The organism is Curtobacterium sp. ME26 (assembly GCF_903970945.1).
GTDB classification, from domain to species: domain Bacteria; phylum Actinomycetota; class Actinomycetes; order Actinomycetales; family Microbacteriaceae; genus Curtobacterium; species Curtobacterium citri.
The window spans coordinates 56,142-113,103 of the sequence record NZ_CAJCKG010000004.1 but is presented as its reverse complement, the minus strand read 5'-3'; the positions used below and the strand labels follow the sequence as shown (position 1 = coordinate 113,103).

Sequence of the window (56,962 nt, the reverse complement as noted above, 5' to 3'; positions counted from 1 at the left end):
TCGACCGTCGGGTCGTCGGCCGCCAGGACCGGCATCCGCGGCGACCGGCGCTCGAGCGCCCAGAACACGACGAGCCCGAGCCCGCAGCCGATGAACCAGCTGTAGTTGGACAGCCACGGCAGGACGCCGGTCGCGGGCGGCAGGACCGCGCTGGCGACGGACACGGCCCCGGCGACCAGCAGGGTCCACAACGCGTTCGGGTTCCACCCCGCGCGGTACCAGTACCGGGCGGTGGGCTCCTTCGAGTACATGTCGTCGACCGCGACGCGCTGCTTCGCGACGAGGTAGTAGCCGGCGATGAGGATGCCGAACAGCGGACCGATGAGCGCGCCGAGGATGCCGAGCGTGTAGAGGATCGCCTGGTCGTTGCCGTACCAGTTCCACGGCGTCAGGAGCACCGAGCCGACCGCGGCGATCATGCCGCCCGTGCGCCAGCTGATCTTCCGCGGGGCGACGTTCGAGAAGTCGAACGCGGGGCTGATGAAGTTCGCGACGATGTTGATGCCGACCGTGGCGATGACGAACGTCAGGCCGCCGAGCAGGATCGCGAAGGGTGCGTCGATCGCCTGGACCGTCTCGATCGGGTCGGTGATGAGCTTGCCGAACACCGGGACGGTGGCGCTGGCGCAGAGCACCGTGAGGACCGAGAAGAACAGGAAGTTGACCGGCAGGCCCCAGAGGTTGCCGCGCTTGACGGCGGCGAACGACCTGCCGTAGCGCGAGAAGTCGCCGAAGTTGAGCATCGGCCCGGAGAAGTAGCTGACGACGATCGCGACGGCGGAGAGCATCACCGGGATCGAGGCGCCGAACGACATCGGCGCCCCCGTGTGCAGCGTGAGCGAGATGTTGCCGATGCCGGCCCGGGCGACCAGGTAGACCGCGAGCGCGATCATCACGACGTAGACGGCGGGGCCGGCGAAGTCGATGAAGCGGCGGATCGCCTCCATGCCCATCGAGAAGAGCGCGGCCTGCGCGACCCAGAGGATGCCGTACGAGATCCAGCCGAGCGCCGACAGCCCGAGGAACGCGTGGTCGAGCAGCGCGGCCGAGCCGGGCAGGAACTTGAGGAACACGATGTTCAGCGACTGCGCGGCGAGGAAGGTCTGCACGCCGTACCAGGCCGTCGCGATGAGCCCGCGGATGACGGCGGGGACGTTCGCCCCGATGACGCCGAACACCGCGCGGTTGATGACCGGGTACGGCACACCGGTGCGCTGCGACGGCTTCGCCACGAGGTTCGCGAACACCTGGACGACCAGGATGCCGACGACCAGGGCGACGAGCACCTGCCAGCTGGCGATCCCGAGCGCGAAGAGCGACCCGGCGGTGACGTAGCCGCCGACCGAGTGCACGTCGGACATCCAGAAGGCGAAGATGTTGTAGCTCGTCCAACGCTGTTCGCGCAGGGGGGCGAGGTCCTCGTTGGTGAGCGACGGGTCGTACCCGGGCTTGACGACGCCGGCACCGGCGGCGGCCGACGACGTCGTGCGGGGGGCGTGGGGCGCGGCGACGGGTGTCGCGATCTCTGTGACCAAGGCGTCCTCCGTGGGAGTGTGCGGCGGGGGTCCCCGCTCGTGGACGACGCTATGGAGGCTCTTCGCGCTGCCCGTTTCCCTCGTGTAACGGTCGTGTGACACGCTCCCCGGCCCGGAACGATCGTTCCGAGGAGCCGGGGCCGTCACCTGAGCGGCCGCACAGTCCGGTGCGGGATGCCGCAGGGATTGGCGCACCGGTCGACAGGAGCCGTCCCGTGAGCACCAGGCGGCACGATCATCGATCCATGACCAGGGGCATCAGGATCGACCACGTCGGCGTCACCGTGCCCGACATCGACGCGGCGACGGCGTTCTTCGCCGCCGCCTTCGACGCCGTCGTGCTCTACGACGTGCGCCGCACCACCGACGTGCCGAACGACACACCGGAGGCGCACCGCTACCTCGGTATCCCGGACACGATGGCGCAGGGCGCCATCCGCATGCTCGCCCTGCCCGAAGGCCCGGGGCTCGAGCTCTTCGAGTACCGCGGCCCCGACCAGCGCGCCGCTGCGCACCCGTCCGACCTCGGCTGGCAGCACCTCGCGCTGTACGTGGACGACCTCGACGAGGCCCTCCTGCGGCTCGAGGCCGCCGGCGCCGTCCGCAACAGCGACCCTCGACCCCTGCGGGGCGAGGAGGCCGGGGAGGGCAACCGCTTCGTCTACACCCGGACGCCGTGGGGGTCGACGCTCGAGCTCGTCACCTACCCGACACCGCAGCCGTACCTGCTGCACGCACCCCGGGCGAAGTGGGCGCCGTGGCCGGACGTGGACCGGCTCCGGCAGCTGGACCCGGCCTGACGGGCTGACCGGTCCGGCCGGCCGGGAGGCACGGCTCGCGTCCGCCTCGCCGGTCACCGTGCATGCCGGGTTGCGCTCATCCCCTACGCTCGTGCCGACGGAAGGGAACACGATGACGAACCTTGCCGACTGGGAAGCCGAGGGTGCCCGGGCACGACCCAGCACACCGACGGACCACGTCCGAGCACCGCTCGCGCTCCGTGCGGCGACCTGGATCGGCACCGTCCTGCTCGTCGTCGCCGGCATCGTGCTGATCAGCACGACGATGGTCATGCAGCAGGCGGAGGAGTCGGCGGCGCACGAACTGCTGCGCGTCCTGGTCCTGGTCGTGGTCGGCAGCGCGATCGCGGTCGTCGGTGCGGTCACCCTCGTCCTCCGCCTCGTCGCGGGCGCGCTCCGTCCGGGTTCCTGACACGACACGGCCGGTCCCCGGGCTGCGAGGACCACAGGGCAGCCCTCGACACGAGCGGTGCCTCACCGCCGAACGGGCGATGCTGCGCCTTCGTAGCGACGGAGGTCGAGTCCCTTCGCCGGCAGGTCGAGGAGCCGCATGAGGGGCGACGCGATCGACGCGGCGCGGAAGAACAGGTTCCGGAGACGGATCCCCCGCATCGTCCTCGGTGCCAGGAGCGCGCCGGCGTTCACCTTGTGGGACGCGGCCGTGTACGGCCGGTAACGGGCCTCGTACTCCGCCAGGGCCGTCGCGACGTCTCCGTCCGCCAGACGCAGCTCGCCGGCCAACACGTACGCGGCGACCAGGGCGAGGCCCGTGCCGTACCCGCTCAGGGCGTTCCCCCACGCGGAGTCGCCGAGCAGGACCACGCGCCCTCGGCTCCAGCGGCCCACGGTCACCCGGCTGATGGAGTCGGTGTAGAACGACCGCGCGTCGGCGAACCGGTCGACGATCTCCGGGATGCGCCACCGCCCCTCCCGCAGTGCGCCCGCGATCTGGCGCTTCTGCTCGTCGACGTCGTCACGGGCTCCCGGGAATCGGTCTGCGGCGACGACGATGAACGTGGGGGCCTTCGACCCGCCGAGCATGACCGTCATCCCGGGCTGGCTGTACACGACGTCGTCGTCGCCCAGGTCCAGGTCCGCCAGCACGTAGTGGTGTCCGCGGTGCTCGACGAACTGCTCCTCCGGGCCCCAGACGAGACGGCGCACCCCGGAGTGCACGCCATCGGCACCGACGACCAGGTCGAAGCGCTCCACCGATCCGCTCCGGAGCGTCACCGTGACGCCCTCGCCGTCGTCGACCATGCGCGAGATGCGATCCCCGAACCGGTAGTCGACGTCGTCCTTCGTCCGCTCGTACAGGACGGTCGCGATCGTGTCCCGGGGGACGTTGAGCTCGCCGGAGCCGAATCCACCGGGCGCGACCCCGATCGTGCGACCGTGCTCGTCGACGATCGCGGCGTCCTCGTCGCGGATGTCGTACTGACGGAGCTCGTCGAGGATCCCCATCTCCCGGAGGACCTGCATGTGGGTCGCGCCCTTGAAGTCGACGGCCTGTCCACCGGGTCGGATGCCGTCGTTCTTCTCGACGACGGTCACGTCGTGGCCGGAGCGGTGCAGCCAGAAGGCGAGGGCGGGACCGGCGATGCTGGCGCCGGAGATCAGGATGCGGGTCATGGGGACTCCTCGTGTCGGTGGGACCACCATCCGCCCGACCACTCACACCCCGCTGACGCGGTACTGACACCGGTGGCGTCCGCGGCGCCAGGCGCCACAGGGAGCCGCGCGCTCCGCCGCGCCGCCTCCGGGAGCACGGTCAGGACTCGTCGTCCGAGATCCACCGCACCCGAGCCCTCACAGCGCGTGCGTCCCGAGCAGCGCCCCGGCCACGTACGTCGCCGCGAGCGCGAGCGCCCCGCCCACCACGACCCGCAACGCCGCACGCCCCCGCCGGGCACCGCCGAGCACCGCACCGGTGGTCCCGGTGAGCGCGAGCGCGACGAGCGACGCCGTCACCGTGACCGGCACCCGCGCGGCTTCCGGAGCGAACAGCATCGCGAGGAACGGCAGCAGGGCCCCGACCGTGAACGTCGCGGCGGAGACCCAGGCGGCACGCCACGGGCTCACGACCTCGTCCTCGGCGTCCCGCAGGGCGGCCTCGGCCCGCCGGCGGCGGACCTCCGGTCGCGCGAGCTCCCGGGCGACCGCCACCGCCACCGACTCCTCGACCCCGAGCGACCGGTAGTGCGCGGCGAGCGCTGGGGCGTCCTCGGCGTCGGCCTCGAGCTTCGCCTGCTCCGCGGCCTGCCCGGTGCGCTGGGCGTCACGCGCGCCGCTCACCGAGATGTACTCGCCGAGCGCCATCGAGATCGCACCGCCGACGAGCGCCGCCGTCCCCGCGGCCACCACCGGCCCCGTGCCCGCTCCCGCGCCGGCGACGCCGACGAGCACGGCCGCCACGGAGACGATGCCGTCGTTCGCGCCGAGCAGTCCGGCGCGGAGCCAGTTGAGTCGCGCGGCGCTGGCGGCGTCGTCGTGCTCCGAGACGGGGAGCGAGAGGTCCGATGCGGTCGACATGGGGGCAATCGAACCACGCTCGTGCGCCGCGCGCCAGCAAGGTGAGGCATGCCTGACCTGGGGTTTCCTGGTGAGGACAGCCTCACCTCACCGGTCCGCGCCGGTCCGCCAGACCCGGGTCGGCCGACCGCTCAGGGCGTGGGGGAAGGAGTCACCGACGGGCCGGAACCCGGCGCTGGCGTAGAGCGCCAGTGCCGGCGCGTTGTCGTCGAGCGCGTGCAGCTCGCACTGCGCGTGCCCGGCCTCGGCCGCGGCCGCCACCGCTGCGGCGAGCAGCCGGCGGCCCAGCCCGTGCCCCTGCGCGGTCGGCGCGACCGCGAGCAGGCTGAGGTACGCGGCGTCGCTCGGGGTGCCACCGGTGCCGGGGGCCGTGACCAGGGCGAAGCCGACCGGTGCTCCGGCGGGGTCGTCCGCCACCACGAGGGCGACACGGTCGGCGGCGAACTTCGTCCGGGCGCGCTCGCGGACCGCCGGCGAGGCGGGCAGACCGTCGCGGTCGGCCACGGCCGCGACCCACAGGTCGACGCAGGCCGCGTCCGCGTCCGCGCCGGTCGCTGTGCGCACGACGAAGGTGGTCCCGATCACCGGACCACCCTACGTCGCACCGTGACCGTCGACGCTCAGACCGCCGCGCGGACCCCCGAGCGGTACTGCGCCGCACGGTGCTCCTCGGGGAGCCGGTCCCCGCGGCCGAACAGCTTCTGGCGCAGGGACCCCGCCACGTACTCCTCCGGGTACGCCCCGCGGGCACGGAGCTCGGGGACGACGAACTCGATGACGTCCTCCCACGTGCCGGGGGTGACCGCGTACGCCAGGTTGAACCCGTCGACGTCGGTCTGCTCCTGGATGTCGATCAGCCGCTGGGCGATGGTCGCCCCCGACCCGACGGCCACCGGCCCGAGTCCACCGATCGCGGTGTGCTCGGCGATGTCCCGGACCGTCCAGTTCGCCCCGTCCTCCCCCGTCGCCGCGGACAGGTTCGCGGCCGTCGACTGGATCGCGTTCGACTCGATGTTCCCGAGCGGCTCGTCGAGGTCGTACTGCGACAGGTCGACGCCCATCCACCCCGAGTTGAGCACGAGCGCGCCCTCGGCCGACGCGTACGACAGGTAGTCGCGGTACTTCGCCTGCGCGGCCTCGTCGGTCTCGTCGGTGATGACGGTCAACAGCGTGTAGACCTTCGCCGCGTACCGGTCGCGGCCGGCGGCCTCGAGGGCGTCGCGGATCTTCCCCACCGTGGCCGCGAGCTGCGGGATCGTCGGCGCACCGACGAAGACGGCCTCGGCGTTCTCCGCAGCGAAACGGATCCCGCGGGGCGATGCGCCCGCCTGGTAGACGACGGGGCTCCGCTGCACGGACGGCTCCGACAGGTGGATGCCGGGCACGTCGAAGTGCGTGCCGTGGTGCTCGATCGGGTGGACCTTCGCCGGGTCGGTGAAGACACCGGTCTCGCGGTCCTCGACGACGGCGTCGTCCTCCCACGACCCCTCCCACAGCTTGTAGAGCACCTCGAGGTACTCGTCGGCCACGTCGTAGCGGTCGTCGTGGCTCAGCTGGTCGGTGTGTCCCATGTTCCGGGCGGCACTCGGCAGGTACCCGGTGACCACGTTCCAGCCGATGCGGCCCTTCGTCAGGTGGTCGAGCGTCGACATGCGCCGCGCGAACGGGTACGGGTGCTCGTACGCGGTCCCCGCAGTGATGCCGAAGCCGAGGTGCTCGGTCACCGCGGCCATCGCCGAGACGAGCAGGATCGGGTCGTTCACCGGCACCTGCGACCCGGTGCGCAGGGCAGCCTCGTTCGTGCCGCCGTACACGTCGTACGTCCCGAGGACGTCGGCGATGAAGATGCCGTCGAAGTGCCCGCGTTCGAGCAACTGCGCCAGGTCCGTCCAGTACGACAGGTCGTTGTAGTGCCGCGAGCGGTCGCGGGGGTGCCGCCACAGTCCGGAGGACTGGTGCGCGACGCAGTTCATGTCGAACGCGTTGAAGCGGATCTGCCGGGGCTCGTTCGTCGTGTCCGTCACGGCGGTGACGCTACGTGCGTCCGGCGCGTCCGTCACGCCTCGTGACGCTCCGTGACACGGCCGGGAGGCCCGCCCCGGCTCCGCCCCGCCACGCACGTCCGGCGGGGTCGCCCGTCGCCCGGTCCGGTCTGACGCGAGCGGCGGGATCAGCCGCCGGACTCGGCGCAGCTGTCGGTGCCGCTCCAGCAGGCGGGTGTGTCGTTGCTGAGGCTCGGGATGTCGGCCCACCGTCCCTGCGGCACCGCGAGCAGCCACGCGGCGACGAGCACGATCGGGACCATCGTGAGCGCGACGAACGCCGGCCAGCGGACGCCGCTGCGCACCGCTGACACGACGGCGACGACGACCAGGACGGGCGTGGCGACCAGCAGCAGCTCGTAGGTCCGGACGTGCGCCGGGGTCTCGTCGGGGCCGTACAGGGTCCACGTGCCCACCACGTTCAGCAGCATGACGACCGGGACGGCGCACGTCAGCAGCGCGGCCGCGACGGCGGTCCGGCCGGAGCGCCGGTGGTCCCGGCCGGGTTGCCGTCCGCCGCCGCGTCCGGCTCCTGCGCGCCCCGCTGCGTCGCCCCGCGCGGCGTCCGCCGCGACCTGGTCCCCCGTGCCCGTCACGCGGCGAGTCTGGCACGGTGGGCCGCCCGGGTGGGGGCGCGGCCGGGACCGGGCCCGATCCGTGACCTCGAGACGACGGAACGTCGGGGCGCCGGGTCAGGCGGCGGTGGCCTCGCGGGCGGCGGCCTCGGCGGCGACCCAGGCGAGCATGCCGCACTTGACCCGCATGACGAACTTCGAGACGCCGTGGAACGCCACGAGGTCCTCGAGGGTGTCCTCGTCGGGCTCCCCCGCGCCACGCGACCGCATCATCGTCCGGAACGCCTCGGTCAGTTCGAGCAGTTCCGAGACGGTGCGCCCGGGTGCCATGTCGGTGAGGACCGATGCCGACGCCATCGAGATCGAACAGCCGTCGCCCTGCCACGCGACTGCGGCGATGCGGTCGGTGCCCGGCTCGAGCCGGATGCTCACGGTGATCTCGTCGCCGCAGGTCGGGTTCCGCTCGAAGTGCGACGCGTCGGCGTCGACGAGCACGGTGTCACCGTGTCGGGCCTTCGCGTGATCGAGGATGACCTGCTGGTAGAGCGAGTCGAGCCCGTTCACGAGGCCGCTCCGAAGTAGCCGCGGATCTCCGCGACGGCCGCGAGGAACCGGTCGACGTCCTCCTCGGTCGTGTACACGTACGTGCTCGCGCGGCTGGTCGCCACGAGGCCGAGGCGACGGTGCAGCGGTTGGGCGCAGTGGTGGCCGGAGCGCACGGCGATGCCCTGCGCGTCGAGGTACTGCGAGACGTCGTGGGCGTGCACGCCGTCGACGTCGAACGCCACGAGCCCGGACCGCGGGACCCCGGCGGGCGGACCGACGACGCGGATGCCGGGCACCGCGGCGAGGCCCTCGAGCATGCGCTGGGCGAGCTGCTCCTCGTGGGCACGGACCCGGTCCGTGCCGATGGCCTGCAGGTACCGGACGGCCTCGGCGAGCGCCACGGCCTGGGACACGGGCTGCGTGCCCGCCTCGAAGCGCTCGGGAGCGGGCATGAACTCGGACGACTCCATCGTCACGGTGGTGATCATCGACCCGCCCGTGCGGAACGGGGGCAGCGCGTCGAGGAGCTCGCCCCGACCCCAGAGCACGCCGATGCCGTTCGGCCCGAGCATCTTGTGCCCGGAGAACGCGGCGAAGTCGACGCCGAGCTGCTGCACGTCGAGCGGACGGTGGGGCGCCGACTGGCAGGCGTCGAGCACGACGAGGGCGCCGTGCTCGTGCGCGGCGGCGACGACCTCCGCCACGGGCGCGATCATGCCGGTGACGTTCGACACGTGCGCGAAGGCGACGGCCCGGGTCCGGTCGGTGATGCGCGAGGTGGCGTCTTCGGCGGTCCACGTGCCGTCGTCGGCGACCGGCACCCAGCGGAGCGTCGCACCGGTCAGGGCCGCGAGCTCCTGCCACGGGACGAGGTTCGCGTGGTGCTCGGCCTCGGTGACGAGGACCTCGTCGCCCGGGCCGATGCGGAAGCGCTCGGCGGCGGCTCCACCGCGACCCCGGCTGGCGTTGGCGATGCCGTACGCCACGAGGTTGAGGGCGTCGGTGGCGTTCGCCGTCCAGACGACCTCCGACGGCGACGCCGCCCCGACGAAGCCGGCGACCGTGGCACGCGCGTCCTCGTAGGCGTCGGTGCTGAGCGCCGCGAGCGTGTGCGCGCCACGGTGCACGGCTGCGTTGTCCTGCTCGAGGAAGCGTCGTTCGGCGTCGAGCACCTGCCGCGGTCGCTCAGCCGTCGCCCCGGAGTCGAGGTAGGCGAGCGGACGCCCGTTCACCTCCTGCTGGAGGATCGGGAAGTCCCGCTTGATCGCGGCGACCTCGGCGTGGGTCAGCGGCTGGTTCGGAGCGAGGACGGTCACCCCACAATCGTGGTCCGTCGCGCCCGCTCCGTCCAATCGCTGTGAGCGGAAGCGCCGGTGCTACTCGTTGCCGATGCGCTTGTCGGCCTGCTCGCGGGCGCCGTCGATCTTGTCGTCGTACTTGCCGCCGGTGGCCTTCTTCACCGCGTCGGCCACGCCACCGAGGATCTTGTCGCTGACGTCCTCGGCCTTCTCGCTCTTCAGGGCGTCCTGGACCTTGCCGTCCTTCAGGAACTCCTGCGCCTTCTTCGTGATGTCGTCGAACCCTGCCACGGGATGCTCCTCAGCTCGTGCGGGGCCCGCTGCCCCGACCTGCGGTCGATGCTAGGCGCGGTCCACGCCCGTGTCCGGACCGGGCGTCGGGACACGGGAGTCGGGCGCGCCTAGGCCATCTGCGCGCTGCGCCGGCGGGCGAGCAGGTACCCGACGGCCACCGAACCGGTGATCGCGAGGAGCGACGGGACGAGGATGTCCGTGCCCTCCTGGGTGAACTCGACGACGAGCACGAGCGCGGTGAACGGCGCCCGCATCGTCGTCGCGAGGAACGCCGCCGCGCCGACGAACGCGAAGGCCGCCAGGTTCGACCCGTCGGCGGGCCAGAGCAGCACCCACAGCCCGCCGAGCGCGGCGCCGGCGGCGGACCCGATGGCGATGGACGGCGTCAGCGTGCCACCGACGGCACCGGCGCCGATGGTCGCCGAGGTCGTGATGGTGCGGATCACGGCGAGGAGCAGCAGGAACACGATCGGCGACAGCCCGGCGAACTCGGGTTCCTCGGTGGTCGCGTTCATCGCCACGAGCCCGAGTGCCCGGCCGTTCCCGAGGATCTCCGGGAACGGCACCGCGATGAGGCCGACCATCGCGAACACGACGGGCAGCACGACGAGCAGGTGCCACCCCTTCGGCGCCATCCCCTGCAGCCGGTTCGTGAGCTTGACGAAGCCGACGCCCGCGAAGCCGAGGAGCGGTCCGACGACGAGCGCCCAGACGAGCAGCGACGGCGACATGTGCATCGCCGGCACGTGGTACAGCACCTCGTCCGGGATCACGAGCCGTGCCGTGAAGGCCGCGATCGCGCTCGTCGCGAACGCCGGAAGCGCGGTCGCGAAGGTCAGCTCGCCGAGCAGGACCTCCACGGCGAACAGCGCGCCGCCGAGCGGGACGTCGTAGACGGCCGCCAGACCGGCTGCCGCGCCGCAGGCGACGAGGATGCGGGTCTCGCGCGCGGTCAGACCGGCGCGCGCCGTGACGAGCTGCGACAGCCAGGCACCGATCTCGCGGGGCGCGACCTCCTTGCCGATGGAGGCGCCGAGCCCGACCGCCAGGATCTGCACGGCGGCGTTGGCGACCGTGGCGAGCGCGGGCATCCGCTTGCCCCCGACGGCGGCGGTCACCGACACGACGGGCTTCGCCCAGCGCCGGATCGCCCACCACGCGACCCCGGTGAGCACGCCGGCCGCGGTGAGCGCGAGGAAGCGGTTCAGCCCCGAGGGCGCGTCCGCCGCCTCGCGGTGCCCGCCGAACGGGTAACCGAACGCCACGAACTGGATCGCCTGCAGTGCGAGCCACACCGAGATGCCCGCGACACCGCCGGCGATGCCCACGAGTGCGGTGATCACGGCGAGCTTGAGGGCCCAGACCGGCGTGGTCGTGCGTGTCGCGTTCCCGGTCTGCGGCATGTCCGGAAGCCTAGCGGCCCGTCGGGGCCGCCCCCGGCCCGGCAGGTGACCGGTGGCCGGACGGGAGGCCCGTGGCGGTGTCGCAACGCGCCTCCCGTCCGGCAGCGGGTCACGTCACGGTCAGACGGCCGTCACGCGGAACGGCACCACGCGGTCGGCCGGCACGAGGGGCGGCTGCAGGCCGACCTGCTCGAGCACGCGGCCGGTGAAGACGCGGTCACCGGACCACCACGCGGGCGCCCGCACGTCGTCGCCCGCACCGACGATCACCGGGTCGACGCGGTACCGCGTGTCGGGGTCGAGGTCGCGGAAGACCACGCGGCCGACGCCGGACACGTCCGAGCGACCGGTGCTGGCGACGAAGAACGCCGCCTGGCGGCGGTCCTCGGCGACCACGCCGTACACGAGCCGCGTCGGGTCGACCTCGTCCACCCGGACGAGCAGACCGCCGTGCAGGAGCGCACGCCACTCCTTGTGCAGCGTGATCCACGACGCGAGCGTGCGTTCCTCGTCCGCGGTGGCCCGGGCGAGGTCCCACTCGATGCCGAGGTGCCCGATCAGGGCGGTGCCCGCACGGAAGGAGACGTCGTGGGAGCGCCCGGTGGTGTGGTTCACGCCGCTGGCGACGTGCGCCCCGAGGAGCTCCGGGGGCAGGAGCTGCTGCGTCCAGCGGTGCATCTGCTGGCGCTCGGAGGGGTCGATGTCGTCGGACACCCACACGCGGTCGGTGTGCTCGATCACGGCGAGGTCGACCCGGGCCCCACCGGACGAGCACGACTCGATCTCGAGCGACGGGAAGCGCTCCTTGAGCGTCGCCATCAGCCGGTACGTCGCGAGGGTCTGCTCGTGCACGGCGGCCCCACCGCCCGGGTGCCCCGCCTCGACGAGGTCGCGGTTGTGGTCCCACTTGACGTAGTCGATGCCGTACTCGCCGATGATCGCCGTCATCCGTTCGAGCACGTACGCGGAGGCCTCGGGGATCGCGAGGTTGAGCACCTGCTGGTCTCGGGAGCGCACGGGCAGCCGACCGTCGGCCTGCATGATCCACTCCGGGTGCGCCCGGGCGAGGTCGCTGTCCTCGTTGACCATCTCCGGCTCGAACCACAGGCCGAACTCCATGCCGAGTGCGCGGACCCGGTCGACGATCGGGCCGAGGCCGTCGGGCCAGACGTCCTCGTCGACGTACCAGTCGCCGAGCCCGGCGTGGTCGTCGCGCCGACCGCGGAACCAGCCGTCGTCGAGCACGTACCGCTCGACCCCGAGCCGGGCAGCGCGCTCGGCGAGGTCGGTCAGCCGCGCGAGGTCGTGGTCGAAGTAGACGGCCTCCCACACGTTGATGGTGACCGGACGCGGGGTCGACGGGTGCTGGGACCGACTGCGCAGCCAGCGGTGGAAGCGCCGGGCCTGGTCGTCGAGGCCGTCACCGTACGCGGCGTAGACCCACGGTCCCTCGTACGACTCGCCCGTCGCGAGCCGGACCTCCCCCGGCAGCAGGAGCTCGCCGCCCCCGGCGACCTGGCGACCGGTGGCGAGCCGCTCGGCGAAGTGCCGGTGGTTGCCGCTCCACGCGGTGTGCACGCCCCAGACCTCGCCGCGGGCGAAGCCGAAGCCGGGCTCCCCGACGCTGAGGACGGTCGCGGCGTCGGCACCCGTCCGACCCTTGCGGCTGTCGCGTTCGTGCGCGCCGACGACGAGGGCGCGACGCTGCGGGGTGCGCTCCTTGCCCCAGTGACCGGCGAAGTCGAGGACCTCGCGGGCGCGGGAGGGCACGGGCAGGGCGACGGTCAGGTCGTCCACCGTGTACACGCCGTCGGCGGCGTTCGTGACCGCCGCGCGGGCACGGACCAGCCCCGACCCGAGCAGCTCGACCGTCACCCGGACGGTCAGTCCCGCGACCGTGTCCTCGGCGTCGGCGACCACGCGGTTCCCGTCGACGTCGAGGGCGGTGACGGTGAAGGCGGGCGACCAGTCGCGACCGTCGCGGTGGCCGGAGAGCCCGGGACGACCCGTCCACCCCCGGTGGGGTTCCGGCAGCAGGGCGAGGCGGACGGGGACGTCGGCCTCGTTGTTCGCCACGACGGCGACGTCGGCGTCCGCGAGCGCGACGAGCTCGTCGTCGGAGAGGGACCCGAGTGCGGCGCCCCAGTGCACGACGGCGGGGAGCGCGTTCGCGCGGCAGTCGAGGACGAGGGAGACACCCCCGGCGGTGAGGTGGACGAGGTCGTGCGAGGTCGGCGTGGTGGTCGGCATCGGTGCTCCGGTCGGCGTCGTTGGCGGTGTCGAGCCTTCCGGTCCGTGCGCGCTGCCGCAACCCGACGCGCGTGGGAGCGGTCAGCCCACGGGGATCAGAACCAGCGCTTGACCTTGAACACCACGAACAGGACCACCGCGAACAGCACCATCGCGAGGATGGACAGCGGGTAGCCCCAGGTCCACGACAGCTCGGGCATGTGCGTGAAGTTCATGCCGTAGATCGCCGCGATGAGCGTCGGCGCGAACAGGATCGCGGCCCAGCCGGAGATGCGCTTCGTGTCGTCGTTCTGCTTCTGCGCCGCGAGCGTCGAGTCGACCGTCAGGGCGTTCTGCAGGAGCTGCCGGAAGGTGTCGAGCCGCTCGACCGTGCGGATGACGTGGTCGAGCACGTCGCGGAACCGACGTTGGAGCTCCACGGGCAGGTGGTACTTCTCGGCACCCCGGTGCAGGTTCTCGATGATGCCGATGAGGGGCCGCGCCGCGCGCTGGAAGTCGACGACCTCGCCGAACAGCTCGTAGATGCGCCGCGACACCCCGGTGACACCGGCGAACAGCTGGTCCTCGATCTGGTTGATGTCCTCCTCGAGCCCGTCGATGACCGGCGCGTAGCCGTCGACGATCGAGTCCATGAGCGCCCAGAGCTGCGCCTGCGGTCCGGCCGTGACCAGACCGGGCTTGCCGCTCATGCGCTGCAGGGCCCGCGGGACGGCGTCGCGGCCGCGCGGGTCGGCCGCGACGACCGCGAGGAAGAAGTCCTGCCCGACGAAGGCGTGCACCTCACCGAACTCCACCTCCTCCGCACCGTCGTGGTAGACCGCCGGCTTGAGGACGGTGAAGAGCGTCGAGCCGTACCGCTCGAGCTTCGGGCGCTGGTGTCCCTCGGCGGCGTCCTCGACCGCGAGCTCGTGCAGACCGAGGGCCACCGCGACGTCGCCGAGCTCCTGGGCGTCCGGCTCGTGCAGCACGATGCACGCGCTGGCGCCCTGCTCGCCGACCAGCCGGAAGGTGTCGTCGAGCGAGGGGCACGCCATCGGCGCGATCCGGTCGACGTAGACGGTGTTGAGCGCGACGGTCACGAGGCCACCGTACGCACCCGTGCGACGCTCCGCTGCCGTCCCCCGCGCTCCTGGACGCCGGCTGCGCGCGCGGCCGGTCGACGTCGTACGGTCGATTTCATCAGCATGCTGACGAACGGAGTGGACATGAGGAAGATCTGGAAGCGCATCGCGATCGCCGTGAGTGCGGTCGTGGCGGTCGTCGGGGCGTTCGTCGGCTCCGGTGCCGCGGGCGGGACCCCGATCCAGGACGCGGCGGGCGGGGCGCTCTCGGCGTCGTCGACGGCCATCGCGCCGGACGGTCCCGCGTTCTCGATCTGGAGCGTCGTCTACGTCGGGCTCATCGCCTACGCGGTGCGGCAGTGCTTCCGGACCGCCGACGACGAGCGGCACGAGCGGCTGTTCGTCCCCGCGGTGCTCTCGCTGCTCCTCAACGCCGCGTGGATCCTGTCGGTGCAGTTCGGGTTCCTGTGGGCGAGCGAGCCGATCATCGTCGCGCTGCTCGCCGTGCTCGCGTGGGCGTTCGTGGTGCTCCGTCGCACCCGTCCGTCGGGCACCGTCGAAGCGGTCGTCACGGACGGCACGTTCGGGCTCTACCTCGGGTGGGTGTGCGTCGCGACGGCGGCGAACACCGCTGCGGTGCTCACGGCCGCGGGCTTCCGGGGCCTCGGGCTCGGGCAGGACGCGTGGGGCGTGCTCGTCGCCGCGGTGGCCGGGCTCGTCGGCGTCGCACTCGCAGTGTGGGGTGGCGGACGCCTGGCCCCGACCGCGGCGCTCGGGTGGGGGCTCGCCTGGGTCGCTGTCGCGCGGCTCGACGGCCCGCTCGTGTCGGTGCCGACCGCCGTGACGTCGGTCGTCGCCGTCGCCGTCGTGGTGGTCACCACGCTCGTGGTCCGCACCCGCACCGGCTGGGCTCGTGCTCGCGCGGGCTCCCCGGCGCGCACGGCGTAGCGGCGTTCCCCGAGGCTCGGCCCGGCGGACACTTTCGCGTCAGGATCTTCGCGAAAGTGTCCGTCCAGCCGAGGCTCGGCCAGGCGCGTAGCGGCGTGCGCGCCGGCGCGTCAGCGGCCCGCCGCCGCCAGGCCGTGGGCAGCGGCGACGGCCTCGTTGACCACGCGACCGGCGTGCACGTTCACGCCCTTCGCGAGCGCCGGGTCGGCGGCGGTCGCCTGCTCCCAGCCCTGGTCCGCGATCGCGATCGCGTACGGCAGCGTCGCGTTCGTCAGCGAGATCGTGCTCGTGCGCGGCACCGCGCCGGGCATGTTCGCCACGCAGTAGTAGACGGCGTCGTGCACGCGGAACGTCGGGTCGTCGTGCGTGGTCGGCCGCGATCCCTCGAAGCAGCCGCCCTGGTCGATCGCGATGTCGACCAGCACCGCCCCCTGGCGCATGTCGGCGACCATGGCGTCGGTGACGAGCTTCGGCGCCGAGGCCCCCGGGATGAGCACCGACCCGATCACCAGGTCCGCGTCGCGCAGGGCGTCCGCGATCGCGTGCGACGAGGACCGCAGCGTCGTGATGCGTCCGTCGAACCGGGCGTCGAGCGCTCGGAGGCGGGGCAGGCTGATGTCGAACACCGTGACCTCGGCACCGAGGCCGAGCGCCATCGTCGCCGCGTGCTCGCCCGCGACGCCGCCTCCGATCACGACGACCCGACCGCGCGGGGTGCCGGGCACGCCGCCGAGCAGCAGGCCGCGACCGCCGTTCGTCCGCATGAGCTGGTGGGCCCCGACCTGCACGGACAGGCGCCCGGCGATCTCCGACATCGGCGAGAGCAGCGGCAGCGACCGGTCGGGCAGCTGCACGGTCTCGTACGCGATCGCGGTCGCGCCTGAGGCCACGAGCGCGTCGGTCAGGGGGCGGTCGGCCGCGAGGTGCAGGTAGGTGAAGAGCACCTGGCCGGGTCGGATCGCATCGTACTCGGACGCCACGGGCTCCTTGACCTTGAGCACGAGGTCGGCGCGCTCCCACACCTCGGCGGCGGTGCCGACGACGGTCGCGCCCGCGGCCCGGTACTCGTCGTCGGCGAAGGACGAGCCGTCCCCCGCTCCGGCCTGGACGAGCACCTCGTGCCCGTGCAGCGTGAGCTCACCCACACCGGCCGGGGTGGCCGCGACGCGGTACTCGTTGTTCTTGACTTCGGTGGGGACGCCGATGAGCATCACGGACTCCTTCGTGGGCGGTGCAGGTCCCTCCCACGATGCGCTCGGGTTCGTGTCGAGCACGTTGCGGCCGAACATCTGCGCAGACCGGCGGCGTTCGGTGCGATGACGTTCGGCACCGGCTCGTCGGTCGCCGGCTCGGCCGAACCGGGTGTCAGCGCGTCCGGAGCGATTCGCTCGGCAGTTCGCCGAACCGCGCGCGGTACGTCGCCGAGAACCGACCGAGGTGCCCGAACCCCCACGACCGAGCGATGTCCGCGACGCTCGTCTCGTCGCGGTCGCCGCGCAGCAGGTCGCCGCGAGCACCGTCGAGCCGGACGCTCCGCAGCAGGTCACCCGGGGTCTGGTCGAGGTGCCGACGGAGCGACTGCTGCAGCCCGCGGGCGCTCAACCCGGCAGCGGCGGCGATCTCCGGGGTGCCGATGGCGTCACGCGCGTGGGCGTGCACGTACTCGAGCGCGCGGCGGAGCCGGTCGTGCTCCGGGCCGTTGCCGTGGACGGACGACTGCCAGCGGTCGCGCCGCGGGAACGCCTCGACCGCGGCGGCGACGAAGGCGTCCGTGATGGTCCGCTGCACGGTCGGTGTCATCCGGTGCTCGACGTCGAGCCACGTCGACGCGTGGGCACGGACGGCGGCCTGCCACGTCCGGATGCCCTCGGCCGTCGGTCGCCGCATCGCCTCGAACGCGAACTCCGGGTCACCGACGGTCGCTCGCACGTGGTCGCGGTCGAGGTGCACGAGGTTCAGGCCGATGTCGCGGTGGTGCAGCTCGTACGCCTCGGCGAAGGGCAGCACCACGGGGACACCCGGCTCGAGGTCGATCGACCGGCCGCCGTGGGTGATCGTGCTCGAGCCCGACCGCAGCCACGCGACGAGGAACTGGTCGTCGACCATGCTCTCCGTCCGGAGGTCGACCAGGAAGCGGGACGACCGCAGCGACATGCGTTCGTCACCCACGCCGGCGAAGTCCCAGTGCGGGCGCTGCCGGGTCCGTCGGACCCGCGGCGTCCGGAAGTCGTAGTCGCCCGTGAAGAAGGCCAGGGCTTCGTCCACGTCGCTGCCGACGAGCCGTCGGAAGTAGCGCGCATCGTCGTGCGACGACCCGTTCGACGGCGCCGACGACGGGGCCGCCGGGCGCGTGGTGTCGGGAGCCGGCTGACCGGTATCGCGAGGAAGCACCATGCACCAGAACGTACGGGCGACCACCGACAAAGTACGTCAGGCCCTGACTCAGGGCTGCAGGATCGCCTGCCCCACGCTCTCGTCGAGGATGAGGTCGGTGATGAGCCCCGCGGCGAGCGCGCCCTTCAGTGAGGCCGCCTTGGACCGCCCGGCCACCACGCACACCCGCCGGGGCGACCGCTTGATCGTGTCGAGGTCCGGCGCCCCCGCGCGGGCGTTCACCCCGATGTCCTTCCACGACCCGTCGGCGCGGTAGAACACCGTCGACACGTCGCCGACGACGCCCGCCTCGGTCAGCTCGTCGCGGTCCGCCGGGTCGAGGTAGCCGCCGGAGTAGACGTGCGAGGGCACCGGGGCCTGCGGCGCGCCGACGCCGAACACCACGAGGTCCATCCGCTCGTGCAGGTCGAGCACCCGGCGGATGGAGCGCTCGCGGAACAGCATCTCCTTCGTCGCCGGGTCGTCGAAGAACGCCGGCACCGGGAACTGCTGCACGAAGGCGCCGTAGGCCTCACCGAACCGACGGAGGATCTCGGACGCGTAGACGATGCCCGTGGTCCGGGTGTTCGCGGCCCCGTTGATCTGCACGACCGTCGAGCCGTGCGTGGTCTTCGGCACGAGGTACCGGCTGACGGCGCTCACGGTCGAGCCCCACGAGATGCCGATCACCATGTTCGACTCGACGTACTGCGTGAGGATCCGTGCGGCGCTCAGGGCGACGCGCTCGAGCCGGTCGACGTCGCTCGTGTGGTCCGGCACCGGTACGACGTGCGCGTGCACGCCGAACCGCGCGCGGATGTTCCGGCTCAGCGCGGCGGCCTGGTCCAGCGGCGAGCGGATCTGGATGTCCACGAGCCCGGTGTCCCTGGCGTACTTCAGCAGGCGCGACACCGAGGAGCGCGACGTCCCCAGCTCGTCGGCGATGGCGTCCATCGTCAGGTCCTGCAGGTAGTACAGGTGTGCGGCGCGCAGCGCCTGCTGGGTCCGCATCGGCTGCGCCGCGTCGCTCATGGGAACCGAGCATGCACGGACGTGCACGGCCTCTGCAACCCCGGTCGCGCCTCCCGGCCGCCCCTGCCCGCCCCGATGCCGTCACCGACAGGTGTGCTGCACGTTCGTGCACGTGAGTTGCCCGACCTCTCACGGAGGCGCACGATCGAAGGCGTCCCACGGAACCGACCCAAGGAAGCGACGCACCATGTCGAAGAAGACGCAGCCCCGGAACACCGTTTCCGCGCTCACCGAGCGCCCGACCGCACAGGTCCTCGTCGTCGGTGGCGGCATCAACGGCATCGCCACCTTCCGCGACCTCGCGCTCCAGGGCGTCGACGTCGTGCTCGTCGAGCGCGGCGACTACGCCGGCGGTGCGTCCGCCGCGTCGAGCCACATGATCCACGGTGGCATCCGCTACCTCGAGAACGGCGAGTTCCGCCTGGTGCGCGAGAGCGTGCAGGAGCGCAACGGCCTCATCCGCATCGCCCCGCACTACGTCAAGCCGCTGCAGACGACGATGCCGATCTTCTCGACGTTCTCCGGCATCATGAACGCCCCGCTGCGCATGCTCACGCACAAGCAGCGCTCCACGAAGGAGCGCGGCGCGATGCTCATCAAGATCGGCATGACGATCTACGACTCCTTCTCCCGCGACGGCGGCTCGGTGCCGAAGCACGTGTTCCGCACGAAGAAGGCCGCGCTCGAGGACATGCCGGCCCTGAACAAGGACCTCAAGTACACCGGCACCTACTACGACGCGTCGGTGCACGAGCCGGAGCGCCTGGCCCTCGACGTGCTCAAGGACGGCCTGGCCGCCGCGCAGGGCACCGGCAGCGCCGCGACCGCCCGCGCCGTCAACTACGTCGAGGCAGCCGGTACCCGCGACGGCGGCGTCGTGCTGCGCGACCGCGAGACCGGCGAGGAGTTCGTCTTCTCGGCCGAGGTCGTCGTGAACGCGTCCGGGCCCTGGACCGACCTGACGAACCAGGCGTTCGGCGGCGAGACCAAGTACATGGGCGGCACGAAGGGCTCCCACATCGTCGTGCAGAACGACGAGCTGCTCGAGGCGACCAAGGGCCGCGAGCTGTTCTTCGAGAACAACGACGGGCGCATCGTCCTCATCTACCCGCTCAAGGGCCGCGTGCTCATCGGGACGACGGACATCGACGCCGACCCGTCGAAGCCCGTCACCACGACCGAGGAGGAGATCGACTACTTCTTCGGCCTGGTCAAGCACGTCTTCCCGCAGATCGAGGTCACCCGCGACCACATCGTCTACAGCTACTCGGGCATCCGGCCGCTCCCCCGTCACGAGGACACCGCCCCCGGCTTCGTCTCCCGGGACTACCGGATCGTCGACACCCCGATCGCGGGCCTGCCGTCGACCACCGTGCTGTCGCTCGTCGGCGGCAAGTGGACGACGTTCCGTGCCCTCGCGGCGCACCTGTCGAGTGACGTCACGACGAAGCTCGGCGTGGCCCGGAAGGTCGACACGACCGGCATGCCGATCGGCGGCGGCAAGGACTTCCCGACCACGGACGCCCAGCGTGCCCTGTGGATCAAGTCGCACCGCGACGGCCTCGACGAGCAGCTCGTCGACGGTCTGCTCGAGCGCTACGGCACCCGTGCCGCCGAGGTCGTGGACGTCCTGACCGACGGCCCGGTCGAGGCGCTCGAGTCGGACCCGTCGCTCACCCGCGCCGAGGTCGCCTACTTCGCCGAGCACGAGCAGGCGGTCCACCTGGTGGACGTGGTGCTGCGACGCACGAACCTCGCGTTCGTCGGTGGCGTGACGATCGACCTGCTCGACGAGCTCGCTGACGTCATGGCCGGGTCGCTCGGCTGGACCACCGAGGAGCGCGCGGACGAGGTCCAGCGCACCCTCGACGTGCTGCGCGAGTCGCACGGTGTGGTCGTCCCGCTGCACACGGCGGCGCAGCCCGCGTAGTCCCCACGCAACCGGACGGGAGGCGCGGTGCCGGCTGGCACCGCGCCTCCCGTCCGTCACGTGGTCGGGTCAGAAGCGCTCGCCGGTCGGGTCCTGCGCCGTCCGGTCGATCAGCTCGTCGCCGCCGACCGGCTCGCCCTCCCAGTCGACCAGGCGCCAGCCGTCCTCGAAGGAGCCCTCGACCTCGACGATGCCGGTGTTCTCCAGGTGGCGCTGCGTCCCGAACTCGTCCGGGGTGTTCTGCGCGACGGCGCTCGCCCACGTCCGGATCGCGGCACCGTGGCTGAACGCCGCGGCGACGCCGACCCCGGAGGCGACGACGTGCCGCACCGCCTCGTCGTACCGGGCGAAGAACTCCTCGCCGCTCTCGGCGCCGGGCATCCGGCTGGCACGGTCGCCGGCCGACCACCCGTGCACGGTCGAGATGTACATCTGCACCGACGTCCGGTCGTGCTTGCCCTGCAGGTCGCCGGCCTCGATCTCCCGGAGCCCGGGCAGCACCTCCGGCTCGAGCCCGAGTGCGGCGGCGAGGGGTGCGGCGGTGACCTGCGTCCGGACCATCGAGGAGACGAAGAGCCGCTCGATCCCCCGGTCGGCCAGGGCTGCCGGCAGCGCGTCGGCCTGCCGCTGCCCGAGCTCGGTCAGCCCGGGGCCGGGCACCTCGGCGTCGAGGACGCCGTTCACGTTGGCGGGGGTCTGGCCGTGGCGGATGAGCAGCAGTCGCATGCGCCCACCCTACGGACGCCCGGTGACCTCGCTCCTGAGGGCGGTGGTCGTGACCCGGTGACGGACGGGGACGCCGTCACCCCAGGGTGTCGAGCAGGGCGCGCGCGGTCGCCGCGTCGGTGACGAGCTCGTTCACCATGCCGGCGCGCACGGCACCGACGATGCTCGTCACCTTGGCCGCGCCGACCGCGACGCCCACGGCGTGCGGGACCCCGGCCAGGACCTCCCGCGAGGTCCGGACCATCCGCTCGCTGCCGGGGAACTCGACCGGTGACCCGTCGGGCGCGAAGAAGTTGAGGCACACGTCACCGGCGGCCTCGTGCAGCACGGCGTCGTCCACGGGCAGCCCGGTGGCGAACGCCTCGCGGGTGAGGACGGGGGCACCGATGCCCAGGAACGCCCCCTTCGCGCGGCCCCACAGCCCGACGACGTGCTGGAACGCCGGGTCCTCGTCGAGGGTCGCCCGCATCGCCGCGGACGGCAGCGCCTGGGCGAACAGGAACGCCGGGATCGCCCCGGAACGCTGCGCTGCCGCCCGGGTGATCTCGTTCGTCTGGAACCAGGGCGTCGGGTCCGCCTGGCCCCCGACGGTCGGTACGAGCTGCACGCCCGTGAGCGGCGGCATGCCCGCGTGCGCGACGTCGGAGACCGTCCGGCCGGAGGACATCAGGACCGCGTCCCCGGGCACGAGCCCCATCCCCTCGACCGCGGTCGCGATCGGGCCGGCCAGGTCCGCGCCGAGGGTCGCCTGGTGGGTGACCGCCGCCAGGTGCACGGCGCGGAGTCCGAGCACGACCTGCAGGCGCTCGGCGAGGGCCACCGTCTCGTCCTGGAAGGGGTCGACGACCTCGATCCGGACGAGCCCGGCGCGCCGCGCCTCGGACACGAGTCGGCTGACGGTCGGCCGGGACACCCCGAGCCGCTCGGCGATCTCGCCCTGCGTGGCGTCCTCGAGGTAGTACATCCGCGCCGCCTGGTAGACGGTGTCGAGCGGGAAGCGGCCCCTGGCCCCCTCCGTCGCGGTCGTGCTCTCGGAGGACATGCGGCGGGACCCTTCACCTCGGTCGGACACCGCCGATCGTAGTCGGCAGGGCTCAGCGGATCGTGTACCCGCCGTCGACCCGGAGGTCGGCGCCGTTCACCATCGCGGCGGCGTCGCTCGCCAGGAACAGGACTGCCGCCGCGACCTCGGCCGGGGTCGCGAAGCGTCCGGTCGGGATCTCGTCCTGGTGCCGCACCCCGGCCTCGTTCGCCCACGCCGCGCGCCCCAGGTCGGTGAGCACGACGGTCGGCGACACCGTGTTGACGGTCACCCCGCGACCGCCCCACTCGAGCGCCAGCACGCGGGTGAGCCCGAGCACGCCGGCCTTCGACGCGCAGTACGCCGCGTGCCGGTCGAGCCCGACGTGGGCGGCCTGCGAGGCGATGTTCACGATCCGGCCCCGACCCGCCGCCAGCATGTGCCGACCGACGGCCTGCGCGAGCCGGAAGGTCCCGGTCAGGTTCACGTCGAGCGTCCGTGCCCAGGCGTCGGCCCCCAGGTCCTCGGCGGCGTCCAGCGCCACGATGCCGGCGCAGTTGACGAGCACGTCGACGGTGCCGGTCTCGTCGACCACCGCGGTGACCGTCCGTCCGACCGAGCCGTCGTCGGTGACGTCGCACGCGAGGCCGAGGTGTGGTGCCCCGTCCCCGGTCGGCGGGAGGTCGGCGGCCGCGGACGAGGCGGCGTCGGCGCGGACGTCGACGATCGCGACCCGGGCACCGCGTCCGGCGGCGGCCCGGGCGATCGCGTTGCCGATGCCGGACGCCCCGCCCGTCACCAGGACGGTGCGACCGGTGAGGTCGTTCGTGAGGTCGACGTCGGCGGGACCCGGACGGAGGGCTGAGGTGTGGTCTGCAGTCATGTCGGGAACGGTAGCAGTACGTGACATTGTGCATTGATGTACTCCCGTTGTACGGTCGGACCGTCCTCGTTCCGAGGGCGTCCAGCTGACCGACGGAGGACCAGCCCGTGTCGACGACGACCCGCACCAGACCGACCACGACCACCACCGCCGGGGCGACCGCCACCGGACGCACGTCCACCGCCCGAGCGACCGAGGGCCGACTGGACCGGATGGGCATCCCCCGCCCGCTCGCCCTCGGCTTCGTCGCCGTCCTGCTCTTCATGACGGGGGTCGGGGTCGAGTCGAACTTCGTCGTGCCGCACGTGGTCGCGGTCCTCGGCAGCCCCGAGACCACCGTCGCGGCGATCGTCACCTGCTCCAGCCTCGCCGCCCTCGTCGGGTCGTACCTCTCGGGCGCCCTGTCCGACCTGGTCGGGCCGCGGCGGGTGATGGTCGTCGGCTTCGTCGCCTGGGTCGTGCCGGAGGTGCTGTTCCTCGTGGCGCTCGGCACCGGCAGCGTGCCGTTCGCCGCGGTCGCGTACACCGCCCGCGGCCTGGGCTACCCCCTGTTCGCCTTCGCGTTCCTGGTCTGGGTCGGCATCACCACGCCGCCGCAGCGGAACGGCGCGGCGGTCGGCTGGTTCTACGTCGCCTTCACCGGCGGCCTGCCGACGCTCGGCTCGCTCTTCGCGATCGGGGCGATCCCGGCGCTCGGCGGCGGCACGGTCGGCGAGACCGGGGCGATGGCGGCCTCCGTCGTCCTGGTCACCGCCGGGTTCCTCGTCGTGCTGTTCGGCGTCCGCTTGCCGAACGGCTCCGCGCGCCTCGCCCCCGCGGACGAGAGCACCTGGCGCGTGCTGACGAGCGGCATCCGACTCCTCGCGACACGACCGCGGATCCTGATGGGGTTCGTCGTCCGGCTGATCGACACCGCACCCGAGTTCGGCATGTTCGTCGTCCTGCCCGCCGTGATCGCCGACGAGCGCGGGTGGGGCCAGCAGCGGTGGCTGCTCATGACCGTCTGCGTCTACGCCACGAACATCCTCGTGAACGCGCTGTTCGGCTGGGTCGGCGACCGGATCGGCTGGCAGCGCACCGTCCGGTGGTTCGGCGTCGTCGGCTCCGCCGCGGGCCTGCTCGCATGGTGGTACGTCCCGCAGCTCGTGCCGGCCGGGTCCGACTGGGGCTACGTGCTCTCGGTCGTGGCGGGGTGCGTCTTCGGCTGCATGCTCGCCGGGTTCGTGCCGATGGGCGCGATCATGCCCGCGCTCGCCCCCGGGCACGAGGGCGCGGCCATGGCGGTGTACACGACGGCGGCGGGCGGTGCGGCGTTCGTCGGCACCGCGGTCGTGGCGGTCGTGCTCGCCCTGGGCGGCGGTGGCGAGGCGGTGACGTGGACGTTCGTCGGCCTCTACGCCTGCGCCTTCGCGATGGTCCACTTCCTCGTCGTGCCGCAGGACGGAGGGCACCGCGCCGCCCACTGACCGCCGACCACCACCGCGCCACCGCGCCACCGCGCCACCGCGCCACCGACCCCGACCACCCAGCCCCGACAACGGAGGACCCCAGCACCATGACCACCATCCACGACGCTCCCGAGGAGTTCGCCGAGGACCAGCTCGCCGGCTGGACCGCGCTGTACGCCGACCGCGTCCGCCCCGTCCACGGCGGCGTCGTCGCCCTGCCCACCGCCGGCGCCGAACCGCAGGTGGCCGTCGTCGTCGGCGGCGGCTCCGGCCACTACCCGGCCTTCTGCGGGCTCGTCGGCCCGGGCCTGGCGACCGGCGCCGTCGTCGGCAACGTCTTCACCTCACCGTCCGCCGCACAGGTCTGGTCCGTCGCCCGGGCCGCCGACCAGGGACGCGGCGTCGTCCTGGCCTTCGGCAACTACGCCGGCGACCGGATGAACTTCGGGCTCGCGGCCGAGCGGCTCCGCGCCGAGGGCATCGACACCCGGATCGTCACCGTGACCGACGACGTCGCCTCGGCCGCGGACCCCGCCGACCGACGCGGGATCGCGGGGACCCTCGCGGTGTCCAAGGCCATGGGCGCCGCGGCCGCCGCAGGGGCACCGATCGACGAGGTCGAGCGGACCGGCCGACGCTGCAACGCCGCGACCCGGACGATCGGCGTCGCGGCCTCCGGCTGCACCCTGCCCGGCGCGGACCGGCCGCTGTTCCGCGTGCCGGACGGGCACCTCGGGCTCGGTCTCGGGATCCACGGCGAGCCGGGCATCCGCGACGTCCCGCTGCTCTCCGCGACCGCGCTCGCGGCCCTGCTCGTCGACCGGCTCCTCGACGAGCGTCCGGCCGGCGCCGGCACGCGGGTCGCGCCGGTGCTCAACGGCCTCGGCGACACGACGCAGGAGGAGCTCTTCCTCCTGTGGGGCCGGGTACTCCCCCTGCTCGTTGCCGCCGGCCTCGAGGTCGTCGAGCCCGAGGTCGGCAACGTCGTCACGAGCCTGGACATGGGCGGGTGCTCCCTCACCCTGCAGTGGCTCGACGACGACCTCGAGCGCCTGTGGCGGGCGGACGCCTACGCACCGGGCTACCGCAAGGTGGCGGCGCCGGTCGCCGCGCTCGTGCCGGCCACGGCGGTGGCCGAGGCCGCTGCGGAGGCGACAGTCGCGCCGGAGGCGAGCGCCGCCTCCCGGACGGCCGCCGGAGCCGCACGCGCCGCGGTGGTGGCGATGGACGAGCTGCTGCGCGACGCCGAGGAGACGCTCGGTCGCATCGACGCGGTCGCCGGCGACGGCGACCACGGTCGCGGCATGGTGAAGGGGGTGGGTGCGGCCCGACGGGCGGTCGAGCAGACCGGCCGGGAGGCAGGGGTCGCCTTCGTCCTCGGCCGCGCCGGTGAGGCGTGGGCCGCCTCCGCCGGCGGCACGTCCGGGGTGCTCTGGGGTGCCGCGCTCGAGGCGTTCGGTCGGTCGCTCGGCGACGCTGCGGATCGCCTCACGGCGGCCGACGTCGTCGACGCGGCGCAGGCGTTCGCCGACGCGATCGTGCACCTCGGCGGTGCGCAGCGCGGCGACAAGACGCTGCTCGACGCGCTCCTGCCGTTCGTGGACGCGCTGCGTGCCGCCGTGGGGTCGGGCGCGCGACTGGACGAGGCGTGGCGGACGGCCGCCGCGGTCGCCGTCGAGCAGGCGGCCGCCACCGCCGGGCTCACGCCGCGTGTGGGCCGGGCACGGCCCCTCGCCGAGAAGAGCGTCGGCACCCCGGACGCGGGTGCGACGTCGATGGGGATGGTGCTCACGTGCGTCGGCGAGGTGCTCGCCGCGCGCGTGGACGACCGGGAAGGGGTGACGGCATGACGTTCCGTCTGGTGATCGGGTCGGACGACGCGGGGTTCGACCACAAGGAGGTCCTCCGACGCGACCTCGAGGCCGACGACCGCGTGGCGAGCGTGGTCGACGTGGGCGTGGACGCCGACGGGCACACGGCGTACCCGCACGTCGCCGTCGAGGCCGCGCGCATGGTGGCCGACGGCCGGGCCGACCGGGCGCTCCTGGTCTGCGGGACGGGTCTCGGCGTGGCCATCGCCGCGAACAAGGTGCCCGGCATCCGTGCGGTGACGGCGCACGACCCGTTCTCGGTCGAGCGGTCCGTGCTGTCGAACGACGCGCAGGTGCTCTGCCTCGGCCAGCGCGTGGTCGGCGTCGAGCTGGCGCGGCGACTCGTGCGCGAGTGGCTCGGGTACACGTTCGATCCCGCCTCGCCGAGCGCCGAGAAGGTCCGGGCGATCTGCGCCTACGAGGGAGGGGTGCCCGAGGAGCTGCCCTGACGGTCGATCCCCAGCCGGTCGATCCCCAGCCGGTCGATCCCCAGCCGGTTGTCGGCTGCCGGACGTACGGTTCCCTCGTCCCGAAGCTCCTCCCGGAGGGAACCCGATGAAGAAGTCAGCCTGGCTGCCCGCAGTCATCGCACCGGTCGTCGTGGCCGGTGCCGTCGCCGCGCCGGTGATCGCGAACGCCGCCGCCGACCCGATCGCGGGGAAGGACCCCAGCGCGGCAGCCGTCCTGGCGAGCGTGGCCTCGTCGCGAGACGCGCAGTACTCCGGTCAGCTGGCGCAGACGAGCGACCTCGGGCTCCCCGAGCTCCCGTCGGGCAGCGGTGGTTCGTCGCTGGAGGGCGACGCCTCGGACGTGCTCGACCTGCTGACCGCGTCGCACACCGCCCGCGTCTACGTGGACGGTGCCGACCGGCAGCGGTTCCAGCTCACCCAGCAGCTGGCCGAGCAGGACGTCGTGCGGAACGGCTCGGACGTCTGGACGTGGGACTCGAAGGAGCGCAAGGCCGTGCACGTCACGCTGCCCGCCGGCTCCGACGTGCCGCAGACCGGCACCACGACGCCCGCCGACGCCGCGGAGCGCGCGATCGCCGCGATCACGCCGAGCACCCGGGTGTCCGACCCGACGGCGGTCCGCGTGGCCGGGCACGCCGCGTGGCAGGTCACGCTGACCCCGCGGTCGTCGGACACGCTCGTCGGCACCGTCCGGCTCGCGGTCGACCAGCAGACCGGACTGCCGCTGCGCGTGACCGTGACGGCCGCAGGACAGCAGGACCCCGCGTTCCAGGTCGGCTTCACGAGCCTCGACTACGGCGCACCCGCGGCCCGGCTGTTCGACTTCACGCCGCCCTCGGGTGCCGAGGTCAGCACGCAGGACCTCTCGGAGCGGGGCGGCCACCACGGTGGCACGGGGCACGACGGCGCGACGCACCGCGGTGCCGAGCCGGCCGTCACCGGCTCCGGGTGGGACACCGTCGTCGAGTTCCCGGCGGGGACGGCAGGTCGCCCGACCGCCGACACCGACGCGACCGCGCTGCTCGACCAGCTGACGAAGTCGGTCGACGGCGGACGTGCCGTGCAGACGTCGCTGGTGTCGGTCTACCTGACCGACGACGGCCGGGTCCTGGCCGGTGCCGTCCCGGTGTCCGCCCTGGTCGCCGCCGCGAAGTGACGGCGGAGGCGGGCCAGGACCGGCACGACGACGACCCGGCGCCGCAGCCGGCGGTCCGCACCGCGTCGCTCGTCAAGGTCTTCCGGAAGCAACGCGCCGTCGACGGCATCGACCTGACGGTCCCCCGCGGTTCGGTCTTCGGGTTCCTCGGACCGAACGGCTCGGGCAAGACCACGACGATCCGGATGCTGCTCGGGCTGTCCTCGGCGACGAGCGGCACGATCGAGCTGCTCGGGCGTCCGATGCCGGCGGCCCTGCACGACGTGCTCCCCCGGGTCGGGGCGCTCGTCGAGGGACCGGCGTTCTACCCGTACCTCTCGGGTCGCGCGAACCTGCAGCGCTTCGACGCGGCCGACCCGACCTCGGACCCGCGCACGCGCCGTGACCGCGTCGCCACGGCGCTGGAGCGCGTCGGCCTCACGCACGCCGCGGACAAGAAGGCGCACGCGTACTCGCTCGGCATGAAGCAGCGCCTGGGGCTGGCGAACGCGCTGCTGGCGCCCCGCGACCTGCTCGTGCTCGACGAGCCCACGAACGGCCTCGACCCGCAGGGCACCCGCGAGGTCCGGAACCTCATCCGGTCCCTCGCCGACGACGGCACCACGGTGTTCGTCTCGAGCCACCTGCTCGCCGAGATCGAGCAGGTCTGCACCCACGCGGCGGTGATGCGCAGCGGGCGGCTCGTGGCACAGGGCTCCCTCGACGAGCTCCGCGCCACGGGCGGCCGCACCGTGACCGTCCGCACGCCGGACGTCGGCGCGGCCGGAGCCGTGCTCGCGCGGCTCGGGCTCGCGCCGCGTCGCGACGCCGGGGTGGACACGCTCGTCGCCGACCTGCCCGCCGACGTGGAGCCCGAGGCGGTGACCGCAGCACTCGTGCGGGCCGACGTGCGGGTGCGGGGCCTGAGCGTCGGCGGCGGCACCCTCGAGGACCTGTTCGTCGCGCTCACCGGAGAGGGGTTCGATGTCGCAGCCTGACGTCGTCCGACGCCCGTCCCGCCCGTTCGCCCTGCTCGGCTCGGAGCTCGCGCTGGTGTTCCGGCGGCGCCGCACCTGGGCGATGCTCGGCGCGCTGGCCCTCGTGCCGGTGCTCATCGCGATCGCGGTGCGGCTGACCACCGACCGGGACGCCGGCGGGCCGGCGTTCCTCGGCGACATCACGAACAACGGCCTGTTCGTGGCGTTCACCGCGCTCACGGTGTCCATCCCGCTGTTCCTGCCGCTCGTGGTCGGGGTCGTCGCGGGTGACACGGTCGCGGGCGAGGCCTCGCACGGCACGATCCGGTACCTGCTCGTCGCACCGACCGGACGGGTGCGCTTCATCCTCGTCAAGTACGCCGGAGCGGTCGCCTTCTGCCTGGCGGCGACGCTCCTGGTCGTGCTGGTCGGCGCGGCGATCGGGGCCGTGCTGTTCCCGATCGGACCGGTCACGCTGCTCTCGGGCACGCAGGTCGGCGGGTGGTCGTACGCCGGACGGGCCGTCCTGCTCGCGCTCTACGTGACCCTGTCGATGCTCGGGCTGGCCGCGATCGGCCTGTTCGCGTCGACGCTGACGACCGTGCCCGTCGGGGCGATGGCGGCGACGGTGGTGCTCGCCGGGGTGTCCCAGGTGCTGGACCAGCTCCCCCAGCTCGACTGGCTCCACCCGTTCCTGTTCTCGCACCTGTGGCTCGGCTTCGGCGACCTGCTCCGCGACCCGATCTCCTTCGACTCGTTCGGGTCGAACGCCGTGCTGCAGCTCGGGTACGTCGCGGTGTTCGGCGCCCTGGCGTACGGCCGGTTCGCCACGAAGGACGTCCTGAGCTGACGCGACGGGGCCGTCCCGACGACGGCCCCGGCGTCTCGTGGGACAACGGGGCCGTCCGTCGGCCGGACGCCGGTCAGGCCGACGGGCTCGCCGACCCGCCCGCCATCGTCTCGGTGTCCGACCCGCGTTGCTCGGCGTACCGGTCGCGCAGGTCGCGGGCCTTCTCCGAGCGGTACCAGTCGAGGCGCGCTCCGGTCTCGACCGTCTGCATGCCGATGACGACCTTGCCGCGGGAGCGCATCTCGGCGAGGTCCTCGTACGCGTCGACGATGTACTCGAACGGGTAGAACCCCGAGATGAGCACCTGCACGCGACGGTCCTGCACGGCCTTCGCGAGCATGGTCAGCAGGTCGCGGGCCTCCTCGTCCTCGGCGGGTGCGCGGAGGAAGCGGATCTCGACGTCGCGGCGGTCCTCCGAGGAGACGACGCGTTCCGCGGGCACGCCGAGCCGGGCCGCGAGACCGGTCTCACGGTCGCCACCGTGGTTGTCGATGAAGGCCGTGATCGGGCGACCGTCGGCGATCGAGCGGATGCGGTCCTCCTCGCCGTCGCCGTAGGCCACCGGGAGTGTGCCGATCTGCCGCAGGTAGTCGTGGTTCCGCGGGCTGCCGAGAGCGATGACGGTCGCTCCGGCGTCGTGGGCGAGCTGGCACTCGATGTGCCCGACCCCGCCCGCCGCCGCCGTGATGACCACGGTGTCCTCCGGCCCCAGGCGGAGCCCGCGGACGATCGTCGCGGCGGTGGCGCCGGCGAGGTAGAGGCCGCCGGCGACCTCCCACCCGACGTGCTCGGGCTTCTTCACGACCGCGCCGCGCGGGACGCGGATCCAGGTCGCGTGCGCACCGCCCTCGGGCGCGTGGCCCATGACCTCGTCGCCGACCTTGAGGTCGCGCACCTCCTTGCCGCGGGCACGGACGATGCCGGCGAAGTCGACGCCCTGGTGCGCCGGGAACGTCAGGTCGACGTGGTCGCGGAGCTTCCCCTCGCGGAGGAACCGCTCGACGTGGTTGAGACCGGCGGCGACGACCTCGACGACCACGTCGCCGGGGCCGGGTTCGGGACGTTCCTGCGGGACGAGGTCGACGACGTCGAACCCGCCGTACCGGTCGTACTGCACTGCACTACCGACGCGCATGGGTGGCTCCTTCCGTGGGCATGGCTCCGGTGTACTCGTGACCCCGGGGCGGTGTCCGTGAGCCAGGGGTACCTAGCGGGAGCCCTTCGAGCAGGTCTGCTCCGCCGCACTCTGCCCGGTGATCGTCGACGGCAGTGCGGTCGGCGTGCCCGGGGCGGGAGCGGACGACGCCGGGGTCGACGCCGCCGGGGTGCCGCCACCCGACGCTGTCGTGCCGTCCGCCGGAGCGCTCGACGCCGGAGCGTCCGGAGCCGGAGCAGCCGGGGCGGCGGACGAGCCCGGCGCGGCGGCGTCCGGTGCCGCGACGGCGCCGCGTCCGATCGAGCCGTCGGCGAGCTGCGTGCGCCGGTCGTCCTGCAGCGCGGTGTTGAGCAGGTGCGCGGCGTCCTGCTCGACCACCAGGCGGTTGCGGTCGTCCGGGTCGTCGGCGGTGGGGTACTGCACGAGCAGCATGTCCGAGGTGTCGGTGTCCCGCAGCGCCGCCGCGAGGGACACGAGGGTGTTCGTCCGGTTCAGCCCCTCGGAGAGCGTCATGCTCGACGTCGCCGCCGACGCGAACCGGAACAGCGTGACCGGGTTGGCGAGGGCGTCCTCGTCGGTGAGCTTGCGGAGCATCGCCGAGAGGAACACCTGCTGGTTGCTGATCCGCGCGAGGTCGCTGCCGTCGTCGACACCGTGGCGGGTGCGGAGGAACGCGAGCGCCTCGTCGCCCTGGAGCGCGACCTCACCGGCGGGCAGGTTCAGGAACGAGCCGTCCGAGATCGGCTTCGCGAGGCAGACCGTCACCCCGCCGAGCGCGTTGCTCATCGAGATCACGCCGTCGAAGGTGACGAGCCCCGCGTACGGGATCGTCAGACCGGTCAGGTTCTCCACGGTGCGGACCACGCAGGCGACGCCGCCGTTCGGCCCGCCCTGGGCGAGCGCGGTGTTGAACATCGCCTTCGGCTGCGCCGGGCTCACCGCGCCGGTGTCGGGATCCGTGCACGACGGGATCGGCACCATCGTGTCCCGCGGGAACGACACCGCCGTCACCTGCGAGTGGTCCTCGCTGATGTGGACGAGCATCGTGACGTCGTTGCGGGCGCCCTCGGTGTCCTCCGGTTCGGCGTCCTGGCCGACACGCGTGTCCGAACCGATGAGCAGGATGTTCGCGCCGCCCTGGATCGCGTTGATGTCCTGGCGCGCCGCCCGGGCCTGGTCGCCGGGACCGAGCTCGACCGTGGCGATGTTGCCCCGGAGGTCGTTCGCGGCGATGGCCGCGACGCTGCCGACGCTGACCAGGGCGACGACCGCGGCGGTGCCGACGACGCCGAGGAGCGTCGCGACCGGTCGGCTGCGCCGCAGCTTCCCGTGGCGTACTCCGCTGCCCGTGCGACGCTGCGGTCCCCGTGCACTCGCGGCCACCGTGTCCCCCTGTCCTGGTCGCTCCGACGCTACCGGAGGGCTCCGCGCGCCTCTGCCCCCAACCCGGGGCGCGGCGGCGGGAGGCGACGACCGTCGGACGGGAGGCCGCCGGAGCGTCACGGCCTGCCCGCCTGCGCGGCGATGCGCGCGACCGTCTCGCGGTCCAGCACGAACGCGATCGGGTCGCTGTCCGGGCGCGGGACGCGGACCGGCGTCGACCAGACCGAGCCGTCCGTCGCGACGTCCACCACCAGCGCGCCCGCCGCCACGTGGGCGGACTCCTCGTCGTACGGCCCGACGACGTCCGTGTCGTTGGCGACGCCGGGGGCGACGAGCACGGGGACGCCGGCGAGAGACCCGACCGCGTGGTGGTGCTGGTGGCCGCCGAGCACGACCCGGACGTCGGACCCGTCGAGGAGCGCGGCGAGGTGCTCGGGGTCCTGCAGGCGGAGGGCCTCGTGCAGGAGCGTCGGGGACGGCACCGGGGGGTGGTGCAGGACGACGAGCGTGCCGTGCGGCACCGGGTCCCCGGTGAGCGCTGCCTGCAGCCGTTCGGCCGCGGTCTCGCTGACCTCGCCGTACCCGGCGCCGGGAACGCTCGTGTCGACCGTGACGATGCGGAACCCCGCGACGGTCGACCAGCCCGAGACGGGGACGCTCGGCGGCAGGTACTCCATGGTGTGCGCGAGCGGACGACCGCCCTCGCCGAGGACGTGCCCGTTCGCGAACACCTGGCGGAACCCCTCGCGGAGGTCGTGGTTCCCCGGCACGACGACGAACGCGGCACTGTGTCGCTCCGCCCAGCCGCCGACGCGTTCGCGGACCGTCCGGTACGACTCGACGCTGCCGTCCTCGGACACGTCGCCCGAGATCACGACGAGACCGACCCCCGGCACGCCCTCGACGTGGGCGAGGACGGCGTCGAGCGCGGCGGTGGTGTCGACCGACCCCTGGTGCAGGGCGCCGTCACCGGTCAGGTGCGTGTCGGACAGGTGGAGGATGCGGAGGGTTCCGGCTGCGGGCGGCTGCATGCGGCACACGGTAGCGACGCCGGTCGTCCACGGTCTGGACGGCGCGTTAGCGTTGCCTGGTGACCGACGCCCCGATCGACCTGCGCTCCGACACCGTCACCCGCCCGACCCCGGCGATGCGCCGGGCGATGGCCGAGGCCGAGGTCGGCGACGACGTCTTCGGCGAGGACCCGGAGACGAACGCCCTCGAGCGGGAGGTCGCGGACCTGCTCGGGCACGAGGCCGGGCTCTTCACCCCCACCGGCTCCATGGCGAACCAGCTCGGGCTGCGGCTGCACGTCGCCCCCGGGGAGGAACTGCTGGCCGACGTCCGCGCCCACGTGGTGCGGGCGGAGCTCGGTGCGGCCGCCGTGTTCTCCGGCATAACCACGCGGACCTGGCCGTCCGAGCGCGGACGGCTCGTCGCCGCGGCGGTGGCCGAGGTCGCGGAGCCGAACGCCGGGGCGTACAGCGTGTCGACGACGGCGATCGCGATCGAGAACACGCACAACTTCGGCGGCGGCACCGTCCAACCCCGCGACGAGGTCACGGCGGTGCAGGCCTTCGCCCGCGAGCACGGCATCGCGGTGCACCTCGACGGTGCCCGGCTCTGGAACGCACACGTCGCGTCCGGGGTCCCCCTCCGCGAGCTCGCCGACGGCTTCGACACCGTGTCCGTCTGCCTGTCGAAGGGCCTCGGCGCACCGGTCGGCTCGGTGCTCGTCGGTTCCCGCGAGCACGTCGCCGCCGCCCGGACCTGGCGGAAGCGGTACGGCGGCGGCATGCGGCAGACCGGCTTCCTCGCGGCCGCCGGCCGGTACGCGCTGCAGCACCACGTCGAGCGGCTCGCCGAGGACCACACCAACGCGCGGGTGCTCGCGGCGGCGCTCGGCGTCGACCCGGCGACGGTCGACACGAACATCGTGTTCGCGGACGTGGCCGACCCCGCGGCCTTCGTCACGGCGGCGGCGGAGCAGGGTGTCCGGGTCATGCAGCTCGGGCCGCGGAGCGTCCGGCTCGTGACGCACCTCGACGTCAGTGCCGAGGACACGGCCCGGGCCGCCGAGGTCCTGGCGGCGATCCCGCGCTGACCCCCGGCGGCCGCCGTGGACGGACGGCCCTCCGGCCTGCACGTGACGACGTCTACCGGTAGACGTCGCGACGGTGGCCGATCGGCAGCACCAGGACGACCAGGCGGTCGTCGACGACCTCGTACACGATGCGGTGATCGCCGACCCGGACACGGAGCTCCCCCGGGCGTCCGACGAGCGCCGTGGCACCGGGCGGACGCGGCGTGGACCGTAGCAGCACCAACGCCGCGAGCAGACGACGCTGCACGGCGCGATCGACCTTGGCGAGCGTCTTCGCCGCGCGCTTCGTCAACTCGACCCGGTACTCCGGCGGGGGAACATCAGTCAAGCGTGATCCCGAGCTCACGAGCGACGTCCTCGAGCGGGAGGGTCTGCGGGTCGTCCTCCAACTCGCGACGGACGGCGTCGACCGCTGCTCGGTCGATCGCGTCCTCGAGCGCCTGCAGCGCGCGGTGTGCCAGGTCCGCCTCGAGCACGACCACCTGCTCCCGACCTCGGACGGTGATCGCCACCGGTTCGCGGTGCGCGTGGTCGAGCAGGTCGGACCACCGCTGACGGGCTTCGCTCGCGGGCAGGTTGTACATGTACTGATCGTACGATCGGTACGGTTCACCTGCAACCACCGGCGGTCGATGCCGGATCGTGATCCTCACCCGACCGCGGACGTGCTTCCCTGGCCCCGTGGGACGAGGACGCGTGCGGACGACCGGCTCGACGCTGGTGCTGGCCGCCGCGCTGCTGCTGTCGGCCTGCCGGTGACGATCCACTGAGCGGTCCGGCACCCACCCCGTGCCAGGATGACGACATGGCGGTGAGCGTTCGGGAGGTCGCAGCGCTCGCTGGCGTGTCCCTCGGCACGGTCTCGAACGTCCTCAACCGACCGGACAAGGTCGCGCCCGGGACGGTCGACCGGGTCCAGGCCGCGATCGCCGAGCTCGGCTTCGTGCGCAACGACTCGGCGCGGCAGCTCCGGGCGGGCCGGAGCTCCACGGTCGGTCTCATCGTGCTCGACGGCGGCAACCCGTTCTTCACCGACGTCGCCCGCGGCGCCGAGGACGCTGCGATGACCCGCGGCCTGGCCGTCCTCGTGGGGAACTCGGACGAGTCCGCCGACCGCGAGCAGACGTACGTCGACCTGTTCGAGGAACGCCGCGTCGCCGGCCTGCTCGTCTCCCCGGCGGGCGACGACCTCGCACGCCTCGAACGGCTCCGCGACCAGGGCACCGCCGTCGTGCTGGTGGACCGTCGCGCCGACGACGACCACTTCGCGTCCGTCTCCGTCGACGACGTCGCGGGCGGCCGACTCGCCGTCGAGCACCTCACCGGGATCGGACGCCGCCGGATCGCGTTCGTCGGCGGCCCCTCCGGCATCCGCCAGGTCGCCGACCGCCACGCGGGCGCCGCGGCCGCAGCAGCCGAGGCCGGCGCCACGCTCGAGGTCCTCCCGACCACGTCGCTGTCGGTCCTCGAGGGCCGCCGGATCGGCGAGGAGCTCCAGGCCCGCCCCGCCACGGAGCGCCCGGACGCCGTCTTCGCGGCGAACGACCTGCTCGCCGTCGGGCTCGAGCAGGCGTTCATCATGCGCGGTTCGGTCCGGGTGCCGGAAGAGGTCGCCATCGTCGGGTACGACGACATCGCCTTCGCCGAGGCCGCCGTCGTGCCGCTGACCTCGGTCCGCCAGCCGGCGCAGGACCTCGGCCGCCGGGCCATCGAACTGCTCGTCGCGCAGGTCGAGCAGGGGCAGGGCATCGCGCTGGAGCACGTCGAGTTCACGCCGGAGCTCGTGGTCCGGCAGTCCACCGTCCCCGAGCGCTGACCCGCCCGGTCGCGGACCCGCCCACGACCGGCCGGGAGGCGCGGGGCGGCCCGGCACCGCGCCTCCCGTCCGGCGCAGGCGCACCCCTAGCATCGAGGCATGGTGCACGTCCCCCGCCGCGACGCACCGCCCAGCGTGCACCACGTGGCCGCCCGGGCGGGTGTGTCGCTGGCGACCGTCTCGAACGTGCTGAACCACCCGGAACGCGTCGCCGATGCGACGGCGGCCCGGGTGCGCGACGCGATCGCGGCCCTCGGGTACACGCCGAACCGGAACGCCCGTGCGCTGGTCTCCGGACGGACGCGCTCCATCGGACTCGTGGTGACCTCGCTGCGGAACTCCCTGTTCACGGACATGGTCAGCGGCGCCCAGGCAGCAGCGCGCGAGCGGGGCGACACGCTGATCGTGACGAACAGCGACGACGACCTCGACGCGCAGGCCGAGCACCTGGCGTTCATGGAGAGCACGCGGGTGTCGGGGATCCTGCTCGCGTCGATGACGACCTCGCGGGCGCAGGTCGAAGCGGCGCGGCAACACGGGCTCCCGGTCGTCTACGTGAACCACGAGCCGGAGGACGTCGACGCGTGCGCGGTCGTGGTCGACAACGAGCAGGCCGGGTACGTGGCGGCGACGCACCTGATCGAGGAGGGATGTCGACGGATCGGGTTCGTGAGCGCACGACCGGACCTGCAGCCCGTTGCACGACGACGAGCGGGGCTGCTCCGGGCGGTCGCCGAACACCCCGGCGTGGCGCTCGTCGACGTCGACGCCGGGGACATCGATCCGCCGGGCGGCACGGACGCCGGTGCCCGGATCGCGGCGATGTCCGTCGAGGAGCGGCCCGACGGCGTGCTCGGGGTGACCGACCTGCTCGCGATGGCGGTCGTCACCGAGCTGCGCGCCGCGGGGATCCGCGTGCCGGAGGACATCCCGGTGACCGGGTGCGACCACAACTCGATCGCGTGGGGCGGCGCCGTGCCGCTCACGTCGGTGACGCAGCACGGCGAGGACATGGGGGCCGTCGCGGTCGAGCTGTTGCACGCGGAGCTGTCGGAACCGGCGTCGTCGCACGTGCACCGGACGGTGGTGCTCGGCAGCGAGCTCGTCCCCCGGGAGAGCACGGTGGGTCGGGCGCGGGCGGTCGCGGCGGCCCGGGCGGGGCGGCCGAGCGACCCGCGGCGGACCGAGGCGTAGGAGCGGACCGGGGGGATCGCCCGGCCGAGCGCGTGCGCGGCGACCGGCCCGTGGCCACGGAGCCGATCCGCCGGACGGGAACCGAGTGAGCGCGCACTTCGTCACGAATCGGGATCAGCGATTGACACGCTTCAACCGCCGTGGTTCCATTCCGATTGAAACGTTCTAAGCACCAGCACCGGACTCCGCACCGTAGCGGCGGACCGGGTCCGTTCCACCCGGGGTACCCCACACCGGGCCTTACGAGGAGGTAAGGAATGTCAGCTCGTTCCCTGACCACGCGTCTGATCGCCATCGGCGGCGCGGCGGTCCTGATCGGCGGACTGACCGCGTGTTCGTCCGGCGACTCCGGCGGCAGCAGCGGCGGCAAGGTCGAGATCAGCTACCTGATCGACAACGGTCCGGCCACCGCCGCGACCGCGAAGCCGCTGATCGCCGCCTTCGAGAAGGCGAACCCGGACATCACGGTGAAGCTCGACACCCGCCCGCAGGGCACCGACGGCGACAACCTGATCAAGACGCAGCTGTCCACCGGCGAGATGGCCGACGTCTTCAACTACAACTCCGGTTCGCTCCTGCAGGCGCTCAACCCGGACAACACCCTCGTCGACCTCTCCGACCAGTCGTGGGCGAAGGACGTCGACCCGCAGTTCACGAAGGTCGTCAGCACGAGCAAGGGCATGTACGGCGCCCCGTTCGGCACGAGCTTCGGCGGCGCGATCATGTACAACAAGAAGGTCTACGAGAAGCTCGGCCTGAGCGTCCCGACGACGTGGGACGAGTTCATCGCCAACAGCGAGAAGATCAAGGACGCCGGCGACGTCGCCCCGATCATCCAGACGTACGGCGACACCTGGACGAGCCAGCTCTTCGTCCTCGCCGACTTCGCGAACATCACCGCGCAGCAGTCGGACTGGGCTTCCGAGTACACGGACCACAAGGAGTCCTACACGAAGGACCCGGCCTTCGCCGGCTTCGACCACCTCGCCGAGGTCGAGGACAAGGGCCTGCTCAACCAGGACTACGCGTCGGCCACCCAGGCGAACGGTCTCAAGATGCTCACCGAGGGCACCGGCGCCCAGTACCCGATGCTCACGAACGCGATCTCGACGATCCAGCAGGACAACCCGAGCAAGGTCGACGACATCGGCGCGTTCGCGATCCCGGCGCAGGACGCGTCCGACACACGACTCACGATCTGGGAGCCGAACGGCCTGTACGTCCCGAAGACGACGACCGGTGACAAGCTCTCCGCCGCGAAGAAGTTCATCGCGTTCGCGAACTCCTCCGAGGGCTGCGGGATCCAGAACGACACCGGGACGCCCGGCGGCCCGTACGTCATCTCGACCTGCTCCCTGCCGAGCTCTGTCCCGCCGATGATCGGTGACCTGCAGAAGTACCTCGACGAGGAGAAGGCGAGCCCGGCGCTCGAGTTCCTGTCCCCGATCAAGGGCCCGAACCTCGAGAAGATCTGCATCCAGGTCGGCTCCGGCATCTCCTCGGCCGCCGTGGGCGCGAAGCAGTACGACCAGGACGTCGTGCAGCAGGCCCAGCAGCTCGGCATCAAGGACTGGTGAGGACGGTGACCGCGACGCTCACGACGGCGGCCGTTCCGCCGGAGACGATGCAGGCCGGCCCCGGTCCGGCGCGCAGGAAGATGCGCTCGTACTACCCGGCGTGGTTCTTCATCCCGGCGATCGCGTTGTACGTCGTGTTCTTCGCGGTCCCGACCTTCGCCGGGTTCTACTTCTCGCTCACCCGCTGGACGCTGTTCGACCAGACCTTCATCGGGTTCGACAACTTCGTCCGCTTCTTCCAGGACCCGCAGCTCGTCTCGGGGTTCATCCACACGTTCGAGTACGGGTTCGTGACGAGCGCGGCGAAGGTGGTCCTCGGACTCGCCCTCGCCCTGCTCCTCACGAGCCCCGTGCTCGGGCGCGGCTACCTCCGAGCGGTGGTGTTCTTCCCCGTGCTGGTGTCCACCATCGGCATCGGCATCACCTTCAAGGCGCTGATGGACCCGTTCCACGGGATCATCAACGGTGTGCTCGGCTCGGTCGGCCTCCCCACACCGGGGTGGCTCACCGATCCGGCGCTCGCGCTCTGGAGCGTCGCGGCGGTGGACATCTGGAAGGGCGTCGGCATCGCCACGCTGATCTTCATCGCCGGCATCGTCGCGATCCCGCAGGAGTACTTCGAAGCGGCTCGAGTCGACGGCGCGAGCTCGTGGACCATCTTCAGGAACATCACCCTGCCGCTCTCGCGACCCGCGATGGGGACGGTCATCATCCTGTCGCTCATCGGCGGCCTGCGGTCCTTCGACCTCATCTGGGCGATGACCGGCGGCGGTCCGGGCTTCACGAGCGACGTCATCGCGAGCGTGATCTACAAGCAGTACCAGGCCGGCTTCTACGGCTTGTCCACAGCGGGCAACGTCGTGCTCTTCGTCGTCGTCACGGCGATCATGGTGCCGATCTCCTGGCTCATCAACCGCAAGGAGGCGGACCTGTGACCGCACCAGCACTCGGACGAGCCGGCCGCCCCGCGGCGGCGGTCCGACGGCCCGTCAAGCGGGAGACCGTGCAACGGTGGACCGTCGGCACGATCGCCATCGTCGTCAGCTTCGTCGTGTTCCTCGTGCCGTTCGTGTTCATCCTGCTGCAGGCGATGAAGTCACCCGCGGACGCGAACCAGCTCGGCTTCACCCTGCCGACGCAGTTCCAGCTGTGGGAGAACCTCGCGACCGTGCTGCAGACCGGCGACGGCGGGATCCTCCGGGCGTTCGTCAACAGCGCCGTGCTCACGGTCGGCAGCGTCGTCGTGATGGTCGTGTTCTCGGCCATGGTCGGCTACACGCTCCAGCGCCGTCCGAGCCGGTGGAACGGGGTCATCAACTTCTTCGTCCTGGCCGGTCTCATCGTGCCGCCCGCCATCGTCCCGACGATCTGGGTGCTGCAGGGGCTCAACCTGTTCAAGACGATGGGCGGGATGATCCTCATCGAGGCGACCTTCGGCCTGTCGTTCTGCATCCTGCTGTTCCGCGCCTTCGTCGCCACCATCCCGAAGGAGCTCGACGAGGCCGCGGTCCTCGACGGCGCTGGCCCGATCCGCCTGTTCTTCGGGGTCGTCCTGCCGCTGCTCAAGCCCGTCATCATCACGGTCGTCCTCGTGCAGTCAGTCACGGTGTTCAACGACTTCACCAACCCGCTGTACTTCCTGCCGGGCTCCGAGAACGCCACGGTGCAACAGACGCTCTACGCCTTCCAGAGCCAGTCGGTCAGCCAGCTGAACCTGCTGTTCACGGACGTGCTGCTCATCACGATCCCGCCGCTCGTCCTCTACGTCTTCTTCAACCGGCAGATCGTCGCCGGCATGACCAGCGGCGCCGTCAAGGGCTGACGCCCGACCCGGCCGGGAGGAACGGACAACCTCCCCCGAGTCGCCCCACCACCACGGGCGGCTCGGTCCACGACACCAGCACCGGTCGACGACGACCGGTCGCGTGAAAGGACCCACCACATGACCACCTGGACCGCATCGTTCCTCGCGAGCGACGACGACCTCGGGAGCGCACCGATCCTGCGCCGGGAGTTCACCCTCGACACCGGCCACGGCGACGTGACGAGCGCCACCCTCGCCCTCAGCGCCCTCGGCGTGGTCGAGGCCTGGCTCGGCGGCCGCCGGGTCTCCGACCACCTGCTCGAACCCGGGTGGACGAGCTACGAGTGGCGTGTGCGGGTCGTCTCCCATGACGTCACCGACCACCTCGTCGGCACCGAGCCGGGCGGCGATGCCGTCCTCGCGCTCGTCGTCGGGAACGGGTGGGCCGCCGGTCGCCTCGCGTGGGGCGGCGGCGGCGGGTGGTACACCGACGAGCGCGCCGGTGCCGCCGAGCTCCGGATCGGGTTCGCAGACGGCCACGAGCAGCGTGTCGCGACCGACGGGTCGTGGCGAGCGCTGCCGAGCGGCATCACCGCCGACCAGCTCTACGACGGCGAGGACGTCGACGCCCGCGTGCCCGACGACTGGCAGCGTCCGGGTGCGGTCGAGGGCGGCTCGGCGGTGCACACGGTGGACCTCGGCGAACGGGAGCTCGTCGCCGACACCGTGCCGCCGGTCCGCCCGCTCGCGGAGATCGCACCCGTCGAGGTCTGGACGAGCCCGTCGGGAGCGACCCTGGTGGACTTCGGCGTCAACCTGGTCGGCTGGGTCCGGGTCACCGCGACCGGACCGGCCGGCACGGTCCTGACGCTCCGCCACGCCGAGGTCCTCGAGCACGACGAGCTCGGCACCCGCCCGCTGCGGACCGCGGCGGCCACGGACCGGTTCACGCTGAGCGGGGGCGAGGACGTCTTCGAGCCGCGCTTCACCTTCCACGGCTTCCGGTACGCCTCCGTCGACGGCTGGCCCGGCTCGCAGGACGCCCTGCGGGCGGCGCTCACCGCGGTGCAGGTCGGCAGCGACCTGCACAGGACGGGCACGTTCGCGTCGAGCCACGAGCTGCTCGACACCTTCCACGACAACGTCGTCCGCGGCATGCAGGGCAACTTCCTCAGCGTGCCGACCGACTGCCCGCAGCGCGACGAACGCCTCGGTTGGACGGGCGACATCGCCGCCTTCGCCCCCACGGCCGCCTACCTGTTCGACACGAAGGCGTTCCTCGAGGACTGGCTGCGCGACGTGTGGCTCGAGCAGCAGCACGCCGACGGGGTGATCCCGTTCGTGGTGCCGGACGTGCTGAAGTACTCCCCCGCCGAGGACTTCGGCAAGCCGGACGCCACCGCGGTCTGGTCGGACGCCGGCGTCTGGGTGCCGTGGACCCTGTACCAGGCGTACGGCGACACGACCGTGCTCGCCGAGCAGTTCGACTCGATGGTCGCCCACGTCCGGCGGGTCCGCGACCACCTGTCCCCGCAGGACGTCTGGGACACGGTGTTCCAGTTCGGCGACTGGCTCGACCCGGACGCGCCGCCGGAGGCCCCGGCCGACGCGAAGGCGGACAAGGGCGTGGTCGCCACGATCTGCGCGTTCCGGTCGGCGTCGATCGTGGCCGAGGTGGCGGAGCTGCTCGGCCGGGACGCGAGCGAGTTCCGGGATCTGGCCGCGCGCCTCCAGGCCGGGTTCCGGACCACCTACCTGCAGGAGGACGGCAGGATCACGTCGGACGCGACCACCGTGTACACGCTCGCGATCGTGTTCGGGATCCTGACGCCGGAGCAGGAGGCCGTGGCCGGAGATCGTCTGGCGGAGCTCGCCGCGGCCGCCGGGTACCGGATCTCGACGGGCTTCGCGGGGACGCCGTTCATCACCGACGCGCTGACGCAGACCGGGCACCTCGAGGACGCCTACCGGCTCCTCCTGCAGACCGAGTGCCCGTCGTGGCTGTACCCGGTGACGATGGGCGCGACCACGGTGTGGGAGCGCTGGGACTCGATGCTGCCGGACGGGTCGATCAACCCCGGGCAGATGACGTCGTTCAACCACTACGCGCTCGGTGCCGTCGCGGACTGGATGCACCGCGTGGTCGGCGGCCTGACAGCGACCGCGCCGGGCTACGCGTCGGTGCGGATCGCACCGCAGCCGGGCGGCGGCCTGACCTGGGCGGCGACCGCGTACGAGAGCGTGCACGGGCGGATCGCGGTCCGGTGGGAGCTCGTCGACGGGGAGCTCGTCGTCGAGGCCACGGTGCCGGAGGGCGTCGACGCGGTGGTGGTGCTCCCGGGGGCCGAGGAGCGGCCGGTCGGTGCCGGCACGCACACGTTCCGGGCGCCGGCGGGCGTACCTGCGTAGCGGCGTCGCGGTGTGGCGGGGCACCGGCGGGGAGCCTGGCCTGTGACGAACCACGGAAGCGACGTCGAACCAGCTCCGGTGCCTGGTTCGACGTCGGCCCCCTGGTTCGGATCACCAGCTTGCTCCGCCACCAGGCCACACCGCTTGCGCGCCGACGCTGCGAGGCGTACCGTATGAAACGATTCAATCGACCACGAGGAAGTGCACGATGACATCAACCCCGAGCTTCGCGGGGATCGCCGGACAACTGGCGGCCCAGCAGATCGAACTCCCGAGCTGGGCCTTCGGCAACTCGGGCACCCGCTTCAAGGTGTTCTCCACGCCGGGCACGCCACGCGACCCGTACGAGAAGATCGCCGACGCCGCGCAGGTGCACCGGTACACGGGCCTCGCCCCGACCGTCGCGCTGCACATCCCCTGGGACCTCGTCGACGACTTCGCGGACCTCAAGCGGCACGCCGAGGAGCACGGCGTCCGGCTCGGCACGGTCAACTCGAACACGTTCCAGGACGACGACTACAAGTTCGGTGCCCTCACCCACGTGGACGAACGGATCCGGCAGAAGGCGATCGACCACCACCTGCAGTGCATCGACGTCATGCACGCCACCGGCAGCCGCGACCTGAAGATCTGGCTCGCCGAGGGGTCGAACTACCCGGGACAGGAGGACATGCGCTCGCGCCAGGACCGCCTGCACGAGTCCCTCAGCACGATCTACGACCGGCTGGGCGACGACCAGCGCCTGGTGCTCGAGTACAAGTTCTTCGAGCCGTCGTTCTACCACACGGACGTCCCGGACTGGGGCACGAGCTACGTGCAGACCGCGGCGCTCGGGCCGAAGGCGATGGTCTGCCTCGACACCGGCCACCACGCGCCGGGCACGAACATCGAGTTCATCGTGATGCAGCTCCTGCGCCTCGGGAAGCTCGGCAGCTTCGACTTCAACTCGCGCTTCTACGCCGACGACGACCTCATCGTGGGCGCCGCCGACCCGTTCCAGTTGTTCCGGATCCTGGTCGAGGTGATCCGCGGTGGCGGCTACGACGACCCGGACGTGGCGTTCATGCTCGACCAGTGCCACAACGTCGAGGACAAGATCCCCGGTCAGATCCGCTCGGTGCTCAACGTGCAGGAGATGACCGCCCGAGCACTGCTCCTCGACCGGGTCGCGCTGACCGCCGCGCAGGAGGCACACGACGTGCTCGGCGCGAACGAGCTGTTCATGGACGCCTTCCAGACCGACGTCCGGAAGGACCTCGCCGAGTGGCGGGAGTCCCGCGGACTGCCCGCGGACCCGATGCGGGCCTACCTCGACTCCGGCTACCAGCGCCGGATCGCCGAGGACCGCGTCGGCGGCGTGCAGGCCGGTTGGGGCGCGTAGGCACATGACGATCGACAGCCTGGAGGCACGGGTGGACCCCGCAACGCACGACACCACCGCGGACGACACGGTCAGGGCCCTCGTCGCCCGTTCGAACGCGCTCGGCTCGGACCCACGGATCACGAACTACGCGGGCGGCAACACGTCCGCCAAGGGCACCGACACCGACCCGGTCACCGGCGAGCCCGTCGAGCTGCTCTGGGTGAAGGGTTCCGGGGGCGACCTCGGCACCCTGACCCCGTCGGGCCTCGCCGTGCTCCGAGTGGACCGGGTACGGGCCCTGCGGCACGTCTACCCGGGCGTCGAACGCGAGGACGAGATGGTCGCCGCCTTCGACCACACCCTGTTCGGCAAGGGCGGTGCGGCGCCGTCGATCGACACCGCCATGCACGCCCTCGTCGACGCCGCACACGTCGACCACCTGCACCCGGACGCCGGCATCGCGATCGCGACCGCCGCCGACGGCCCGGAGCTCACCGAGCGGATCTTCGGCGACCGGGTCGTCTGGGTGCCGTGGCGTCGTCCGGGGTTCCAGCTCGGGCTCGACATCGCCGCGATCGAGGACCAGCACCCCGAGGCGATCGGCACGGTCCTCGGCGGTCACGGCATCACCGCGTGGGGTGCCACCAGCGCCGAGGCCGAGGCCAACTCCCGGTGGATCATCGACACCGCCGAGCGGTACATCGCGGAGCACGGGAAGGACCAGCCGTTCGGCGCGGTGCGTCCCGGCTTCGAGGCGCTGCCCGAGTCCGACCGCCGTGCCCGGGCAGCCGCACTCGCGCCGACGATCCGCGGCATCGCCGGCCACGACGCGCCCGTCGTCGGCCACTTCACCGACAGCGACGTCGTCCTGGACTTCCTGGCGTCAGCGCGCGCCGAGGAGCTCGCGGCGCTCGGCACGAGCTGCCCGGACCACTTCCTCCGCACCAAGGTGCAGCCGCTCGTCCTCGACCTCCCCGTCACGGCGAGCGTCGAGGAGCAGCGCGCACGCCTCCGCGAACTGCACGAGCAGTACCGCGTCGACTACCAGGCCTACTACGACCGCCACGCGACGGCGGACAGCCCGGCCATCCGGGGCGCCGATCCGCTCATCGTGATCGTCCCCGGCATCGGCATGTTCTCCTACGGCAAGGACGCGCAGACCGCGCGCGTCGCCGGCGAGTTCTTCGTCAACGCGATCAACGTCATGCGCGGCGCCGAGGCACTCTCCACCTACGCCCCCATCGACGAGGCCGAGAAGTTCCGCATCGAGTACTGGACGCTGGAGGAGGCCAAGCTGCAGCGTATGCCGGCGCCGAAGCAGCTCGCGACGCGGATCGCCCTCGTGACCGGCGCCGCGAGCGGCATCGGCAAGGCGATCGCGAAGCGCCTCGCCGCCGAGGGTGCCGCCGTCGTCATCGCGGACCTCGACCTCGCCAAGGCGCAGGCGGCCGCGGCCGAGATCGGCGGCCCGGACCAGGCGATCGGCGTGGCTGCGAACGTCACGAGCGCCGTCGAGATCGAGCAGGCGATCCAGGCGACGCTGCTGCACTTCGGCGGCCTCGACCTCGTGGTGAACAACGCCGGACTCTCCCTCAGCAAGAGCCTGCTCGAGACCACCGAGCAGGACTGGGACCTGCAGCACGACGTCATGGCGAAGGGCTCGTTCCTGGTGTCGAAGGCCGCAGCGACGGTCCTCATCGAGCAGGGCCTCGGCGGCGACATCGTGTACATCTCGAGCAAGAACTCAGTGTTCGCCGGCCCGAACAACATCGCCTACTCCGCGACGAAGGCCGACCAGGCCCACCAGGTGCGACTGCTCGCGGCCGAGCTCGGCGAGCACGGCATCCGGGTCAACGGCATCAACCCTGACGGCGTCGTCCGCGGCTCCGGCATCTTCGCCTCCGGTTGGGGTGCGAACCGGGCGAAGACCTACGGCGTCGACGAGGAGGACCTCGGGAAGTTCTACGCGCAGCGCACGATCCTGAAGCGCGAGGTCGTCCCCGAGAACGTCGCGAACGCGGTGTACGCGATCTGCACGTCGGACTTCTCGCACACGACCGGCCTGCACGTCCCGGTGGACGCCGGCGTCGCCGCGGCCTTCCTGCGGTAGCGCGATGCACACCGACGGCAGCGTCGCCGCGGTCGACCTCGGTGCCACGAGCGGCCGGGTCCTCCTCGCCCACGTGGACCGGGACGGCATCCGCACCGAGCAGGTCGCCCGCTTCCCGAACGGTCCCGTGGCGCTGTACGAGGACGGCCGCGAGGCCCTGCACTGGGACGTCGTCGGCCTGCTCGGGCAGGTCGTCGCCGGGCTCCGTGACACGCTCCGACGCGCCCCCGACCTGACGAGCATCGGCGTCGACTCGTGGGCGGTCGACTACGCGCTCCTGCGGGAGGGACGCCTGCTCGGGCTGCCGTACCACTACCGCGACGCCCGACACGAGGCGGGTGTCGCCCCCGTGCACGAGCGGATCACCGCCGCTGCGCTGTACGCCCGGAACGGCCTGCAGCACCTACCGTTCAACACCGTGTTCCAGCTCGCCGCCGACCCGGACGCACACCTGGCGGACCGAGCGCTCCTCGTGCCGGACCTGCTCGGGTACTGGCTCACCGGCGTCACGGCGACGGAACGGACCAACGCGTCGACCACCGGGCTCGTCGACGCGACCACGCGCGGTTGGGACCCGACCCTGGTGGCCGCCACGGGCCTCCCGACCGGGCTGTTCCCCGACCTGCGCGACCCGGGCGACCGACTCGGCACGCTCCTGCCGTCCCTCGGCGGCGGCGTCCCGGTGACGCTCGTCGGGTCGCACGACACGGCGTCCGCGGTGGTCGCGGTCCCCGCGACCGACGACGACGTCGCCTACGTCTCGTCCGGCACCTGGTCGCTCGTCGGGGTCGAGCTCGACGCACCCGTCCTGACGGACGCGGCGCGCGCTGCGAACTGCACGAACGAGGGCGGCGTGGACGGCCGTGTCCGCTTCCTCAAGAACGTGTCGGGGCTGTGGCTGCTCTCCGAGAGCGTCCGCACCTGGGAGCGTGGCGGCGACCGCGTCGACCTGGAGGCGCTGCTCGCCGCCGCCGCGGAGGTCACCGAGCCGGTGGCCGTCTTCGACGTCGCCGACGACGTCTTCACCGCCCCCGGCGACCTCCCTGCACGCATCGCGACCTGGTGCACCGAGCGGGGCCTGGCGGTTCCGGGCTCGCGCGCCGAGGTCGTGCGGTCGATCCTGGAGTCCCTCGCCGTCGCGTACGCCGAGACCCTGCGGACCATCACCGAGGTGACCGGCAAGGACGTCCGGGTCGTGCACGTCGTCGGCGGCGGGTCCCAGAACCGGCTGCTCTGCCAGCTCACCGCCGACCGGACCGGCCTGCCCGTCCTGGCCGGTCCGGTCGAGGCGACGGCCCTCGGCAACGTGCTCGTGCAGGCCCGCGCGAACGGGCTCGCCGGACTCGGAGGAGCATCGCTGGCAGCGCTGCGCGACCTCGTCGCCCGGACCGTCGAGCCGGTCCGCTACACCCCCGCTCCGGGCTCGGACGCCCGCGGCCACCGCACCACCATCAGGAGCCACGCATGACCACCACCGACGACCAGCACCGCGTCGACCCCGCGACCGGCGCGCCCGCCGCCGCGACCGGCCCGGCCTCGAACGCCCGCGTCCGGGTGCAGCGGCAGCTGCCGAGCGTCCGCGACCTCGCCCCGCTGATGCAGTTCAGGAAGCCGTCGCTGCCGGGTCGGCGGCAGCGGCTCGAGTCCGCGTTGACGATCTGGGACCTGCGTCGGATCGCTGCGCGCCGGACCCCGAAGGCGGCGTTCGACTACACCGAGGGTGCTGCGGAGGCGGAGATCTCACTCGCACGTGCCCGGCAGGCGTTCGAGGACATCGAGTTCTCGCCGGCGATCCTGCGCGACGTGTCGCAGGTGGACACCTCGCGCGAGGTGCTCGGCGCCCCGGTGTCCCGCCCGTTCGGCATCGCCCCGACCGGCTTCACCCGGATGATGCAGACCGAGGGCGAGCGCGCCGGGGCGAGGGCCGCCGGACGGGCGGGCATCCCGTTCTCGCTGTCGACGATGGGGACCACCGCGATCGAGGACGTCCGCGACGCCAACCCGCACGGGCGCAACTGGTTCCAGCTCTACATGTGGAAGGACCGCGACAAGAGCATGGCGTTGGTCGAGCGGGCCGCTCGGGCCGGGTTCGACACGCTGCTCGTCACCGTCGACGTCCCCGTCGCCGGTGCCCGGCTCCGCGACAAGCGCAACGGGTTCTCCATCCCCCCGCAGCTCGGCGTGAAGACCGTCGTGAACGCGATCCCGCGGCCGTGGTGGTGGTTCGACTTCCTCACCACCGAGCCGCTCGCGTTCGCGTCCCTCGACCGCTGGTCCGGCACGGTCGGCGAACTGCTCGACCACATGTTCGACCCGACCGTCACGTACGAGGACCTGGAGTGGATCCGCGACCAGTGGCCGGGCAGGGTCGTGGTGAAGGGCGTGCAGTCCCTGGCGGACGCGAAGCGCCTGGCGGACCTGGGCGTGGACGGCATCACGCTGTCGAACCACGGCGGCCGGCAGCTCGACCGCGCCCCCGTGCCGTTCCACCTGCTGCCCACCGTGGTGCGGGAGGTCGGGAAGGACACCGAGGTGCACCTCGACACCGGCATCATGTCCGGCGCGGACATCGTCGCCGCGGTGGCACTCGGCGCGCGGTTCACGATGGTCGGCCGCGCCTACCTGTACGGGTTGATGGCGGGCGGCGAGGCCGGGGTCGACCGGATGATCCAGATCCTGTCCGAGCAGATCGAGCGGACCATGCGGCTGCTCGGGGTCGCCTCCCTCGACGAGCTCGAACCCGGGCACGTCACCCAGCTGCAGCGCCTCGTGCCGGTCCCCCGGTAGCCCGCGTCGCTGGTCGACGGCAGCGGGACCGACGGTCAGGTCGCCAGGACGGGGGCCTCCGCGGGCAGCGGGAACGCCAGGGGGTCCGCCCGCACCACGTCGAGCGCCCGGGCGACGGCCCCGAGCGCGACGACGTCGCCGCCGAGGCGGGAGGCCACGACCTCGGGCGTCGGGTCGAGGTCCCACGCCGCCAGGTGCTCACGGGCACGGTCGATCACGGGGCCGGCCGCGTCGGCGATCGCCCCGGCGACCACGACCCGGTCGATGTCGAGCAGGCTCGCGAGCAGCACGCACACCCGGGCGAGCCGGTCGCCGAGCCCGTCCACGACCTCGAGCGCGAGCGGTTCCCCGAGTGCCGCGGCGGCGAGGACCACGGCGGCGTCCGGTTCGTCGTCCCCGCCGAGCAGGGAGTCCACGGGGACCCGTCCCTCGGCGCGGGCCTGCCGCACGAGCGTCCGCGCCGTGCGCCCGATGCCGTCCGACGACGAGACGCCGTCCACCAGGTCGAGCACGCGGAGCTCCCCCGCGCCACCACGGGCGCCACGGAGCAGCGCGCCGTCCACCACCAGACCGGCACCGAAGCGCTCGCCCGACAGCAGGGCGGCGAAGGAGGCGTCGCCGGAGGACGGGCGCTCGGCGAGGGCCGCCGCGTTCGCGTCGTTCTCCACGACGACGACGCCGTGCGGCACGACCGCCGCGAAACCCGGGTTCATGCTGTCCCAGAACCCGCCGTCGTCGGGCGACTCCCCCGCCGCGTCCACGGGCGCCGGGATGCCGAGGACCGTCGCGAGCACGCGGTCCGGGGCCACCCCGGCCGCGGCGAGCGCCGACGACACCGTCTCCTCGACGACGCGCAGACGGACGGGCACCTCGAGTCCCGACTCGCCGAGGGACCCCTCGGCGCGGGCCAGCACGGTGCCGCGGAGATCGGCGACGAGGGCCGTCACCCGGTGCTGCCCCGCGTCGACGCCGACGACGACCCCGGCGGTCGCGTCCAGCTCGGAGCGCCGCGCAGGTCGCCCCTTGCGGTACTCCCCCGCGGCGCGGGCGTCGTCGAGGTCGCGGAGCCACCCGAGCCGCACGAGCTCGGTGCACGCGGCGAGCACGGTCGAGCGGGTGAGCCCGGTGGCGTCGATCGCCTCGGACGCGGTGAACGCCCCGGTGCCGAACGCCCAGGCCAGGACCGCTTCGGCGCTGGTCGCGCGGGTGGTCTCACGGCGCTGTGGCATGCACAGACCCTAGCGCGCGAAGATTTGGTTGCGCTATTAGATTTTCTGGGTACATTTAGTCCGGCGAGCCGACACCGACGTCGGGGCGCAGACCGGAACGGCAGGGCTGCCGGGTCCGGACGGACGGAGACGACGTGCAAGCACACGCCACCACCAGGGGCACGGCCGGGGTCACCCGCCGTGGCTTCCTGCTCGGTGCGGGCGGCATCGGCGCGGGCCTGGCTCTCGCCGGGTGCGCCCCGCTCGGAGGATCGAGCAGCCGCCCCGAGACGATCACGTTCTACGTGTCGAAGCCCGAGGTCATCGGGTACTTCGACGACGTCATCGCGAAGTTCCACGAGAGCCAGTCGAAGATCCGGGTCGTCCGCGACTCGACGTCGAACATGTCCGCGAACTTCGTGCGGAACCGGCCGCCGGACCTCGGGTGCCTGAACTACAACTACGCGATGGTCTCGTTCGTCGAGCACGGCGCGCTGACCGACCTGTCGGACACGCGCGAGCGGGACACGATCAACCCGGACCTCTGGCCGCTCATGCAGCAGACCGCCGACTACCCGGGACGCACGAGCGTCCTGCCGTACTCGGTCACCGCCGCGTCCGTGATCTACGACAAGGCGCTCTTCGCGCAGCAGGGCCTCGAGGTGCCGACGACCTGGAGCGCGTTCACGGACGTGTGCGAGCGGCTCGTGCGGGCCGGCATCACGCCGATGTACGGCACGTACAAGGACAACTGGACGATCGCCCAGGGCATGTTCGACTACTCGGTCGGCGGCATGCTCGACGTGCCGGCGACCTTCGCGGCACTCGACCGCGAGGGCACCTCGGTCGGCAAGGGGTCGGGGGTGTCGTTCGAGAAGGACTTCGCCGCTCCGGTCGGCCGCATGGTGGACCTGCTGCAGTGGCACCAGGCGGGTGCGGCCAGCCGGGGCTACGGCGACGGCAACCTGGCGTTCGCGCAGGGGAAGGCCGCGATGTACCTGCAGGGCCCGTGGGCACTCGGTGAGATCGCGAAGACGAACCCGGACATGGACCTCGGCACGTTCCCGTTCCCCGCGACCGACGACCCGGCCGACAACAAGGTGCGCGTCAACGTCGACCTCGGGCTCTGGATCCCGGAGGCATCCCGGAAGCAGGAGGCCGCCCGCGAGTTCCTGTCGTTCCTGATGAGCCCGGCGGTCAGCGACCAGTACAACGCCGACAACAACGGCTTCGGGGTCCGGAAGGACTCGCCGCCGGTGTCGAACCCCGCGCTCCGCGGCATGCAGGACTCGTACGACGACGCGCGCTTCTACCTCGGCGCCTCGCAGCTCATCCCCGCCGAGATCCCGGTGGCGAACTACCTGCAGTCCATCGCCTTCGGCGGTGCGCCCGAACCGCAACTCCGCACCCTCGACGGCGACTGGGCGCGGCTCGCGCTCCGGTCGGCCGCGTAAGGAGACGACCTTGGCCACCACGACCACCCGATCGATCACGACGGCGGACCGCCGCCGACGGGGCGGAGCCGCACCGCGCCTCCAGGCCGGCAGCCGCGGACGCGGGAAGCGCGTCGACCCGCTCTTCCTCGTGTTCCTCGTCCCCACGCTCGTGCTCTTCACGCTCGCGATCACGCTCCCGGCGGTGATGGGGATCGTGCTGAGCTTCACGAACTCCGTCGGCTTCGGCGAGTTCCGGTTCACCGGGCTCACGAACTACGTCGCCGTGTTCTCCGACCCCGCGATCCTGCAGGCGTACCTGTTCACCATCGGGTTCTCGCTCGTCACCGTGCTCGTCGTGAACGCGGTCGCGTTCCTGCTGGCGATCGCGCTGACGTCGAAGATCCGCGGCAAGATCGCGCTCCGCGGGGTCTTCGTCCTGCCGATGGTGATCTCGGGCATCGTCATCGCGTACGTGTTCTCGTTCCTGTTCGCCAACTCGCTGCCGGCGTTCGCGACCGCGCTCGGCTTCGCGCCGCTCGAGCAGAGCATCCTCGCGAACCCCGACCTGGCGTGGGTCGCGATCGTCGTGGTCACGGCCTGGCAGGCGATCCCGTCGACGCTCCTCATCTACATCGCCGGGGTCCTGTCCATCCCGGGCGAGGTGTACGAGGCCTCGGCACTCGACGGCGCGAGCTCGTGGCGGCAGCTCGTCTCGATCACCGCCCCGCTGACGGCGGGCTACATCCTCATCAACCTCGTCATCGGGTTCAAGAACTTCCTGAACTCGTACGACATCATCGTCGGCCTGACCGACGGCGGCCCGGGCACCTCGACCACCAGCGTGGCGATGAGCATCTTCAAGGGCTTCAGCGGCGGCGACTACGCGTACCAGATGGCGAACGCGACGATCTTCTTCCTGATCGCCGTCGTGATCGCCGTGATCCAGCTGCGGGCCACCCGCGGGAAGGCAGCGCTCTGATGTCCCTGCAAGCACCCCTCCGCCCCGGCACCACCGCGACCGGCAGCGTCCGGTCCGTCGACGCCGACCGCACCGCCGGGGGCCGCGGTGCCGGCCGACGCGACCGGGCGAACTGGCCCGTCACGATCGTCCTGGCCCTCTGCGCCCTGTCGGTCCTCGTCCCGCTCTACGTCACCGTCACGATGGCGTTCAAGACGACCGCGCAGGCCGTCGACGGCAACGCGTTCTCGCTGCCGGCGCCGTTCAGCGTCGACGGCTTCGTGCAGGCCTGGGAGCTGACGGACTTCCCCCGCGCCTTCGGGGTCTCGGTGTTCATCGCCGCGATCACCGTCGTCGGCACGATCCTGCTCGCCTCGTTCACCGCCTACGCGATCGCCCGCAACTGGGAGCGCCGGCTGTTCCGCTGGTCGTTCTTCTACCTGCTCGCGGCGATGTTCCTGCCGTTCCCCGTCCTCGCCCTGTCGCAGGTGAAGCTCACCGGGCTCGCCGGGCTCGACAACCCGATCGGTGTCGCGATCCTGCACGTCATGTTCCAGCTGTCCTTCAGCGTCCTGCTCTTCACCGCGTTCCTGCGGTCGATCCCGGCCGAGCTGGAGGAGAGTGCACGCATCGACGGTGCGAGCACGGGGCAGGTGTTCTGGCGACTGGTGTTCCCGCTCCTCGCACCGATGAGCGCCACCGTCGGCATCTTCGCGTTCCTCGCCTCGTGGAACGACTTCGTGATGCCGTCGCTGATCACCTCGAACCCGGCCCTGCAGACGCTGCCGGTGCTGCAGCAGATGTTCCAGACCCAGTTCAGCAACAACTACAACGTGTCCTTCGCCTCGTACCTGATGGCGATGGCGCCGGCGATCATCGTCTACCTGGTCACCCAGCGATGGGTGATGGCCGGTGTGACCCAGGGCGCGATCAAGTGACGACCGCGAACCCGACCACCACCCACAACGAGAGGCCAGTCGTGACCGACACCGCCGTCCAGCCCGCAGCGACCACCACCGACGAGACCTGGTGGCGTCAGGCGAGCGTCTACCAGGTCTACCCGCGCTCCTTCGCGGACGCGGACGGCGACGGGATCGGCGACCTGCCCGGCGTGACCGCGCGGGTCCCCTACCTGGCGTCGCTCGGCATCGAGGCGGTCTGGCTCAGCCCCTTCTACCCGTCCGCCCTCGCCGACGGCGGCTACGACGTCGACGACTACCGCGACGTCGACCCGCGGCTCGGCACGCTCGACGACTTCGACGAGATGGTCGCCGCCCTGCACGGCGCCGGCATCCGGGTGATCGTCGACGTCGTGCCGAACCACACGAGCGACCGGCACGCGTGGTTCCGCGAGGCACTCGCGTCGCCGGCGGGCAGCCCCGCACGCGACCGGTACGTGTTCCGCGACGGCAGCGGCCCCGACGGGTCGGAGGCGCCGGCCGACTGGGTGTCGATCTTCGGCGGCCCGGCGTGGACCGCCGTCGGCGACGGCCAGTGGTACCTGCACAACTTCGCGGCGGAGCAGCCCGACCTGAACTGGGCGAACCGCGAGGTCCGCGACGACTTCCTGCACACGCTGCGGTTCTGGTCCGACCGCGGGGTCGACGGCTTCCGCATCGACGTCGCACACGGCCTGGCGAAGGACCTGCCGTCCGGGCCCCTGCCGTCGTGGGCCGAGGTCCTCGCGGCGCCGAAGGACGGTCAGCACATCCTCTGGGACCGTGACGACGTGCACGAGATCTACGCCGAGTGGCGGAAGGTCTTCGACGAGTACACGCCGGCGCGCACCGCGGTGGCCGAGGCCTGGGTCGCCGCCGACCGTCGTGCGCGGTACGCCAGCGCCGAGGGGCTCGGACAGGCGTTCAACTTCGACCTGCTCGAGGCCGACTTCGACGCGCAGCAGTTCCGCACGATCATCGAGTTCAACCTCGGGCTCGCCGAGCAGTCCGGCTCGTCGACCACGTGGGTGTTCTCCAACCACGACGTCGTCCGGCACGCCACCCGGTACGCGCTCCCCGCCCGCGACGGCTCCGAGCAGAAGCAGGGCGCCGCATGGCTGCTCGCCGGCGGGTCGCAGGCCGACCTCGACCGTGCGCTCGGGCTCCGTCGTGCGCAGGCGGCGACGCTGCTGGAGCTCGCGCTCCCCGGTTCGGCCTACCTGTACCAGGGCGAGGAGCTCGGGCTGCACGAGGTGGGCGACATCCCGGACGCCGACCGCCAGGACCCGGCGTTCTTCCGCAACCCCGGTGTCGACGTGGGCCGCGACGGATGCCGCGTGCCGATCCCGTGGACGCGACAGGGGTCGTCCTTCGGGTTCGGCGAGGGTGGCTCGCACCTGCCGCAGCCGGCGTGGTTCGCAGACGTCTCGGTCGAGGCCGAGGACGCCGACCCCGACTCGACGCTGAACCTGTACCGGAAGGCGCTGGGCCTGCGCGGCCAGCTGCAGTCCGAGGAGCACCTCGAGTGGCTCGAGACCGGTCGCGACGACGTGCTCGCCTTCCGCAGGCCGAACGGCTGGACGAGCGTCACGGTGTTCGGCGACGAGCCGTACGCGCTGCCCGCCGGCGAGCTCCTGCTCGCCTCCGCGCCGGTGGCGGACGGCGCACTGTCGGGCGTGGGGACCGCCTGGTTGCGTTCCTGACGGAACGGGTCGCGACCAGGAGACGGCCGGGAGGCGCGGTGCCAGCAGGCACCGCGCCTCCCGTCCGTCGCGGCCCCGCTCGCTCGCCGCTCGGTCAGGCCGGGTCCGCCGATGGTCCGGCGATCTCCCGCAACGCCGCCAGGTGCGCTCGCCAGGCCGTCCGCCCGGCACGCGTGAGCGTCAACGACGTGCGCGAGGTCTTCCCCACGAACCCCTTCGCGACGGCGACGTACCCCGCGGTCTCGAGGGCACTGACCTGCTTGCTCAGGGCAGAGTCGGTGACCTCGACGGCGTCGCGGACCTCGCGGAACCCGAGCGTCCCGGCGCGGTCCAGCGCCGCGACCACCGAGAACCGGACCGGGTTCTGCAGCAGGTCGTCGAGCCGGTGGCGCGGGTGCGCACCGTGGGTCGTCGTCACGCCCGGGACTCCCACGCTGCGCACGCCAGCGCGACGACCAGCACCGCGCCCGACGTGACGGCGGACCAGACCAGGGAGCCGTGCACCCACGCGACGACGGCGATCGCGGCGCAGTACGTCACGGCCCACGCCGCGACGTAGGCGGTCCACCGGCGCCCCCGGGCGAACGCCGAGCGGCCGCGGATGCTGATCGTGAACCAGAGGACGAGTGCCATCACCACGGCGATGGTCCCGACGTAGGCCGCGCCGAACGCGCGGCCCTCGCTCAGCCCCATCGCGAAGGTCCCGAGGGACGTGGTCGCCCCGAGCGCCGTGATGAACGCGACGTAGGGCCAGCGGACGGCGTCGTGCGCTCGGCGGGCGAGCCGGTCGGCGCTGGTCAGGAGTGCTCGGGCCTCGGACGGTCGGATCTCGGTCATGTGTTCCCCTCTCCGCTCTCCATCTTGGCAACCACTTTCCAATTTGGCAAGTACCGGTCGCTCGGGGTCCGTCGGTAGGGTCGGCCCCATGAGCGGTGCCAGCATCAGCGTGCGGGACTTCGTGATGCGCTTCGGCGACCGCGACGTCGTCGACGGCCTGTCCTTCGACGTCGCACCGGGCG

Annotated in this window: 52 protein-coding genes (2 of these 52 only partly in view); 26 read left to right on the top strand and 26 right to left on the bottom strand. The window is 72.5% G+C overall.

What is annotated here, in order from left to right:
* A protein-coding gene (locus H7A69_RS02835) for an NCS1 family nucleobase:cation symporter-1 (RefSeq protein ID WP_182045659.1) crosses the window boundary here: on the bottom strand, window positions 1–1,535 show its 5' portion. Its footprint begins 28 nt before the window's first position; 1,535 of the gene's 1,563 nt are visible here — the first part of the coding sequence; it begins with the start codon at window positions 1,533–1,535; its stop codon lies off the left edge, out of view.
* A 245-nt stretch (window positions 1,536–1,780) separates the two neighbouring features.
* Here H7A69_RS02835 and H7A69_RS02830 point away from each other — a divergent pair, with 245 nt between their 5' ends.
* Both H7A69_RS02830 and H7A69_RS02825 read left to right on the top strand, forming a co-directional pair.
* On the top strand, window positions 1,781–2,335 hold the full coding sequence (locus H7A69_RS02830) for a VOC family protein (protein WP_069713383.1): 555 nt from the start codon (window positions 1,781–1,783) through the stop codon (window positions 2,333–2,335).
* 112 nt (window positions 2,336–2,447) lie between these two features.
* A complete protein-coding gene (locus H7A69_RS02825; protein WP_182045658.1) occupies window positions 2,448–2,747 on the top strand; it encodes a hypothetical protein in 300 nt (99 codons plus the stop codon).
* Between the two features lie 62 nt (window positions 2,748–2,809).
* Here H7A69_RS02825 and H7A69_RS02820 read toward each other — a convergent pair whose 3' ends face one another.
* From H7A69_RS02820 to H7A69_RS02770, 11 genes are all read right to left on the bottom strand, one after another.
* Window positions 2,810–3,967: an FAD-dependent monooxygenase gene (locus H7A69_RS02820; protein ID WP_220456180.1), complete on the bottom strand. Its 1,158-nt coding sequence runs from the start codon at window positions 3,965–3,967 to the stop codon at window positions 2,810–2,812.
* Between the two features lie 177 nt (window positions 3,968–4,144).
* Complete coding sequence (locus H7A69_RS02815) at window positions 4,145–4,867, bottom strand: VIT1/CCC1 transporter family protein (protein WP_069713386.1); 723 nt, start codon at window positions 4,865–4,867, stop codon at window positions 4,145–4,147.
* A gap of 87 nt (window positions 4,868–4,954) precedes the next feature.
* The gene (locus H7A69_RS02810; RefSeq protein ID WP_182045656.1) at window positions 4,955–5,452 is read right to left on the bottom strand and encodes a GNAT family N-acetyltransferase; all 498 of its coding nucleotides are present in this window, start codon (window positions 5,450–5,452) and stop codon (window positions 4,955–4,957) included.
* A 35-nt stretch (window positions 5,453–5,487) separates the two neighbouring features.
* Complete coding sequence (locus H7A69_RS02805; RefSeq protein ID WP_411469344.1) at window positions 5,488–6,891, bottom strand: LLM class flavin-dependent oxidoreductase; 1,404 nt, start codon at window positions 6,889–6,891, stop codon at window positions 5,488–5,490.
* Between the two features lie 146 nt (window positions 6,892–7,037).
* The gene (locus H7A69_RS02800) at window positions 7,038–7,505 is read right to left on the bottom strand and encodes a hypothetical protein (RefSeq protein WP_182045655.1); all 468 of its coding nucleotides are present in this window, start codon (window positions 7,503–7,505) and stop codon (window positions 7,038–7,040) included.
* A gap of 96 nt (window positions 7,506–7,601) precedes the next feature.
* Window positions 7,602–8,048: a Fe-S cluster assembly sulfur transfer protein SufU gene (gene sufU / locus H7A69_RS02795; protein ID WP_182045654.1), complete on the bottom strand. Its 447-nt coding sequence runs from the start codon at window positions 8,046–8,048 to the stop codon at window positions 7,602–7,604.
* The gene (locus tag H7A69_RS02790; protein WP_182045653.1) at window positions 8,045–9,346 is read right to left on the bottom strand and encodes a SufS family cysteine desulfurase; all 1,302 of its coding nucleotides are present in this window, start codon (window positions 9,344–9,346) and stop codon (window positions 8,045–8,047) included. Before H7A69_RS02790 ends, sufU begins: the two co-directional genes overlap by 4 nt.
* 60 nt (window positions 9,347–9,406) lie before the next feature.
* A complete protein-coding gene (locus H7A69_RS02785) occupies window positions 9,407–9,619 on the bottom strand; it encodes an antitoxin (RefSeq protein WP_182045652.1) in 213 nt (70 codons plus the stop codon).
* A 110-nt stretch (window positions 9,620–9,729) separates the two neighbouring features.
* The gene (locus H7A69_RS02780) at window positions 9,730–11,025 is read right to left on the bottom strand and encodes a chloride channel protein (protein ID WP_182045651.1); all 1,296 of its coding nucleotides are present in this window, start codon (window positions 11,023–11,025) and stop codon (window positions 9,730–9,732) included.
* Between the two features lie 120 nt (window positions 11,026–11,145).
* Window positions 11,146–13,275, bottom strand: a complete 2,130-nt coding sequence (locus tag H7A69_RS02775) for an alpha-galactosidase (RefSeq protein WP_182045650.1) — start codon at window positions 13,273–13,275, stop codon at window positions 11,146–11,148.
* A 95-nt stretch (window positions 13,276–13,370) separates the two neighbouring features.
* Window positions 13,371–14,354 (bottom strand): magnesium and cobalt transport protein CorA, encoded by a 984-nt coding sequence (locus H7A69_RS02770; protein ID WP_069713396.1) that lies wholly within the window; start codon window positions 14,352–14,354, stop codon window positions 13,371–13,373.
* A gap of 126 nt (window positions 14,355–14,480) precedes the next feature.
* On the opposite strand from H7A69_RS02770, the gene H7A69_RS02765 reads away from it, so the two are divergent.
* Window positions 14,481–15,284, top strand: a complete 804-nt coding sequence (locus H7A69_RS02765) for a tryptophan-rich sensory protein (RefSeq protein WP_182045649.1) — start codon at window positions 14,481–14,483, stop codon at window positions 15,282–15,284.
* A 110-nt stretch (window positions 15,285–15,394) separates the two neighbouring features.
* Here H7A69_RS02765 and ald read toward each other — a convergent pair whose 3' ends face one another.
* From ald to H7A69_RS02750, 3 genes are all read right to left on the bottom strand, one after another.
* Window positions 15,395–16,495 carry an alanine dehydrogenase gene (gene ald / locus H7A69_RS02760; protein WP_182045648.1) on the bottom strand — a complete coding sequence of 367 codons (1,101 nt, stop codon included), beginning with the start codon at window positions 16,493–16,495 and terminating at the stop codon, window positions 15,395–15,397.
* Window positions 16,496–16,649: 154 nt separating this feature from the next.
* Window positions 16,650–17,678: a helix-turn-helix transcriptional regulator gene (locus tag H7A69_RS02755; protein WP_182045647.1), complete on the bottom strand. Its 1,029-nt coding sequence runs from the start codon at window positions 17,676–17,678 to the stop codon at window positions 16,650–16,652.
* A 48-nt stretch (window positions 17,679–17,726) separates the two neighbouring features.
* The gene (locus tag H7A69_RS02750; protein WP_069713399.1) at window positions 17,727–18,689 is read right to left on the bottom strand and encodes a sugar-binding transcriptional regulator; all 963 of its coding nucleotides are present in this window, start codon (window positions 18,687–18,689) and stop codon (window positions 17,727–17,729) included.
* A 187-nt stretch (window positions 18,690–18,876) separates the two neighbouring features.
* On the opposite strand from H7A69_RS02750, the gene H7A69_RS02745 reads away from it, so the two are divergent.
* Window positions 18,877–20,619 carry a glycerol-3-phosphate dehydrogenase/oxidase gene (locus H7A69_RS02745; protein ID WP_182045646.1) on the top strand — a complete coding sequence of 581 codons (1,743 nt, stop codon included), beginning with the start codon at window positions 18,877–18,879 and terminating at the stop codon, window positions 20,617–20,619.
* A gap of 69 nt (window positions 20,620–20,688) precedes the next feature.
* On the opposite strand, the gene H7A69_RS02740 is transcribed toward H7A69_RS02745, so the two are convergent.
* The 3 genes from H7A69_RS02740 to H7A69_RS02730 all read right to left on the bottom strand — a co-directional run bounded on the left by H7A69_RS02740 (window position 20,689) and on the right by H7A69_RS02730 (window position 23,249).
* The gene (locus tag H7A69_RS02740; RefSeq protein ID WP_182045645.1) at window positions 20,689–21,345 is read right to left on the bottom strand and encodes a histidine phosphatase family protein; all 657 of its coding nucleotides are present in this window, start codon (window positions 21,343–21,345) and stop codon (window positions 20,689–20,691) included.
* A gap of 76 nt (window positions 21,346–21,421) precedes the next feature.
* Window positions 21,422–22,387 (bottom strand): sugar-binding transcriptional regulator, encoded by a 966-nt coding sequence (locus H7A69_RS02735; RefSeq protein WP_182045644.1) that lies wholly within the window; start codon window positions 22,385–22,387, stop codon window positions 21,422–21,424.
* Window positions 22,388–22,439: 52 nt separating this feature from the next.
* Window positions 22,440–23,249, bottom strand: a complete 810-nt coding sequence (locus H7A69_RS02730; protein ID WP_182045643.1) for a GolD/DthD family dehydrogenase — start codon at window positions 23,247–23,249, stop codon at window positions 22,440–22,442.
* A 107-nt stretch (window positions 23,250–23,356) separates the two neighbouring features.
* On the opposite strand from H7A69_RS02730, the gene H7A69_RS02725 reads away from it, so the two are divergent.
* From H7A69_RS02725 to H7A69_RS02700, 6 genes are all read left to right on the top strand, one after another.
* Complete coding sequence (locus H7A69_RS02725) at window positions 23,357–24,715, top strand: RbtT/DalT/CsbX family MFS transporter (RefSeq protein WP_259346046.1); 1,359 nt, start codon at window positions 23,357–23,359, stop codon at window positions 24,713–24,715.
* Between the two features lie 89 nt (window positions 24,716–24,804).
* Window positions 24,805–26,547 carry a dihydroxyacetone kinase family protein gene (locus H7A69_RS02720; protein ID WP_182045642.1) on the top strand — a complete coding sequence of 581 codons (1,743 nt, stop codon included), beginning with the start codon at window positions 24,805–24,807 and terminating at the stop codon, window positions 26,545–26,547.
* On the top strand, window positions 26,544–27,017 hold the full coding sequence (locus H7A69_RS02715) for a ribose-5-phosphate isomerase (RefSeq protein ID WP_182045641.1): 474 nt from the start codon (window positions 26,544–26,546) through the stop codon (window positions 27,015–27,017). The genes H7A69_RS02720 and H7A69_RS02715 overlap by 4 nt, the downstream gene beginning before the upstream one ends.
* Window positions 27,018–27,123: 106 nt before the next feature.
* Window positions 27,124–28,194 (top strand): LolA family protein, encoded by a 1,071-nt coding sequence (locus H7A69_RS02710; RefSeq protein WP_182045640.1) that lies wholly within the window; start codon window positions 27,124–27,126, stop codon window positions 28,192–28,194.
* Complete coding sequence (locus H7A69_RS02705; protein ID WP_182045639.1) at window positions 28,191–29,171, top strand: ABC transporter ATP-binding protein; 981 nt, start codon at window positions 28,191–28,193, stop codon at window positions 29,169–29,171. The genes H7A69_RS02710 and H7A69_RS02705 overlap by 4 nt, the downstream gene beginning before the upstream one ends.
* Window positions 29,158–30,000 carry an ABC transporter permease gene (locus H7A69_RS02700; RefSeq protein WP_182045638.1) on the top strand — a complete coding sequence of 281 codons (843 nt, stop codon included), beginning with the start codon at window positions 29,158–29,160 and terminating at the stop codon, window positions 29,998–30,000. The genes H7A69_RS02705 and H7A69_RS02700 overlap by 14 nt, the downstream gene beginning before the upstream one ends.
* Window positions 30,001–30,073: 73 nt before the next feature.
* Here H7A69_RS02700 and H7A69_RS02695 read toward each other — a convergent pair whose 3' ends face one another.
* The 3 genes from H7A69_RS02695 to H7A69_RS02685 form a co-directional block, all read right to left on the bottom strand.
* Window positions 30,074–31,135 carry an NADP-dependent oxidoreductase gene (locus tag H7A69_RS02695; protein ID WP_182045637.1) on the bottom strand — a complete coding sequence of 354 codons (1,062 nt, stop codon included), beginning with the start codon at window positions 31,133–31,135 and terminating at the stop codon, window positions 30,074–30,076.
* 72 nt (window positions 31,136–31,207) lie between these two features.
* The gene (locus tag H7A69_RS02690) at window positions 31,208–32,539 is read right to left on the bottom strand and encodes an LCP family protein (protein ID WP_182045636.1); all 1,332 of its coding nucleotides are present in this window, start codon (window positions 32,537–32,539) and stop codon (window positions 31,208–31,210) included.
* Between the two features lie 116 nt (window positions 32,540–32,655).
* Window positions 32,656–33,570, bottom strand: a complete 915-nt coding sequence (locus tag H7A69_RS02685) for a metallophosphoesterase (RefSeq protein ID WP_182045635.1) — start codon at window positions 33,568–33,570, stop codon at window positions 32,656–32,658.
* 59 nt (window positions 33,571–33,629) lie between these two features.
* On the opposite strand from H7A69_RS02685, the gene H7A69_RS02680 reads away from it, so the two are divergent.
* Window positions 33,630–34,640 (top strand): threonine aldolase family protein, encoded by a 1,011-nt coding sequence (locus tag H7A69_RS02680; RefSeq protein ID WP_182045634.1) that lies wholly within the window; start codon window positions 33,630–33,632, stop codon window positions 34,638–34,640.
* A gap of 52 nt (window positions 34,641–34,692) precedes the next feature.
* Here H7A69_RS02680 and H7A69_RS02675 read toward each other — a convergent pair whose 3' ends face one another.
* Both H7A69_RS02675 and H7A69_RS02670 read right to left on the bottom strand, forming a co-directional pair.
* Entirely contained in the window at window positions 34,693–34,968 is a 276-nt protein-coding gene (locus H7A69_RS02675; protein WP_182045633.1) for a type II toxin-antitoxin system RelE family toxin, read from the bottom strand.
* The gene (locus H7A69_RS02670; protein ID WP_182045632.1) at window positions 34,961–35,224 is read right to left on the bottom strand and encodes a type II toxin-antitoxin system prevent-host-death family antitoxin; all 264 of its coding nucleotides are present in this window, start codon (window positions 35,222–35,224) and stop codon (window positions 34,961–34,963) included. The genes H7A69_RS02675 and H7A69_RS02670 overlap by 8 nt, the downstream gene beginning before the upstream one ends.
* Window positions 35,225–35,445: 221 nt before the next feature.
* Here H7A69_RS02670 and H7A69_RS02665 point away from each other — a divergent pair, with 221 nt between their 5' ends.
* From H7A69_RS02665 to H7A69_RS02620, 10 genes are all read left to right on the top strand, one after another.
* Window positions 35,446–36,456 (top strand): LacI family DNA-binding transcriptional regulator, encoded by a 1,011-nt coding sequence (locus H7A69_RS02665; protein ID WP_182045631.1) that lies wholly within the window; start codon window positions 35,446–35,448, stop codon window positions 36,454–36,456.
* Between the two features lie 99 nt (window positions 36,457–36,555).
* Window positions 36,556–37,650 carry a LacI family DNA-binding transcriptional regulator gene (locus tag H7A69_RS02660; RefSeq protein ID WP_182045630.1) on the top strand — a complete coding sequence of 365 codons (1,095 nt, stop codon included), beginning with the start codon at window positions 36,556–36,558 and terminating at the stop codon, window positions 37,648–37,650.
* A gap of 257 nt (window positions 37,651–37,907) precedes the next feature.
* Window positions 37,908–39,227 carry an ABC transporter substrate-binding protein gene (locus H7A69_RS02655; RefSeq protein ID WP_182045629.1) on the top strand — a complete coding sequence of 440 codons (1,320 nt, stop codon included), beginning with the start codon at window positions 37,908–37,910 and terminating at the stop codon, window positions 39,225–39,227.
* A 5-nt stretch (window positions 39,228–39,232) separates the two neighbouring features.
* A complete protein-coding gene (locus tag H7A69_RS02650) occupies window positions 39,233–40,162 on the top strand; it encodes a carbohydrate ABC transporter permease (RefSeq protein WP_411469343.1) in 930 nt (309 codons plus the stop codon).
* Between the two features lie 68 nt (window positions 40,163–40,230).
* The gene (locus H7A69_RS02645) at window positions 40,231–41,049 is read left to right on the top strand and encodes a carbohydrate ABC transporter permease (RefSeq protein WP_259346053.1); all 819 of its coding nucleotides are present in this window, start codon (window positions 40,231–40,233) and stop codon (window positions 41,047–41,049) included.
* A gap of 120 nt (window positions 41,050–41,169) precedes the next feature.
* Window positions 41,170–43,440 carry a family 78 glycoside hydrolase catalytic domain gene (locus H7A69_RS02640; protein WP_182045628.1) on the top strand — a complete coding sequence of 757 codons (2,271 nt, stop codon included), beginning with the start codon at window positions 41,170–41,172 and terminating at the stop codon, window positions 43,438–43,440.
* Window positions 43,441–43,648: 208 nt separating this feature from the next.
* Window positions 43,649–44,821 (top strand): L-rhamnose isomerase, encoded by a 1,173-nt coding sequence (gene rhaI, locus H7A69_RS02635; RefSeq protein WP_182045627.1) that lies wholly within the window; start codon window positions 43,649–43,651, stop codon window positions 44,819–44,821.
* A gap of 4 nt (window positions 44,822–44,825) precedes the next feature.
* A complete protein-coding gene (locus tag H7A69_RS02630) occupies window positions 44,826–46,913 on the top strand; it encodes a bifunctional aldolase/short-chain dehydrogenase (RefSeq protein WP_182045626.1) in 2,088 nt (695 codons plus the stop codon).
* Between the two features lie 4 nt (window positions 46,914–46,917).
* Window positions 46,918–48,381, top strand: coding sequence for a rhamnulokinase (locus H7A69_RS02625; RefSeq protein WP_182045625.1), 1,464 nt, complete (start codon window positions 46,918–46,920; stop codon window positions 48,379–48,381).
* A 128-nt stretch (window positions 48,382–48,509) separates the two neighbouring features.
* Window positions 48,510–49,700, top strand: a complete 1,191-nt coding sequence (locus H7A69_RS02620; RefSeq protein WP_259346052.1) for an alpha-hydroxy acid oxidase — start codon at window positions 48,510–48,512, stop codon at window positions 49,698–49,700.
* A gap of 35 nt (window positions 49,701–49,735) precedes the next feature.
* Here H7A69_RS02620 and H7A69_RS02615 read toward each other — a convergent pair whose 3' ends face one another.
* Window positions 49,736–50,929, bottom strand: coding sequence for an ROK family protein (locus H7A69_RS02615; RefSeq protein WP_182045623.1), 1,194 nt, complete (start codon window positions 50,927–50,929; stop codon window positions 49,736–49,738).
* 134 nt (window positions 50,930–51,063) lie between these two features.
* Between H7A69_RS02615 and H7A69_RS02610 the strand changes: the two genes are divergently transcribed.
* Genes H7A69_RS02610 through H7A69_RS02595 form a run of 4 tightly spaced genes read left to right on the top strand, consistent with a single transcriptional unit; the run spans window position 51,064 to window position 55,943 of the window.
* Entirely contained in the window at window positions 51,064–52,362 is a 1,299-nt protein-coding gene (locus tag H7A69_RS02610; RefSeq protein WP_182045622.1) for an ABC transporter substrate-binding protein, read from the top strand.
* A 10-nt stretch (window positions 52,363–52,372) separates the two neighbouring features.
* Window positions 52,373–53,323, top strand: a complete 951-nt coding sequence (locus H7A69_RS02605) for a carbohydrate ABC transporter permease (RefSeq protein ID WP_259346045.1) — start codon at window positions 52,373–52,375, stop codon at window positions 53,321–53,323.
* On the top strand, window positions 53,323–54,240 hold the full coding sequence (locus H7A69_RS02600) for a carbohydrate ABC transporter permease (RefSeq protein ID WP_069713415.1): 918 nt from the start codon (window positions 53,323–53,325) through the stop codon (window positions 54,238–54,240). Before H7A69_RS02605 ends, H7A69_RS02600 begins: the two co-directional genes overlap by 1 nt.
* Window positions 54,201–55,943 (top strand): glycoside hydrolase family 13 protein, encoded by a 1,743-nt coding sequence (locus H7A69_RS02595; RefSeq protein WP_182045621.1) that lies wholly within the window; start codon window positions 54,201–54,203, stop codon window positions 55,941–55,943. The genes H7A69_RS02600 and H7A69_RS02595 overlap by 40 nt, the downstream gene beginning before the upstream one ends.
* 94 nt (window positions 55,944–56,037) lie before the next feature.
* On the opposite strand, the gene H7A69_RS02590 is transcribed toward H7A69_RS02595, so the two are convergent.
* Window positions 56,038–56,361, bottom strand: coding sequence for a winged helix-turn-helix domain-containing protein (locus tag H7A69_RS02590; RefSeq protein ID WP_182045620.1), 324 nt, complete (start codon window positions 56,359–56,361; stop codon window positions 56,038–56,040).
* Window positions 56,358–56,780 (bottom strand): chemotaxis protein CheY, encoded by a 423-nt coding sequence (locus tag H7A69_RS02585; RefSeq protein WP_182045619.1) that lies wholly within the window; start codon window positions 56,778–56,780, stop codon window positions 56,358–56,360. The genes H7A69_RS02590 and H7A69_RS02585 overlap by 4 nt, the downstream gene beginning before the upstream one ends.
* An 88-nt stretch (window positions 56,781–56,868) precedes the next feature.
* Between H7A69_RS02585 and H7A69_RS02580 the strand changes: the two genes are divergently transcribed.
* Window positions 56,869–56,962, top strand: partial view of an ABC transporter ATP-binding protein gene (locus H7A69_RS02580; protein ID WP_182045618.1) — the 5' end (the start) only. 878 nt of this gene lie beyond the right edge of the window; the window shows 94 of its 972 coding nt (coding positions 1–94); it begins with the start codon at window positions 56,869–56,871; its stop codon lies beyond the right edge, outside the window.

Excerpts from the sequence above, each read along its gene's own strand:
- H7A69_RS02830 (WP_069713383.1), top strand. The coding sequence starts at position 1,781 with ATGACCAGGGGCATCAGGATCGACCACGTCGGCGTCACCGTGCCCGAC.
- H7A69_RS02825 (WP_182045658.1), top strand. The coding sequence starts at position 2,448 with ATGACGAACCTTGCCGACTGGGAAGCCGAGGGTGCCCGGGCACGACCC.
- H7A69_RS02820 (WP_220456180.1), bottom strand. The coding sequence starts at position 3,967 with ATGACCCGCATCCTGATCTCCGGCGCCAGCATCGCCGGTCCCGCCCTC.
- H7A69_RS02815 (WP_069713386.1), bottom strand. The coding sequence starts at position 4,867 with ATGTCGACCGCATCGGACCTCTCGCTCCCCGTCTCGGAGCACGACGAC.
- H7A69_RS02780 (WP_182045651.1), bottom strand. The coding sequence starts at position 11,025 with ATGCCGCAGACCGGGAACGCGACACGCACGACCACGCCGGTCTGGGCC.
- H7A69_RS02775 (WP_182045650.1), bottom strand. The coding sequence starts at position 13,275 with ATGCCGACCACCACGCCGACCTCGCACGACCTCGTCCACCTCACCGCC.
- H7A69_RS02765 (WP_182045649.1), top strand. The coding sequence starts at position 14,481 with ATGAGGAAGATCTGGAAGCGCATCGCGATCGCCGTGAGTGCGGTCGTG.
- ald (WP_182045648.1), bottom strand. The coding sequence starts at position 16,495 with ATGCTCATCGGCGTCCCCACCGAAGTCAAGAACAACGAGTACCGCGTC.
- H7A69_RS02755 (WP_182045647.1), bottom strand. The coding sequence starts at position 17,678 with ATGGTGCTTCCTCGCGATACCGGTCAGCCGGCTCCCGACACCACGCGC.
- H7A69_RS02750 (WP_069713399.1), bottom strand. The coding sequence starts at position 18,689 with ATGAGCGACGCGGCGCAGCCGATGCGGACCCAGCAGGCGCTGCGCGCC.
- H7A69_RS02745 (WP_182045646.1), top strand. The coding sequence starts at position 18,877 with ATGTCGAAGAAGACGCAGCCCCGGAACACCGTTTCCGCGCTCACCGAG.
- H7A69_RS02740 (WP_182045645.1), bottom strand. The coding sequence starts at position 21,345 with ATGCGACTGCTGCTCATCCGCCACGGCCAGACCCCCGCCAACGTGAAC.
- H7A69_RS02735 (WP_182045644.1), bottom strand. The coding sequence starts at position 22,387 with ATGTCCTCCGAGAGCACGACCGCGACGGAGGGGGCCAGGGGCCGCTTC.
- H7A69_RS02730 (WP_182045643.1), bottom strand. The coding sequence starts at position 23,249 with ATGACTGCAGACCACACCTCAGCCCTCCGTCCGGGTCCCGCCGACGTC.
- H7A69_RS02720 (WP_182045642.1), top strand. The coding sequence starts at position 24,805 with ATGACCACCATCCACGACGCTCCCGAGGAGTTCGCCGAGGACCAGCTC.
- H7A69_RS02715 (WP_182045641.1), top strand. The coding sequence starts at position 26,544 with ATGACGTTCCGTCTGGTGATCGGGTCGGACGACGCGGGGTTCGACCAC.
- H7A69_RS02710 (WP_182045640.1), top strand. The coding sequence starts at position 27,124 with ATGAAGAAGTCAGCCTGGCTGCCCGCAGTCATCGCACCGGTCGTCGTG.
- H7A69_RS02700 (WP_182045638.1), top strand. The coding sequence starts at position 29,158 with ATGTCGCAGCCTGACGTCGTCCGACGCCCGTCCCGCCCGTTCGCCCTG.
- H7A69_RS02695 (WP_182045637.1), bottom strand. The coding sequence starts at position 31,135 with ATGCGCGTCGGTAGTGCAGTGCAGTACGACCGGTACGGCGGGTTCGAC.
- H7A69_RS02685 (WP_182045635.1), bottom strand. The coding sequence starts at position 33,570 with ATGCAGCCGCCCGCAGCCGGAACCCTCCGCATCCTCCACCTGTCCGAC.
- H7A69_RS02670 (WP_182045632.1), bottom strand. The coding sequence starts at position 35,224 with ATGTACAACCTGCCCGCGAGCGAAGCCCGTCAGCGGTGGTCCGACCTG.
- H7A69_RS02665 (WP_182045631.1), top strand. The coding sequence starts at position 35,446 with ATGGCGGTGAGCGTTCGGGAGGTCGCAGCGCTCGCTGGCGTGTCCCTC.
- H7A69_RS02660 (WP_182045630.1), top strand. The coding sequence starts at position 36,556 with ATGGTGCACGTCCCCCGCCGCGACGCACCGCCCAGCGTGCACCACGTG.
- H7A69_RS02655 (WP_182045629.1), top strand. The coding sequence starts at position 37,908 with ATGTCAGCTCGTTCCCTGACCACGCGTCTGATCGCCATCGGCGGCGCG.
- H7A69_RS02640 (WP_182045628.1), top strand. The coding sequence starts at position 41,170 with ATGACCACCTGGACCGCATCGTTCCTCGCGAGCGACGACGACCTCGGG.
- rhaI (WP_182045627.1), top strand. The coding sequence starts at position 43,649 with ATGACATCAACCCCGAGCTTCGCGGGGATCGCCGGACAACTGGCGGCC.
- H7A69_RS02630 (WP_182045626.1), top strand. The coding sequence starts at position 44,826 with ATGACGATCGACAGCCTGGAGGCACGGGTGGACCCCGCAACGCACGAC.
- H7A69_RS02625 (WP_182045625.1), top strand. The coding sequence starts at position 46,918 with ATGCACACCGACGGCAGCGTCGCCGCGGTCGACCTCGGTGCCACGAGC.
- H7A69_RS02620 (WP_259346052.1), top strand. The coding sequence starts at position 48,510 with ATGCAGTTCAGGAAGCCGTCGCTGCCGGGTCGGCGGCAGCGGCTCGAG.
- H7A69_RS02615 (WP_182045623.1), bottom strand. The coding sequence starts at position 50,929 with ATGCCACAGCGCCGTGAGACCACCCGCGCGACCAGCGCCGAAGCGGTC.
- H7A69_RS02600 (WP_069713415.1), top strand. The coding sequence starts at position 53,323 with ATGTCCCTGCAAGCACCCCTCCGCCCCGGCACCACCGCGACCGGCAGC.
- H7A69_RS02595 (WP_182045621.1), top strand. The coding sequence starts at position 54,201 with ATGGGTGATGGCCGGTGTGACCCAGGGCGCGATCAAGTGACGACCGCG.
- H7A69_RS02585 (WP_182045619.1), bottom strand. The coding sequence starts at position 56,780 with ATGACCGAGATCCGACCGTCCGAGGCCCGAGCACTCCTGACCAGCGCC.